The 57,671-nt window shown below is 43.2% G+C and carries 56 protein-coding genes and 10 pseudogenes (1 of these 66 running past the window's edge); 22 read left to right on the top strand and 44 right to left on the bottom strand.

Annotated features, from left to right (window positions below):
- The 16 genes and pseudogenes from JCM19039_RS28115 to JCM19039_RS16410 form a co-directional block, all read right to left on the bottom strand.
- A pseudogene (locus JCM19039_RS28115) lies at window positions 1-457 on the bottom strand (MFS transporter); it reaches 139 nt to the left of the window's first position.
- Window positions 458-661: 204 nt separating this feature from the next.
- Window positions 662-1,123 (bottom strand): RNA deprotection pyrophosphohydrolase, encoded by a 462-nt coding sequence (ytkD, locus tag JCM19039_RS16480; RefSeq protein WP_042429259.1) that lies wholly within the window; start codon window positions 1,121-1,123, stop codon window positions 662-664.
- Window positions 1,124-1,192: 69 nt separating this feature from the next.
- On the bottom strand, window positions 1,193-1,681 hold the full coding sequence (locus JCM19039_RS16475) for a YwpF family protein (RefSeq protein WP_042429257.1): 489 nt from the start codon (window positions 1,679-1,681) through the stop codon (window positions 1,193-1,195).
- Between the two features lie 7 nt (window positions 1,682-1,688).
- The gene (locus tag JCM19039_RS24545; RefSeq protein ID WP_193744271.1) at window positions 1,689-1,826 is read right to left on the bottom strand and encodes a hypothetical protein; all 138 of its coding nucleotides are present in this window, start codon (window positions 1,824-1,826) and stop codon (window positions 1,689-1,691) included.
- 115 nt (window positions 1,827-1,941) lie between these two features.
- Complete coding sequence (locus tag JCM19039_RS16470) at window positions 1,942-3,108, bottom strand: MalY/PatB family protein (protein WP_042429254.1); 1,167 nt, start codon at window positions 3,106-3,108, stop codon at window positions 1,942-1,944.
- A 158-nt stretch (window positions 3,109-3,266) separates the two neighbouring features.
- Window positions 3,267-4,232, bottom strand: a complete 966-nt coding sequence (locus tag JCM19039_RS16465) for an ABC transporter permease (RefSeq protein ID WP_052398887.1) — start codon at window positions 4,230-4,232, stop codon at window positions 3,267-3,269.
- A gap of 43 nt (window positions 4,233-4,275) precedes the next feature.
- Window positions 4,276-4,479 carry a hypothetical protein gene (locus JCM19039_RS16460; protein WP_042429250.1) on the bottom strand — a complete coding sequence of 68 codons (204 nt, stop codon included), beginning with the start codon at window positions 4,477-4,479 and terminating at the stop codon, window positions 4,276-4,278.
- 2 nt (window positions 4,480-4,481) lie between these two features.
- Complete coding sequence (locus JCM19039_RS16455) at window positions 4,482-5,390, bottom strand: ABC transporter ATP-binding protein (protein ID WP_042429247.1); 909 nt, start codon at window positions 5,388-5,390, stop codon at window positions 4,482-4,484.
- Complete coding sequence (locus tag JCM19039_RS16450) at window positions 5,380-6,252, bottom strand: ABC transporter ATP-binding protein (protein WP_042429245.1); 873 nt, start codon at window positions 6,250-6,252, stop codon at window positions 5,380-5,382. Before JCM19039_RS16450 ends, JCM19039_RS16455 begins: the two co-directional genes overlap by 11 nt.
- Window positions 6,245-6,637 (bottom strand): GntR family transcriptional regulator, encoded by a 393-nt coding sequence (locus JCM19039_RS16445; protein ID WP_042429243.1) that lies wholly within the window; start codon window positions 6,635-6,637, stop codon window positions 6,245-6,247. The genes JCM19039_RS16450 and JCM19039_RS16445 overlap by 8 nt, the downstream gene beginning before the upstream one ends.
- A 223-nt stretch (window positions 6,638-6,860) precedes the next feature.
- A complete protein-coding gene (locus JCM19039_RS16440) occupies window positions 6,861-7,316 on the bottom strand; it encodes a hypothetical protein (RefSeq protein ID WP_042429239.1) in 456 nt (151 codons plus the stop codon).
- The gene (locus tag JCM19039_RS16435) at window positions 7,313-8,044 is read right to left on the bottom strand and encodes a hypothetical protein (RefSeq protein WP_042429236.1); all 732 of its coding nucleotides are present in this window, start codon (window positions 8,042-8,044) and stop codon (window positions 7,313-7,315) included. The genes JCM19039_RS16440 and JCM19039_RS16435 overlap by 4 nt, the downstream gene beginning before the upstream one ends.
- Before the next feature lie 857 nt (window positions 8,045-8,901).
- Window positions 8,902-9,744, bottom strand: coding sequence for a hypothetical protein (locus JCM19039_RS16425; RefSeq protein ID WP_042429230.1), 843 nt, complete (start codon window positions 9,742-9,744; stop codon window positions 8,902-8,904).
- Between the two features lie 100 nt (window positions 9,745-9,844).
- A complete protein-coding gene (locus JCM19039_RS16420) occupies window positions 9,845-11,062 on the bottom strand; it encodes a NupC/NupG family nucleoside CNT transporter (RefSeq protein WP_042429227.1) in 1,218 nt (405 codons plus the stop codon).
- A 159-nt stretch (window positions 11,063-11,221) separates the two neighbouring features.
- Window positions 11,222-11,680 (bottom strand): acyl-CoA thioesterase, encoded by a 459-nt coding sequence (locus tag JCM19039_RS16415; protein WP_042429224.1) that lies wholly within the window; start codon window positions 11,678-11,680, stop codon window positions 11,222-11,224.
- A gap of 166 nt (window positions 11,681-11,846) precedes the next feature.
- Window positions 11,847-13,313 (bottom strand): catalase, encoded by a 1,467-nt coding sequence (locus JCM19039_RS16410; protein ID WP_042429223.1) that lies wholly within the window; start codon window positions 13,311-13,313, stop codon window positions 11,847-11,849.
- Between the two features lie 154 nt (window positions 13,314-13,467).
- Between JCM19039_RS16410 and JCM19039_RS16405 the strand changes: the two genes are divergently transcribed.
- From JCM19039_RS16405 to JCM19039_RS16395, 3 genes are read left to right on the top strand one after another with little or no spacing between them, the layout of a single operon-like run.
- Window positions 13,468-14,172, top strand: coding sequence for a thioredoxin domain-containing protein (locus tag JCM19039_RS16405; RefSeq protein ID WP_042429220.1), 705 nt, complete (start codon window positions 13,468-13,470; stop codon window positions 14,170-14,172).
- Window positions 14,169-14,582 (top strand): disulfide oxidoreductase, encoded by a 414-nt coding sequence (locus JCM19039_RS16400; RefSeq protein WP_042429218.1) that lies wholly within the window; start codon window positions 14,169-14,171, stop codon window positions 14,580-14,582. The genes JCM19039_RS16405 and JCM19039_RS16400 overlap by 4 nt, the downstream gene beginning before the upstream one ends.
- 25 nt (window positions 14,583-14,607) lie before the next feature.
- Window positions 14,608-15,420, top strand: a complete 813-nt coding sequence (locus tag JCM19039_RS16395; RefSeq protein ID WP_042429216.1) for a M15 family metallopeptidase — start codon at window positions 14,608-14,610, stop codon at window positions 15,418-15,420.
- Window positions 15,421-16,506: 1,086 nt separating this feature from the next.
- On the opposite strand, the gene JCM19039_RS24540 is transcribed toward JCM19039_RS16395, so the two are convergent.
- The 3 genes and pseudogenes from JCM19039_RS24540 to JCM19039_RS16385 form a co-directional block, all read right to left on the bottom strand.
- A complete protein-coding gene (locus JCM19039_RS24540; RefSeq protein ID WP_193744270.1) occupies window positions 16,507-16,665 on the bottom strand; it encodes a hypothetical protein in 159 nt (52 codons plus the stop codon).
- 21 nt (window positions 16,666-16,686) lie between these two features.
- On the bottom strand, window positions 16,687-17,088 hold the full coding sequence (locus JCM19039_RS16390; RefSeq protein WP_042429213.1) for a YugN family protein: 402 nt from the start codon (window positions 17,086-17,088) through the stop codon (window positions 16,687-16,689).
- A gap of 79 nt (window positions 17,089-17,167) precedes the next feature.
- Window positions 17,168-18,495: pseudogene (locus JCM19039_RS16385) on the bottom strand (glucose-6-phosphate isomerase).
- 123 nt (window positions 18,496-18,618) lie between these two features.
- Between JCM19039_RS16385 and JCM19039_RS16380 the strand changes: the two are divergent.
- Window positions 18,619-18,849, top strand: coding sequence for a DUF378 domain-containing protein (locus tag JCM19039_RS16380; RefSeq protein WP_042429210.1), 231 nt, complete (start codon window positions 18,619-18,621; stop codon window positions 18,847-18,849).
- A 61-nt stretch (window positions 18,850-18,910) separates the two neighbouring features.
- On the opposite strand, the gene yugI is transcribed toward JCM19039_RS16380, so the two are convergent.
- Window positions 18,911-19,348 carry a S1 domain-containing post-transcriptional regulator GSP13 gene (gene yugI / locus JCM19039_RS16375; protein ID WP_042429206.1) on the bottom strand — a complete coding sequence of 146 codons (438 nt, stop codon included), beginning with the start codon at window positions 19,346-19,348 and terminating at the stop codon, window positions 18,911-18,913.
- A gap of 189 nt (window positions 19,349-19,537) precedes the next feature.
- On the opposite strand from yugI, the gene JCM19039_RS16370 reads away from it, so the two are divergent.
- Entirely contained in the window at window positions 19,538-20,875 is a 1,338-nt protein-coding gene (locus JCM19039_RS16370; RefSeq protein ID WP_042429203.1) for a sodium-dependent transporter, read from the top strand.
- Between the two features lie 624 nt (window positions 20,876-21,499).
- On the opposite strand, the pseudogene JCM19039_RS16365 reads toward JCM19039_RS16370, so the two are convergent.
- Both JCM19039_RS16365 and JCM19039_RS16360 read right to left on the bottom strand, forming a co-directional pair.
- Window positions 21,500-22,691 (bottom strand): annotated as a pseudogene (locus tag JCM19039_RS16365) (aminotransferase).
- Window positions 22,688-23,184 (bottom strand): annotated as a pseudogene (locus JCM19039_RS16360) (Lrp/AsnC family transcriptional regulator). Before JCM19039_RS16360 ends, JCM19039_RS16365 begins: the two co-directional pseudogenes overlap by 4 nt.
- 237 nt (window positions 23,185-23,421) lie before the next feature.
- Here JCM19039_RS16360 and JCM19039_RS16355 point away from each other — a divergent pair.
- A complete protein-coding gene (locus JCM19039_RS16355; protein WP_238545109.1) occupies window positions 23,422-23,859 on the top strand; it encodes a cysteine hydrolase family protein in 438 nt (145 codons plus the stop codon).
- On the opposite strand, the pseudogene JCM19039_RS16350 reads toward JCM19039_RS16355, so the two are convergent.
- From JCM19039_RS16350 to JCM19039_RS16335, 5 genes and pseudogenes are all read right to left on the bottom strand, one after another.
- Window positions 23,856-25,521, bottom strand: a pseudogene (locus tag JCM19039_RS16350) (formate--tetrahydrofolate ligase). The gene JCM19039_RS16355 and the pseudogene JCM19039_RS16350 sit on opposite strands and share 4 nt — an antisense overlap.
- Before the next feature lie 166 nt (window positions 25,522-25,687).
- Window positions 25,688-26,161 carry an S-ribosylhomocysteine lyase gene (locus tag JCM19039_RS16345; RefSeq protein ID WP_042429200.1) on the bottom strand — a complete coding sequence of 158 codons (474 nt, stop codon included), beginning with the start codon at window positions 26,159-26,161 and terminating at the stop codon, window positions 25,688-25,690.
- A gap of 75 nt (window positions 26,162-26,236) precedes the next feature.
- Window positions 26,237-26,800 carry a hypothetical protein gene (locus tag JCM19039_RS22475; protein ID WP_052398886.1) on the bottom strand — a complete coding sequence of 188 codons (564 nt, stop codon included), beginning with the start codon at window positions 26,798-26,800 and terminating at the stop codon, window positions 26,237-26,239.
- Window positions 26,801-26,863: 63 nt separating this feature from the next.
- Window positions 26,864-26,980: a hypothetical protein gene (locus JCM19039_RS25885; RefSeq protein WP_238545108.1), complete on the bottom strand. Its 117-nt coding sequence runs from the start codon at window positions 26,978-26,980 to the stop codon at window positions 26,864-26,866.
- Entirely contained in the window at window positions 26,977-27,564 is a 588-nt protein-coding gene (locus JCM19039_RS16335) for a glycerophosphodiester phosphodiesterase (RefSeq protein WP_193744269.1), read from the bottom strand. The genes JCM19039_RS25885 and JCM19039_RS16335 overlap by 4 nt, the downstream gene beginning before the upstream one ends.
- 400 nt (window positions 27,565-27,964) lie before the next feature.
- On the opposite strand from JCM19039_RS16335, the gene JCM19039_RS16330 reads away from it, so the two are divergent.
- From JCM19039_RS16330 to JCM19039_RS16320, 3 genes and pseudogenes are all read left to right on the top strand, one after another.
- The gene (locus JCM19039_RS16330; RefSeq protein ID WP_238545107.1) at window positions 27,965-29,062 is read left to right on the top strand and encodes an MFS transporter; all 1,098 of its coding nucleotides are present in this window, start codon (window positions 27,965-27,967) and stop codon (window positions 29,060-29,062) included.
- 135 nt (window positions 29,063-29,197) lie between these two features.
- Window positions 29,198-29,776: a biotin transporter BioY gene (locus JCM19039_RS16325; RefSeq protein WP_042429195.1), complete on the top strand. Its 579-nt coding sequence runs from the start codon at window positions 29,198-29,200 to the stop codon at window positions 29,774-29,776.
- Between the two features lie 139 nt (window positions 29,777-29,915).
- Window positions 29,916-30,403: pseudogene (locus JCM19039_RS16320) on the top strand (divergent PAP2 family protein).
- Window positions 30,404-30,443: 40 nt separating this feature from the next.
- Here the strand turns inward: JCM19039_RS16320 and JCM19039_RS16315 are convergent.
- The 3 genes from JCM19039_RS16315 to JCM19039_RS16305 form a co-directional block, all read right to left on the bottom strand.
- The gene (locus JCM19039_RS16315; protein WP_042429191.1) at window positions 30,444-31,100 is read right to left on the bottom strand and encodes a 3D domain-containing protein; all 657 of its coding nucleotides are present in this window, start codon (window positions 31,098-31,100) and stop codon (window positions 30,444-30,446) included.
- Between the two features lie 131 nt (window positions 31,101-31,231).
- Window positions 31,232-31,552, bottom strand: coding sequence for a YuiB family protein (locus JCM19039_RS16310; RefSeq protein WP_255343686.1), 321 nt, complete (start codon window positions 31,550-31,552; stop codon window positions 31,232-31,234).
- Window positions 31,553-31,699: 147 nt separating this feature from the next.
- The gene (locus JCM19039_RS16305) at window positions 31,700-32,920 is read right to left on the bottom strand and encodes an NAD(P)/FAD-dependent oxidoreductase (RefSeq protein ID WP_152550248.1); all 1,221 of its coding nucleotides are present in this window, start codon (window positions 32,918-32,920) and stop codon (window positions 31,700-31,702) included.
- A 267-nt stretch (window positions 32,921-33,187) separates the two neighbouring features.
- On the opposite strand from JCM19039_RS16305, the pseudogene JCM19039_RS16300 reads away from it, so the two are divergent.
- Window positions 33,188-34,179 (top strand): annotated as a pseudogene (locus JCM19039_RS16300) (NAD(P)/FAD-dependent oxidoreductase).
- A 39-nt stretch (window positions 34,180-34,218) separates the two neighbouring features.
- Window positions 34,219-34,692 (top strand): hypothetical protein, encoded by a 474-nt coding sequence (locus JCM19039_RS16295; protein WP_042429187.1) that lies wholly within the window; start codon window positions 34,219-34,221, stop codon window positions 34,690-34,692.
- Window positions 34,693-34,906: 214 nt separating this feature from the next.
- Here JCM19039_RS16295 and JCM19039_RS16290 read toward each other — a convergent pair whose 3' ends face one another.
- Together JCM19039_RS16290 and JCM19039_RS16285 are read right to left on the bottom strand one after the other, a co-directional pair.
- Window positions 34,907-35,260 (bottom strand): iron-sulfur cluster assembly accessory protein, encoded by a 354-nt coding sequence (locus JCM19039_RS16290; RefSeq protein ID WP_042429185.1) that lies wholly within the window; start codon window positions 35,258-35,260, stop codon window positions 34,907-34,909.
- A 98-nt stretch (window positions 35,261-35,358) separates the two neighbouring features.
- Window positions 35,359-35,544, bottom strand: coding sequence for a Spo0E family sporulation regulatory protein-aspartic acid phosphatase (locus JCM19039_RS16285; RefSeq protein WP_042403129.1), 186 nt, complete (start codon window positions 35,542-35,544; stop codon window positions 35,359-35,361).
- Between the two features lie 242 nt (window positions 35,545-35,786).
- On the opposite strand from JCM19039_RS16285, the pseudogene mqnE reads away from it, so the two are divergent.
- From mqnE to JCM19039_RS16245, 8 genes and pseudogenes are all read left to right on the top strand, one after another.
- Window positions 35,787-36,880, top strand: a pseudogene (gene mqnE / locus JCM19039_RS16280) (aminofutalosine synthase MqnE).
- Window positions 36,881-37,030: 150 nt separating this feature from the next.
- Window positions 37,031-38,635: an ABC-F family ATP-binding cassette domain-containing protein gene (locus tag JCM19039_RS16275; protein ID WP_042429183.1), complete on the top strand. Its 1,605-nt coding sequence runs from the start codon at window positions 37,031-37,033 to the stop codon at window positions 38,633-38,635.
- A gap of 389 nt (window positions 38,636-39,024) precedes the next feature.
- The gene (locus tag JCM19039_RS16270) at window positions 39,025-39,540 is read left to right on the top strand and encodes a hypothetical protein (RefSeq protein WP_042429182.1); all 516 of its coding nucleotides are present in this window, start codon (window positions 39,025-39,027) and stop codon (window positions 39,538-39,540) included.
- 172 nt (window positions 39,541-39,712) lie between these two features.
- Window positions 39,713-40,540, top strand: a complete 828-nt coding sequence (locus tag JCM19039_RS16265; protein ID WP_042429180.1) for a metallophosphoesterase — start codon at window positions 39,713-39,715, stop codon at window positions 40,538-40,540.
- Between the two features lie 13 nt (window positions 40,541-40,553).
- Window positions 40,554-41,618: an ABC transporter ATP-binding protein gene (locus JCM19039_RS16260; protein ID WP_042429179.1), complete on the top strand. Its 1,065-nt coding sequence runs from the start codon at window positions 40,554-40,556 to the stop codon at window positions 41,616-41,618.
- Window positions 41,615-42,490, top strand: coding sequence for a carbohydrate ABC transporter permease (locus tag JCM19039_RS16255; RefSeq protein WP_042429177.1), 876 nt, complete (start codon window positions 41,615-41,617; stop codon window positions 42,488-42,490). The genes JCM19039_RS16260 and JCM19039_RS16255 overlap by 4 nt, the downstream gene beginning before the upstream one ends.
- A 21-nt stretch (window positions 42,491-42,511) precedes the next feature.
- Window positions 42,512-43,333 (top strand): carbohydrate ABC transporter permease, encoded by an 822-nt coding sequence (locus JCM19039_RS16250; protein ID WP_373975911.1) that lies wholly within the window; start codon window positions 42,512-42,514, stop codon window positions 43,331-43,333.
- A gap of 22 nt (window positions 43,334-43,355) precedes the next feature.
- Window positions 43,356-44,648 (top strand): ABC transporter substrate-binding protein, encoded by a 1,293-nt coding sequence (locus JCM19039_RS16245; RefSeq protein WP_042429171.1) that lies wholly within the window; start codon window positions 43,356-43,358, stop codon window positions 44,646-44,648.
- Window positions 44,649-44,684: 36 nt separating this feature from the next.
- Here the strand turns inward: JCM19039_RS16245 and JCM19039_RS28110 are convergent.
- From JCM19039_RS28110 to JCM19039_RS16200, 10 genes and pseudogenes are all read right to left on the bottom strand, one after another.
- Window positions 44,685-46,256, bottom strand: a pseudogene (locus tag JCM19039_RS28110) (thiamine pyrophosphate-binding protein); the annotation flags it as partial.
- Window positions 46,257-46,392: 136 nt separating this feature from the next.
- Window positions 46,393-46,694: pseudogene (locus JCM19039_RS23335) on the bottom strand (DUF3870 domain-containing protein).
- Between the two features lie 35 nt (window positions 46,695-46,729).
- Window positions 46,730-48,193: a leucyl aminopeptidase gene (locus tag JCM19039_RS16235; protein ID WP_042429167.1), complete on the bottom strand. Its 1,464-nt coding sequence runs from the start codon at window positions 48,191-48,193 to the stop codon at window positions 46,730-46,732.
- 96 nt (window positions 48,194-48,289) lie between these two features.
- A complete protein-coding gene (locus JCM19039_RS16230; RefSeq protein WP_042429164.1) occupies window positions 48,290-49,504 on the bottom strand; it encodes a CaiB/BaiF CoA-transferase family protein in 1,215 nt (404 codons plus the stop codon).
- A gap of 19 nt (window positions 49,505-49,523) precedes the next feature.
- Window positions 49,524-50,738: an acyl-CoA dehydrogenase family protein gene (locus JCM19039_RS16225; RefSeq protein WP_042429161.1), complete on the bottom strand. Its 1,215-nt coding sequence runs from the start codon at window positions 50,736-50,738 to the stop codon at window positions 49,524-49,526.
- 174 nt (window positions 50,739-50,912) lie between these two features.
- The gene (locus tag JCM19039_RS16220; RefSeq protein WP_042429158.1) at window positions 50,913-51,167 is read right to left on the bottom strand and encodes a hypothetical protein; all 255 of its coding nucleotides are present in this window, start codon (window positions 51,165-51,167) and stop codon (window positions 50,913-50,915) included.
- A gap of 95 nt (window positions 51,168-51,262) precedes the next feature.
- A complete protein-coding gene (gene dapF, locus JCM19039_RS16215) occupies window positions 51,263-52,102 on the bottom strand; it encodes a diaminopimelate epimerase (RefSeq protein WP_042429283.1) in 840 nt (279 codons plus the stop codon).
- Window positions 52,103-52,127: 25 nt separating this feature from the next.
- Window positions 52,128-52,367 (bottom strand): hypothetical protein, encoded by a 240-nt coding sequence (locus JCM19039_RS16210; protein ID WP_052398885.1) that lies wholly within the window; start codon window positions 52,365-52,367, stop codon window positions 52,128-52,130.
- Between the two features lie 36 nt (window positions 52,368-52,403).
- On the bottom strand, window positions 52,404-53,000 hold the full coding sequence (locus JCM19039_RS16205; protein WP_042429155.1) for a TetR family transcriptional regulator: 597 nt from the start codon (window positions 52,998-53,000) through the stop codon (window positions 52,404-52,406).
- A gap of 15 nt (window positions 53,001-53,015) precedes the next feature.
- Window positions 53,016-53,252 carry a DUF1450 domain-containing protein gene (locus JCM19039_RS16200; RefSeq protein WP_042403109.1) on the bottom strand — a complete coding sequence of 79 codons (237 nt, stop codon included), beginning with the start codon at window positions 53,250-53,252 and terminating at the stop codon, window positions 53,016-53,018.
- Window positions 53,253-53,507: 255 nt separating this feature from the next.
- On the opposite strand from JCM19039_RS16200, the gene JCM19039_RS16195 reads away from it, so the two are divergent.
- Window positions 53,508-54,587, top strand: coding sequence for an NAD(P)/FAD-dependent oxidoreductase (locus tag JCM19039_RS16195; RefSeq protein ID WP_042429152.1), 1,080 nt, complete (start codon window positions 53,508-53,510; stop codon window positions 54,585-54,587).
- Window positions 54,588-54,622: 35 nt separating this feature from the next.
- Here JCM19039_RS16195 and JCM19039_RS16190 read toward each other — a convergent pair whose 3' ends face one another.
- Window positions 54,623-54,937 carry a YuzD family protein gene (locus JCM19039_RS16190; RefSeq protein ID WP_238545106.1) on the bottom strand — a complete coding sequence of 105 codons (315 nt, stop codon included), beginning with the start codon at window positions 54,935-54,937 and terminating at the stop codon, window positions 54,623-54,625.
- A 120-nt stretch (window positions 54,938-55,057) separates the two neighbouring features.
- Between JCM19039_RS16190 and JCM19039_RS16185 the strand changes: the two genes are divergently transcribed.
- Window positions 55,058-55,300: a NifU family protein gene (locus tag JCM19039_RS16185; RefSeq protein WP_238554380.1), complete on the top strand. Its 243-nt coding sequence runs from the start codon at window positions 55,058-55,060 to the stop codon at window positions 55,298-55,300.
- Between the two features lie 919 nt (window positions 55,301-56,219).
- Window positions 56,220-56,585, top strand: coding sequence for a hypothetical protein (locus JCM19039_RS16175; protein ID WP_152550245.1), 366 nt, complete (start codon window positions 56,220-56,222; stop codon window positions 56,583-56,585).
- Between the two features lie 602 nt (window positions 56,586-57,187).
- On the opposite strand, the gene JCM19039_RS16170 is transcribed toward JCM19039_RS16175, so the two are convergent.
- Window positions 57,188-57,547 carry a hypothetical protein gene (locus JCM19039_RS16170; RefSeq protein ID WP_042429145.1) on the bottom strand — a complete coding sequence of 120 codons (360 nt, stop codon included), beginning with the start codon at window positions 57,545-57,547 and terminating at the stop codon, window positions 57,188-57,190.
- Window positions 57,548-57,671 lie beyond the last annotated feature (124 nt).

Genomic DNA, 57,671 nt, shown 5'->3' with positions numbered 1-57,671 from the left:
GCAACGATAATCATTACAATTGTGAGTGGTACAATTCCCCAAAATAAAAAGCGCCATTCATAATTCGACGTTACCCAACCTGAAAGTGTCGGTCCAATAGCTGGGGCAAAAGAAATGACTAAACCGATGTACCCATTGCAGTTCCCCGTTTTTCGACTGGGAAAATTAACAGAAAAACGGTTTGCATGAGGGGAAGCATCACACCTGCACCGATGGATTGAATGACTCTTGCTGTAATGAGTGTCGGGAAATTTGTCGCTAACCCACCAAAAATTGTGCCGACTAAAAATACGAGCATCGCAGTTAAAAATAGTTGGCGTGTTGTAAATTTTTCAATTAAAAACGCAGTAATCGGAATCATAATTCCATTGATCAGCATAAAGATTGTTGTTAGCCATTGCGCTGTATTTGCGGTAATTCCCATTTCATCCATGATCGGTGGGATCGCTGTAATCATTAACGTTTGATTTAATACAGCTACAAATGACCCTGCAATTAACAAAGAGGCGATTAACACTTTACTATATGGTTCGTTTTGCTTCATGTAGGACTCCCTATTTGAATCTACCATTTTATCTTAGACTAATAGAAGATTATACGCCGAATCAAAACCTTCGGCAAACGAAAGAGTTCAGATTCACAAAAAAGAGCATTTGAACAACTATACATTCAAACGCTCCATCGAGAGCTGCAAAACATCATCTTTCATGACGAAGCTATACGCCGAATCTTGCTTAATTCTTACTGGCAATTGTTTACGTAAGACCGGACCTTTCGTTTCAAAGTAGTTGGCTTGCCTTTCAAGCGTTGCTACTTCTGCAAAGTAAATATTTTTTATGACGGTTTCTGCCTTTGCCTGTACTTCATATTGCCCGACGTATTCAAGGGAGTGGATTCGAGCACCCGTCTCTTCCCACACTTCTCGCACGGCTGCCATCTCCGGATTTTCTCCAGGTTCCACTTTCCCACCAGGGAATTCGAGCCCTCGGTCTTTATGTTGAGTGAGTAGCCACTCTTTTTTGAGCCGGCAGATGACCCAGACGTGTTTTGGGTCTGTCGAGAAGACTTCCCGTTCAAACGACAGACGAACATGATTCCCATAATAATCGCGGAACTTATGCATAATCGAAATCCTTTTTTCTTATAGTGTATGACGAAAAGACCGATCTCATGTTGGATCGGCCCGTCTTACTTATTCACTAAGCGGTGAACCTTTTTCTCTATACTGTTCATAAAGAGAGCGTGCCATCTGTTGTGACCAGTTGGCGTTGTCTGCTTTTCGGTTCTTGAATTCTTCAATCAACTGATCTCCAGTGTAGCCATCGGCAATGAGCGAATCCAAAATGTAATTGAATACATCTTCTTTTTTCATCGCCATCTTACTGTCAATTAAATAAGAATATGTGGACTCTAGCTCTCTCCCAGAGCGAATGCGACCGACCATCGTCGCCGGGTCATTGTTCTCATGGGAAATAATGACTTCCATCATGACATCGGTTTCTTGTTCTTTGAGTGGGTCGAATACTTTCTTCGCATCGGCATCAACGACGACTTCAAGAAGCCACCAACCGCCCTCTTCACGGTTAATGACAAGTCCCTCATGCAATTCAATTTTCTCATGACCAGGCTCTGTATCTTTTTCTAGTAGTAATCGCAATCCCTTTAGTCTAAACGTCTTCATTTATTCATCACATCCATGAATTCATTGAGTGAGATCGCTGATTGTTTCGCTTATTTTCTTCTTCTTGAAGCCAGATCAGGAAACGTTCTTCCTGGTCGGTCAGCGGACGCTCCAATGCTTGCTTGAATTCTTCAATCAAATCCATTCAGACATTCCCCTTTTCGCCCTTTTGGAAAATCGTCTATACATGTCTATTACATAGGTTCGATAAACATGTACATTTTCCTTTAAATTTTGCAGTAAAAAATGGGTATGCCAGACTATACGAGTTGCTCATACGCTTTTTGTAGCCGATCTAGTCCTTCTTTCACATGACTTCTTGGGCAACCGAGATTCATTCTTGCAAATCCAGACCCTGGTTTCCCAAATGTATGACCATCATTCAATGCAAGTCTAGCATCTTGTCGTAGCCATTGCTCCAGATCTTTCTCCTCAAAATTCAAGGCTCTAAAGTCTAACCAAAGGAGGTACGTTGATTCAGGGTCCATGTAGCGGATTTTTGGCATCTGTTCATCTAAACGTTGTTTCACGTAGTCCACATTGCTTTGAACATAAGCAAGCATATCTTCGAGCCAAGGCTCCCCCTCACGGTACGCAGCTTCGGCTGCTGCCGATGCAAATGGACTGCCAATGCCACTGAACGTTTGTTTCATCTGCAATTCAAGCTTTCTCTGCAACTCATCATCGTTAGAAATCACATAAGAAAGTTGCAATGCAGCGAGATTAAACGTCTTACTTGGAGCCATACATGTGGCTACTTGAACGTCTTCTGCTCCAGCTATGGACGCCAACGGGACATGCTTACCGTGCAAAATTACGTCGGAATGAATCTCATCGGATACGAGAGTTACATTATACTTCTTACACAGTTCAAGCAGTTCTACAAGCTCATCCTGTTTCCACATCCGACCGCTCGGATTATGGGGGTTACATAAGATGAGCATTTTTGCACCGTTTTTCATGTGGGTTTCAAGATCATCCATGTCCATCTGATACGAACCAGAATCTTCCAATAAGAAGTTTTCTAGCAACTCGCGTTTATTCACATTCACTAATGAAAAGAACGGGTAATACACCGGCGGTTGAATGATAATCTTGTCGCCTTCATTCGTGAGTGCTTGAATGAGGTGATGAATTGCCGGTACAACCCCGGGCGTAAATGTTATCTGTTTCGTCTCTACTTGCCAATCGAAGCGCTTAAGCATCCATTCAGAAATCGCTTCTCTTAATGATTCTGGCGGGAGGTGGTAGCCAAACACCCCGTGTTCAGTCACTCTATGGAGAGCGTCCAGCACAGGCTGGGGCGCTTTAAAGTCCATATCAGCGACCCACATTGGCCAGACATCATCGGATTTATATATCGTTTTTACCGCATCCCATTTCATTGAATTTGTCTGATTTCGCTCAATGATCTCGTCAAAATTCATCGTCCTCAACCCCTTGTGTTTATCACTTGTCTCTATATTCTACTCCATCCGAGTACTCTCGGCAAAGAGAGTTACTCACAGCAAGGATTTTGAAAACGACAAAGACGCCACCGTACACTAACGAAAGGTGGGTGGCGTCCGTCTCGTTCATGAGTCCTCTATTGTCGAATCCACTTCCACATCTCGGCTGGGGTTGCATTTTTACCGTGCATCAGCATGCCTGTTTTATAAATTTTCCCAGCAATCTTCATCATTAATGCTACAAAAATGACGAGCACAACAAGAGACAAGATCACTTCAAGGAGTGGGAATTCATCTAACATCACGACACGAACAATCATCACCATTGAACTTGTAAACGGGAAGTAACTTGCTACCGTTGCGATGACGCCTGACGGATCAGCAATAAAAGCGCCGATAAACGGGAAAGGCAAAAACGGAAGCATCATAAAAATCCCTGTAAAGTTTCCTGCAGTCGTCGCATCTTCGATCGTAGCGCCAAGCGCAACGTACATGGATGCAAAAAACAAGTAACCAAGTACGCCATATAATAAGAATAAAAGAGTAAGTGGGGAAACAATGTTTTCAAGAACTGGGAGGTCTCCGTAAAACTGTGCGATCGGAATTCCGATGACCAACCATAAAGCCACTTGCAACATGCCGAGCACAAAGTACCCAAAAATCTTCCCTTTCATCATGTCATTCGGAGTCACTGACGAAAGCAAAGTCTCAGCCATCTTGTCTTTTTTCTCTTGCATCGAACTGTTTAATGTCATCATACCGGTAATGATAATACTAAGAAGAACGACGCCACCAAAAATGGCAGGGATAAATTCAGCTAACGGATCTTCATCATTGCCTGATTGAAGCGTTGACACCGTAACGTGAGAAGCAATCAATACCTCGCCTACAGCTTCAGGCTCAATCCCAAACTCACCGAGCAGCATTGATTGTTGAACAAGCTCTAGATCCGCTTGCAATTCAAAAGGAGACGCTGTGTGGCCTTCGGACACTCCGGCTTCAATTTGATCACTACCTAAGACTAGATAAGCAATCGACTGTTCTTCACCTTGCTCATGTAATTCTGCCTCGGTCATTTCTGTTTCTATCGGCTCATACGGCAACCCAAGAGCTCAATCGTAGACGCAAAGTCTCATATGCCTCGGCTCATCCATCACGTATAAATCTGTCATTGTCACGCTCATCTAATTCAGGGCCCACTTCAGTTGCCGTATCGTCCCCACCGATCGCACCAAAAATAAAGAACATGACTAGAAAAATAGCTGGAGTCATTAATGAAGAGATAATAAATGTCTTATTTTTAAGGTTTCTTCGAATTTCCCAACGTGCCACTTTCGTCCACTTTCCCATCGTTATCCCTCCTCTTTCGCTATCGATACAAAGATGTCATGTAATGATTTTCGATCGATATGCATTTCATCCCACTCGAGTGAATCTGGTAAATCGCGAACAAAGCGAAGTGGGTGAACATCTTGATGAAAATGAATCGTAACCGTTTGCCCTTCTCGCTCCATTCGCTCCACCCGACTGTCTTCCTCAAAGTTCACGTCTTCATTTATACCAACAAGCACACACTTATAGTTTGCGAATTGCTCTTTTATGTTTGCAACCGTATTGTAAGCCACTTTCTGTCCGTGATGAATGAGAAGAATTTCATCACACAACTGTTCGACGATATTCATCTGGTGTGATGACAAAAGAATTGCCGTTCCGTTCGCTGCAAGCTCTCGAATCTCCGCTTTAAATGTGTCTTGACTGACCGGGTCCAAGCCTGAAAAAGGCTCATCAAGGACGAGGAATTTCGGCTCGTGGATGATGCTTCCGATAAATTGGACTTTTTGCGCCATCCCTTTTGATAACTCTTCAATCTTCGTTTTCTCATACCCTTTTAGGCCGAGCTTCTCTAATAGCATACTTGCCCGGTCTCTCGCTTTATTCAGATCATAGTTTTTCAAGTCTGCTAAATAAAGAATCACATCAATGATCTTCTCGTTTTTATACAATCCTCTTTCTTCAGGCAAAAAGCCGATGAGTTCACGTGGTAGATTATGATCCTTACCGATCAAATAGCCGACTTCTCCTTCATCTTGGCGGATGATGCCCATTAAAATTCGGATGAGTGTCGACTTGCCCGCTCCATTTGGGCCGAGAATGCCGGTAATCTTTCCTTCTTGGACGGCAAAGGAGATGTTTTGAACTGCATGTTTATCGCGAAACCATTTGTTTACCTCTTTTAGCTCCAATACTGTTTTATTCGTCATCGTTTTGCTCTCCTTTTCGCAAGATGTGTGGGATCGATTCGTGCAAACGTAAACTTGAACGCTTCACTACCGTTCCGCCATTTTCACGCACCCATTCCTCTGTTTCTAAAGCATTTCTCGTTAAGATTTTCGGCATCGGGTCAACGCTCACTTCTTCTACCCTGGCGCTCGGTCCATTCCCGGGCAACGCTTCTTGAAGCCAAACGTATTTCCAACGCTCTTGTAACCAATCTTTCTCAACAGGTTCAGATAATTTGCCCGCATGCATAAAACAAACGTAATCAGCCAGCCGCTGCACTTCATCGGCGACGTGTGTGGCAAAAATAATCGTTGCGTTTGGGTTCGCCTCTAACTCTTCGAGCAACAGTCGCTCTACGAGTGATTGCCCTTCCATATCTAGACCAGCAAACGGTTCATCCAGTAGTTTAACATTCGTTTTTCTTGAGAGTTGGGTTGCAATCACCGCTTTTTGTTTCATACCGACCGACAATTTTTGTATCGGCTTTTTCATTGGAAGTTTGAATTGCCTCGCAATCGCTTGAAATCGGTCGTCTTGCCACGAAAAATCATGTTCCTTGTGTAACTTTTGCAAATCAGTTAATCGGAACGCTTCAACTTCTGGGTACGTTTGCGGAACATAAGACAACTGTGCTTTCCCTGCAATTGAATGAACAGAATGCCCATCCACTCTCACTGATCCAAAACCAGGATAATCCCCGCTAATCGCCTGAAATAGTGTTGTTTTCCCTGCACCGTTGTTGGCAACAATTGCCGTAATCGTCCCCGGTGAAATGTGTAAATCAATCGGCCCTAGAACAGCTTCTTTCCCCATTTTCCGCGTCACATCTTGCACCTTAAGCATCGGTCGTCTCCTCTCTTAATACACGCTCAAATAACGTCTTAATCTCTTCTTCGGTGTAGTCATGTTGATTTGCGGTACGAATCGCTCTTTGCAATGCTTCGGTGACGGTTTTTTCCTTCATTAAATCTCGCTCATTCACATCGACTTCTTGCACGAACGTCCCCTTCCCTCTTTGTGTTTTGATGTAATGATGTTGTTCAAGGTTTTGATACGCTCTTCGCGTTGTAATTACACTACAACCTAGATCAGCCGCCAGTGCACGAATGGAAGGTAATGCTGTGCCTGCAGGAATTGATCCAGATACAATTAATGCTTTGATCTGTTCTTCAATCTGATAATAGATGGGTTCTTGACTTTGTTCATTCACCTCAACCGGTAATTTCATGGGCACCCACCTTCCTCTGAATCTGCTGCTTTCCAAATCGATAGACACCGAACACGACAGTCATTCCTAGAAGCACTGAGATAAGTGGGACAATGACCGGCATTTTGCGATGGCTTGAATGGTCCAAATGTAAAAAGTATTTCCACCTTGGAGAAAGGAAGCAGCACCAACGATCACATAAATAACTGCAAAAAGTGGAGCTATGATTCCTTTTGCTACGAATTCATTTGGGCTGATCTGCCTGCAAGTACAAGTGCCGTCGCAAAAAGCTTATGCTAAGCCAGAATACGAGTAGGGACAAGATGTTCACGGTCGCATCACCTAGTAAAACGAAAAGAATAATACTAAAAAATGCGGCGATAAACACGAACCCTGCCGACAACATCATTCGTACAATCAATAGCGCAGACTCTGGAATGGGTAGCCTTCGCACATAGGGAAAAGGATTGCCGTGAAACAGTTGCTTGGACAGGTGGCCAAAATGGCCAAACCATATAAACAGTGCGTAGAATAACGCAATTTCAAACATATAATTAATGATCGTAACGTTTTGATTGTCTATGCCCATGAACTGCGCTGCCGTTAAGCCGTATGAAAGAAAACAAATGAGCATCATCATCCATTCACTCTTGGAGTAATGACTGAACCGCCAACTGAGCAATTGCACTACGTTACTCATTGTGTTTCCCTCCTCTTCAGCTTCCTTGTCCCGTGTATGAGTGACCAACAAATGGCCGTCCCTGAGATGAATAATGCAATGCCGACTGCGACCATTGGATAATGACTTGAGACGTTCACTGTCATCGAAAAAATACTCACGGTAGAGCCGGTCGTGACGAAGAGCAAAAGTTGAACGAGTGCGTAGAAAACGAGAAAGCTGAAATTCCACCACATTCCTTCTCGGAATAATTCTGGCCTCTCCCGATGGGAATAGCCGATTTCTCCATTGGCATTCATGATGGAAATATGGCTAAAACTTATCCATAGCAAAATCCACGCAACGTACGAAAAGCTACCGAACTCATACGGTGCATCTCGTGAAATAATGAGAGCGGCTGTAAGCATACCTCCAACGAGGACAGTACTAATGATAAGCTTCATCAGTGCACGACTTACGAATAACTCACTTTCTGAGATCGGAAAGCGTCTCATGTATGTGTAAAATGGTGAACTCATCCGATCTCCTAGATCTGTAAAAAAGAACCCCTTCCCTGCCAATGAAAAGGTACTCGACCATAAACAAACACTTAACACGATTAAGAAATCAAGGGGCAACACGTGACCAAACTCATGAAACATCCCTGCTAAGAAAAAACTGAGTCCAGTGAAGACGAACAGAAACCACAATGTATGGGTTACGCTTGTTTTTTGAAGCTCAAAACGCATTAAAGCAAGCACATTCTTCAAATGAACACCTCCATTAACTGTTATACTGTGTATGTATATATATACAGTATAACATCACACAAGAAATGTACAGTGATTTTTGAATGTTTATGTAAAATTATTCAGAACACACAAACATAACAGCCCTCCCATCTATGTCGTCTAAACGTTGTGGACACGAAAAAACCAGGCCGGTGTTCGACCTGGTGTTTAATAAGAAACTCGATACCGCTTCCTTCGTACACGAGCTTCTTTCGGCAATGTCTGTACTCGAAATGCTCCGCTTTCAATGGGGAGTGCACCGATAACGATTCACAAATCCATGTCGATAATATCAATGCGTTGCCGATTGGTAATGCCAAAATAGCCCGTCTCGTAAATGGATTGAGCGCAACACTTACTGAATTCGCACCCGGGTCTTCTAAATCAATCGTACCGAGAACGGTATTCGTCGTATCAATTACGGTCACGGTGTTGAAAGAAGCCCAAATGCCCCATATATTCATTTATGTGACACTTGGGAAAGAAAAATCATCATTTTAAACGTGGATGCGCACATAAACGGAGTCAACGGTCACAAATCGCGATATATGTGACTGTTGAGGGCCGAAATTGCACGGTTTAAAGGCTGGATTGTCACATAAGTGCCAGGAGATCAAACGCTTGCGTCAGTTGGTGACCATCGGTCACGTCTTTTTACCATTCAGCAAACGTCTTCCTTGTTTCCCAAAACCCTTGCAGTAACGAACAACGATCGACATTGAAGTGAGATGAACTTCAACAGACGATAGGCAGGCGCTTGCCTGTAAAGACCGATCTCCGTCATCGGATTCAGTGGAATTCTTTAGTTCAAATTATATAGAAGGACATACCCATATCTACTCCTCTACCTTTTGTGGTTCTGATTCCTTTTTGTACACATGAAGTGCAGATGAATCATATTCTGCTGCATTTAATAAGAATGTTTTCATCAATGCTAATTGAATGCGTACCATCGCAACGATATAAACGATACCAATAATTGGATACACCCATAGCATTTGTGGCATTGCGTAAATGAGGAGTGTCGTTCCGATACTTACGACAAACATTAGAGCAATCACTCGAAAATATGGAGTCGATCCGTCTCTTCGAATGCGAAAACTTTCTTTGAAGCTCTCAAGCAATGTGGAATTTGTTAAAACGATGGTGAATTCCAAATATAAAAAGAGAATGCGCAAAACCAATATAGCGGCAACAAAAATGACTCCAATGACGATAACGGCTTCAACATTCATGATGCCGAACCCTATCGCAAATAACCCTAAAATGAGCCCGACACCAAAAACGACAGCACCAAGTAAAAGGTTGAATAATAACAATTTCCAGAATACCCGCTTTGCTCCTTGGAAAAATGCCGACCAATGAACCGCTTTTTCATCTAGCCATGAATATGCCAACAGATGTATAAATCCACCCATCATAAGCACCTGAATTGGAAAAATCAAAATCGTAATACCGAGCGCGATACTTTGTCCTGCAAGCGACGCATATTCCACCTCAAACAATTCCACAAAAGAGACAAAACCGATTGATAATTGCGGTAAAAGCGCGAATAAAAGTTCCATACTTACGAGCGTAGCTCCGCCAGCTAAAAAAGAGACGAGGAACAATACTTCAATTGATAGGACCGGGGTGAGCAAATGAACCGGTCGAAACAATGGTTTATTAAGCAATTGCATATGTCTTTACCTCCTTACGATTACATAACCTAAAATGTGTTCGTTAAAACGAGAAAAACGCGAGGAAATACCCCTCGCGTTTTTCATCAAATTCATTCCATTAGAAGAACATCATTCCGGCAATCGCACCATTCATAAGGTTACCTAGAATCGCGGCTAGCAATGCACGCGGGCCGTATCTAGCAATATCTGCACGACGACTCGGTACGAGAGCTCCCATACCTCCGATGAGAATCGCAATCGTTCCGATGTTTGCGAACCCGCAAAGGGCAAACGTAGCAATCGCAATCATACGTGGGTCCGTTAATGTTCCTGCAGCAATTGCATCATTTAGTGAGGCAAATGCGATAAATTCGTTCATGATCGTTTTCTCACCAATCATTTGACCAATGAGTGGTGCGTATTCCCAAGGGATCCCGATGAGAAACGCAAACGGAGCGAACACATAACCCATGATGAGCTCAAGCGTGAGCTGGTCGTTAAATAGACCAAGACCAATGTTAACGAGTCCAACGAGTGATACGAAAGCAAGTACCATCGCACCGACGTTCAGTGCAAGTTTTAGACCATCCGTCGTACCTTTTGCCGCAGCGTCTACAACGTTGGCAACGTCTGTATCCTTATCAAGCTTAATGTTTTCAGACGTCTCCGTTTTCTCGGTTTCAGGAATGACGATTTTCGCCATAACAAGCCCAGCTGGAGCAGCCATAAAACTAGCTACGATAAGAAAACCTGGGTCCGTCCCCATTTGAATAAGACCGGCAAGAACCGAACCTGCTACTGTACCTAAACCAACAGTCATGACGGTAAACAACTCAGAGCGGGTCATGTTTGCTAAGTAAGGCTTGATGGATAATGGAGATTCGGTAACACCAACAAAGATGTTCGCCGTTGCCGCAATTGATTCTGCACGGCTCGTCCCTAACAATTTTGAGATGGCAAATCCGAGCGTATTCACAATAAATGGCATGACGCCAATGTACCAAAGAATACCCATAAGGGCGGCAAAGAAAATGATGACTGAAAGAACGTCAATAAAGAAAACATGGCCACCAACTTCAGCCAAATCGCCAAAGAGGAAACCGATCCCTTCATTTGCGGCCCCTAACATTTCAACGACAGCGCCGCTAACTTGCTGCAACACCCACTGTCCGCCGTCCCAGCCAAGGAAAATGGCCCCAATCAGAATTTGAATCGCAAGAGCACCAAAGACGGTACGTTTATTAATTGATTTGCGATCCAGAGATAATAAGTATGCAAGACCCATTAAAACAACAATTGCCCCTATTCCCCAGAGGATATATAGGATACTGTCCATTGTAGGACCCCCCAATGTACGTAATATAATTTAAATCATGAAACGGTTTTCAAACCATAATTAGACTATCATCGATGGGTATATCCTGCAATGATTTTTCTACAAATGGCAAAAGAAATGTGTCAGATTATCTTTTCTCTACTCGTTTCTTGTCGGCATTTATCGAGATGTGCGATCGTTTGCGAGTGCAACAATATCATGTTCCGTTTGTGTTTCAGCGTACACTCCTGGTACTTCTGTTGATTTTCCATTTTCATCAATAGCGACCATCGTAACAAAAGAGGTGGTCGTCGTTTTCACTTCGTGGGTGATCGGATTTTCTACACTCACGTGCACATAAATGAGCATGGATGAACGCCCTGTAGACGCTACCCACGCTTGCACGATAACAATTTCACCTTTTCGAACAGATGCGTGAAAATCGACACTATCGACAGATGCTGTAACGACCACTTCTCCAGAATGCCTCATCGCTGCAATCGCTGCTGCTTCATCAATGTATGCGAGAATATTGCCCCCGAAAATGGTGTTTAAATGATTCGTATCTTGTGGACTAACAAGATGCGTTTGCAACGTATGTGATTTCCCTATCGCCCTTTGTTGTTCGCGTTTGCTCATGATGTGTTTCCACCTATCTTTTTTCTTTCTAGTATACCGTGTCCCCGCTTCATTGTTCTAGTAGAGATTTATGGCTTAATGATTGGACGGGCCTACACACCATTTTGGCAAACAATAAGCTGCCTTCAAAGTGTGCACACTTTGAAGCAGCTTATGAATGAACGGTTTATTTTGTTTCTTGCCCAACATACGGCGTAATATCGACATTGAGGTTGTCCGCGAGCGTCCTTCCTAGTTGTTCATCGGCTCTGTACATGTTACAGATGAGCTTTAAAACAACTTGCTCATTATGAACACCGGACCACTCTTCAGTTAACGTTCGAATAATTTGTTGTTGTTTTTCTCGGTCAAATCCACGGTATAACTCTCCAGGTTGTCTAAAATCATCGGCTTTGTCGGTACGGTTTCGGCCAGCAACGTCGCCACGTAACGGCTGATCGAACTCCAGCTCTTCTGAACTCTCTTCAAGTGCATGTTCACCTGGCTCATAGTTCGTTGAATCCGTTGGCTGGAAGTTAGGGTTCGCCATCACCCCGTCTTGCGTATTGTTGTTCGTCTGTGCAAACGGGCAATTAATCGGTAACTGCAAGTAGTTTGCGCCAATTCGGTACCGCTGTGTATCCGAATAAGAGAAAATCCTTCCTTGCAACATCTTATCTTCAGAAGCTTGAATACCAGGTACAAGAACCCCAGGATTAAATCCAACTTGTTCAGTTTCTGAGAAAATGTTGTTAGGATTTTTATTCAGAATCATCGTGCCAACGAGCTCGTATGGAAACTGTTCTTCTGGCCAATCTTTCGTTGCATCTAATGGATCGAAATTATAGTTGTCTAGGTCCGCAGGATCTAAACGTTGGATATACAAATCCCACTCCGGGTAGTCACCGTTTTTAATGCTTTCGTACAAATCTCTCGTCGCATGGTTAAAGTCTTCCCCTTGAATCTCTTTTACTTCCTCAGGAGAAAGCCCTTCAATGCCTGCACGAGGTACCCACCGATATTTTACATACGTCGTATTGCCATGCGCGTTAATCCATTTAAACGCATGCACACTCGACCCACGTAAATGTCGGTAAGAACGAGGAATCCCTTCATCATTAAAAAGGTGTAATTGCATATTCACCGATTCTGGTGAGTTTGCCATAAAGTCCCAATACCGGTTTGGATCTTGCAAGTTCGTCGTCGGATCAGGTTTTAGTGAATGGATTACATCCGGAAACTTAATCGCATCACGAATAAAAAATACCGGCAAATTGTTGCCGACAAAATCGTAGTTTCCTTCTTCAGTATAGAACTTCACCGAAAATCCGCGCGGGTCACGTAATGTTTCTGGGGAGTGAAGTCCGTGAATCACCGTTGAAAATCTAGCAAAAACAGGTGTTTCTTGACCAGCTTCTTGTAAAAAATGAGCCCTCGTATAACGTTTCTGGCTCTCTTTGGTAATAAATACACCGTGAGCACCTGCGCCTCTTGCGTGCACAACTCGCTCGGGCACTCGCTCCCGATCAAAGTGGGCAAGCTTTTCGACAAGATGATAATCTTCTAATAATGTTGGTCCTCTACGACCTGCCGTTCGTGAATTCTGGTTGTCTTGAATCGGGACACCTTGGTTCGTTGTTAGTCGATTTGACATAAGTAGTCTCCTCCGCATTTGATCGAATTTACCTCGGGCTGGCGGTTGATTTTTTAAGAAATGTCACACCTTCACTGTATAAGCTTTGCGTGATAGTGTTATGATGGTGACAAACTACTACTTCTTTATCCGATTTTAGGAGAGGTGAAACGTATTGGCTAAAAATAAAAAAAGAAAGAATACGAAAACCAATAAAGCACCAATGAAATTTCTTGTTATCGTTACGGCATTGCTCGTTGTCGTGATGGCCGCTTTATTATTTGTTGTGAACAGTGACGGCGGTAGCAATTCATCCAGCACTCATGAAGACCGTCCACCGATCAATGACCTAGCGACATATGGCAATGACGATCCAGCCGTGTCCATCGTCGAATTTGGGGATTATAAATGCCCGGCATGTGGCACGTGGGACCGCGAAGTGTTCGACCAACTTGAAAGTGACTACTTAGATCACGAAGACATCTCGTTCTCTTTTGTGAACTTTATCGGTTTCCAAAACGAGTCACTGATTGCGTCTTTAGCTAGCCAAAAAATCTATCACGAAGCTTCAGAAGATCAATTCTGGGATTTCCACCATGCACTCATGCAAGCAGCAGGTGTACAAGGCTCCCAAGTCGACATCGATTTTGTCGTGGATATTGCATCAGAACACGCGCCTGATGTGGATGAGGATGAGCTTCGAACATCAGTTGCTGAGCAAGAATATATGGATGAATTATATGCTGAACATGAACTGATTGAAGAATTTGGTGTTGAGAGAACGCCGACCATTTTCGTCAATGATGTCGAACTGAGTGATCCGTTTGATTACAATGAAATGGAACGGATCATTGAGGAACAACTTGAGGAAAACTCATGACTCGCCAAAGCATCATGTTGTATGTAGCATGGCTTGTGGCCATCGTTGCAACGATGGGCAGTCTATTCTACAGCGAAGGTCTAGGTTATATCCCGTGTGATATGTGCTGGTATCAACGAATTGCCATGTACCCTCTCGCACTCATCTTAGGGATTGCAGCGTTTCGCTCTGATGCACGGATTCGATTGTACGCCTTACCAATCTCGATTCTCGGTGCGATCATTGCAGCGTTTCATTACGCTGAACAAAAAATCCCAGGTTTTGGCGGTGTAACTCCGTGCCAGTCTGGAGTTCCTTGTAGTTCAGAGTATATGAACCTCCTCGGGTTTATTACAATTCCATTTCAAGCACTCGTTGCCTTCACGATTATTTCCGTTTTGCTGTTTTTAGCAAAACCAAAGAAGTCTTAATTACCAAAGAAAGTGAGGGACACACATGGCTCGTTTCCCATCTATTTATGCAGCAGGTTTTTTGTTTTCAGTGCTTCTTGTCGGCTGCGCTGACATCGATGAAGAGCCTGTCCCTGAAGAAAGTAACGACCCCCTAGAACAAGAGGAACAAGAGGAACAAGAAGAAGAACAAACAGCTAAAGCAACAACCAATCCATGGGCCATTGAAGAAGAACACTTCAATGTGATTGAGGAAGTTGACGGAAGAGCAGTTATTCAAAACCCTGATAACCCTTCTGTCCTCGTCAACCACGACTACGCACTACCAGAAGATTATACTCCGGATGACTTGGTCGTTCCAGACGTCCTTTTTTCTTTCGATGAAGATGTCGAAAAACGTTATTTAAGGGCACCTGCTGCCGATGCTTTGGAAGATTTGTTTGCAGCAGCTGAGGAAGATGGCCATCATTTGTTTGCTGTTTCAGGATATCGCTCTTTTGATCGCCAAGACGCTATTTTTACAAATGCAGCAACTGAGCGTGGAGAGGATGCTGCGAGCGAAACCATTGCTTATCCAGGGAATAGCGAACACCAAACAGGATTAGCGATGGATGTATCAAGTGAAAGCAACTCCTTTTTACTGAGCGAAGAATTTGGGTCTACACCGGAAGGCGAATGGGTGGAAGAAAATGCCCACCATTATGGATTTGTCATTCGGTATCCCGATCACAAAGTAGACATTACAGAAATCAGTTACGAACCGTGGCATTTACGTTACGTCGGAACCGACATCGCAGAAATTCTCGTCGAGCATGATCTTGTGCTGGAAGAATTCTTCGAAAAAGCTGTTCCAATGTAAGAAAAAACGGAGTACAGATCATCTTTGATCTGTACTCCGTTTTTTGTATGAAGCGTTTTGGAGAGACTGCCCGCAATCCTCTTCAAAGCGTGAGCCATTCCAACTGATGGGAACGAAAGGCGCGGTGACTCTTGCGGAAGCAGTGCCGGGACGAGGTCTCCCAGATCATAAAATCTATATAGGGTGAACGAAAGAAATTCATGGGATGCTAGGATGTAGAGATTCCATCGTAGTTTCATACGAATGGATCGTAATGATAAAAGTGAAATCACTCTAAGCGTGTTTATACTGTGTGGGGCAAGTTATGGTTCACATTGTGCGGGCTAGTTTTCACTTTCTGTGTTCAAGTTAGCCCTTTTTGGTAATTTTAGCGCTCATTTCGTAAGACTTGCACGCAGATTGGATTAAACCGAACACCTTACGACCGATTGGCCCCAGTGGGGCCGATCCAAAATCGGTCTCAATTCGGCGCGACTCGCGCCGACAGAATTTTTGATTTCCTAAATCACGGTTCGGGGCAGGGAGTGCGAATCAACCTCATGGCGTTGTGAGGACGAATGTGAACTCGCTTTGGAACTAAATTGCCGTTCATTTTCTTTAAAGTGCTGAATCTGATTCCATTAACGGATGTTTGGAAGTGGATGTCCATTGATTGGAAGCAAAACGACATAAACCGATTACCTATGAGTGAATCTGATTCCAATCGGTAAACTTTGGAATTCGTTCTGCCGTTCTACGTGGATTCGGGCAACTAGTGGGTTGGGGATGCACCAAATCCCATCATAAAAACATTGATAGGAAAAATCTTACCATAGCCAGGATCCACTCCGAAGTTTCCTACGTAAAAGCGCCAATTCACTAAAACGCGTAGCACTTTCTACACCATCCGACCTATTTTGGTTATTCAATTTTTAAACTCTCATCGCCCTCGTCGGTAGACCGAGGAGACTCATCCGGTTCTCCGCGGCCTAGAAAACACAGTGAGCGTCTTTTGGCCACCGATGTTGCCTTATGCTCTGGAGTACATAGAAAAAGGGGCTGTCCAATAAGATCTAATCTAAGACCTTATTGGACAGCCCCTTTCTTTCATTCAAAAATCCAATCAAACACGGCCCATCCTACACCACCGATGATTGCGACGATTAAAGAGCCAAGTAAGTTTTCAGCTGTTATTTTTTTATGTTTAGACAAATCAATTAACGTCCACCCAATAAAGATGGCAATTCCAAAAAATATAGCTCCCATGTTGCCTCCCAACTACAACTATTACACTAGCTTCTCTTCAACTTCTCTTACTAACAACACTCCTTCACGCACATATTTTTGGTCTACATAAGCATCTTTCTCTTCTGGTGAAGAGAATTGGTTGAAGACAGCACTGTAAGCTGTAATCCCATCATGCTCGATACCAGACTCGTAACGATGTGCGAGAAGGAATGGCGTACCGATGACGACTTCAGCGTGTCCGCTTCCAATTTCACCTACAACCGTCGAAAAAGGAATCCTTAAAAATGTGTACCCTTGACCATCGTCGTCCATTTGGTAATCCATGTAGCCATGGTCATACTCCCAATTTCCACCCATTGAAAACCCGAGGGGCTCGATTTTCTTTTCAAGCTCACTTAACGATAGTTCGACACCGGAAATGCGCGATTGCAATTCGAGCACGATATTCGCCTCCTTTAGGCTTTACCGTGCCTCATTCACACCAATTCATGCAACGTTCCCCTCGGAAGTTATTGGCAGATTACGTGAGTAGTCGTTCCTGCAACTGTTTTCTCCGTTCTTCAAATCCTTCTTTTCCTAGAAGAGCAAACATGTTCTGTTTATAGCTTTCAACCCCCGGTTGATCGAAAGGGTTTACACCAAGCAAAGTCCCGCTGATCGCACACGCTTTCTCAAAGAAATAAATGAGCGCACCGATGTGTACTTCATCAAGTTGGTCCACTTCAATTTGCACATTTGGAACGCCACCATCGACATGTGCGAGTAACGTTCCAACCATCGCCTGATCGTTCACTTCGTTTAGCGATTTTCCAACAAGATAATCCAACCCATCTTCATTGCTGTCTGAGTACGGAATCGTCACATCCTTCGTTGCTTCTTTTACTCCAATAACGGTTTGAAACAGATGACGTCGGCCTTCTTGAACGTATTGCCCTAATGAATGCAAATCTGTCGTATAGTGAACAGAAGCTGGAAACAAACCTTTATGGTCTTTTCCTTCGCTTTCACCAAACAACTGCTTCCACCATTCAGAAACTTGTTTGAGTTTCGGGTGATAGCTTGCGAGCAATTCAATTTGCTTTCCTTTGGCATACATTAACGTTCGAAATGCCGCATATTGATAGCTTTCATTTTCAAGAAGGTTGGATGATCATACTGCTGCTTTGCAGCGTGCGCACCATCGAGAAGCGCATCGACGGAAAAGCCTGCAGCCGCAATTGGCAAAAGTCCTACTGGGGTCAATACAGAGAATCGTCCTCCTACATCATCAGGTACGATGAAGCACGTATACCCATTTGCATCGGCAACCGCTTTTAGTGCACCTTTGTTTGCATCGGTCGTCGCAATGATGCGACTTGCTGCCCCGTCCTGTCCGTAGCGTTCTTCCATCCAATGCTTGACGAGTCGAAAAGCAATCGCAGGCTCTGTTGTCGTTCCTGATTTCGAAATCACATTCACGTACACACTCTTATCATGTAGCGCATCGAACATTTCTTCGATGTACTCACCGTTTAGGTGATGACCGGCAAAAATCACTTCTGGCGCGTCAGATTTTTTCATGAAGGAGTGTGACAAAGCCTGAATTACCGCTTTTGAACCTAAATATGAACCACCGATGCCGATGACGATAAGCACGTCAGCGTGTTCTTTAATCTCGGAAGCTTTCTGTTTAACGCGAGACAATTCATCTTTATCTGCTGTCGGTAAGTTCAGCCACCCTAAATAATCTGCACCCGGTCCTTTCCCAGTATGTAGTTGGTCATGTGCAGTTTTGACCGCAAGCTCCATCTGATCAAACTCATGTGTTTCAAAAAATTCTTTTGCATAGTTTGTCGTAAACGTAATCATGTCTTCCCTCCAAAAAATATTACTGGAAACCCTTCCTTTGATTCTTTGTCATAGTCCTCCGTTAATTGTATCAAGCTATGCGTATGAGGAACATACCAAGATCACAAAGGAGGTGAGTTTTTCATGAGTGGTTTGCAACGAGTCGCTCTCATTGTCACGATTATTGGTGCAATCAACTGGGGTCTTATTGGTTTTTTTAGCTTTGATTTGGTTGCTGCAATTTTTGGCGGTCAAGCAGCAGCATTTTCTCGTGTCATTTATGCCGTTGTTGGTCTCGCAGGTTTGTATAGTCTATCCATTTTGTTTACACCAAATGAAGAGTTAGAAGAAAGTCCGGAGCCCGAACGGCAATAAAAGAAAAACCCGGACAAAGCCAATGAGGCTACGTCCGGGTTCATTTTATTCGTGTTGGCAATTATTTACGTGCTCTCTTGTTGAGGTCCGCATGAATTTCATTTGACTGCTTTAACCAGTCCTTCAACTTGTCCTCAAGCGTATTAAACCCTTGATTCTTGTTGTTGTTGCTACTGAAATTCTTCGGCCCACGGTTGCCCCCACCGCCACCGCGTGGTCCGCGATCGCTTTTTTGCTCAGACCCTTCAGGGGCAGGTTGTGTCGCACGAATCGATAAAGAAATCTTGCCGGAGTCGCTGTCAACAGACTTGACTTTGACTTTCACTTCTTCACCAACGGAAAGAACTTCATTAATATCTTTCACATATCCGTGAGCAACCTCCGAGATATGAACCAACCCTTGGTTCTTCTCATCTAATGCAACAAATGCACCGAACGGTTTAAGACCGGTAATCTTACCTTCAACAATGCTGCCAACTTCGTATTGTGTTACAGACATTCAAACATCCCCTAATCATTTATTAACTCATAAATCATACCATATGTTTTGCAAACAGGCAAAACAAAGTTCGCGGTAAATGTTGTGAATTCAGAACCGAACCATGAAAGTACCATTGACATTAAAGAAACGTCTGCTTACTGTTAAACATAACACTTTACTACATATAAGAAAGCAGTTGAGAAAACGATGCAAAAAGAAAACTGGGGAACGCGTTTAGGATTTATTCTTGCAGCTGCAGGTTCTGCCATCGGGCTAGGAACCGTCTGGCGCTTACCATACGTTGCTGGGGAGCAAGGCGGAGGATTGTTTTTCTTTATTTTCATCGCCCTCCTACTCACCGTCGGCACAAGCCTTTTGCTCGCTGAATTTGTACTTGGGCGCAGCACGAAAGAAGGAGCCATTGAAGCGTACCGAAAAGTCGCACCAAAAGGACAGTGGCATTGGATCGGAATCATCGGCATGATTGCCGCGTTTTTACTCCTATCTTTTTACAGCGTTGTTGGTGGCTGGATTACAACGTACTTTGTCCGGAGTTTCACCGGCAATGTAACAAGCCCACCCGACGGGGATCATGGCGCATTATTTGAATCCATTACCTCCAATCCTTGGGAGGTTGGTCTAGCCCACCTCGCCTTTATGATTATGACGATTCTTGTCGTACAAATGGGCATTAAGAAGGGCATCGAAAAAGCAAGTTTGTACATGATGCCTGCATTATTTATTATCTTCTTGATCTTAATGGTTCGCTCGCTCACACTCGATGGTGCTTGGGAAGGAGTCGTTTACTTTTTACAACCCGACTTTAGCGCAGTTTCTAGTGAAACCTTTCTCTTTGCACTCGGTCAAGCGTTCTTCTCTCTGAGCCTAGGTGTGAGTGTAATGGTGACGTATAGTTCTTATTTAGACAATAAAGCCAGCTTGCCTGGTTCCGCCTGGTCGGTTGTGCTTTTAAGTGTTCTTATTGCCTTTATGGCAGGTCTTGCAATTTTTCCAGCGATTTACGCTTTCGGTCTACAGCCTGATGAAGGTCCAAGCCTCATCTTTGTTGTCATCCCTGCTGTTTTTCAACAGCTTGCCTTTGGCGAGGCGTTCTTTATGATCTTTATGCTACTCATGTTGTTTGCAACGCTCACTTCTGCCTTCTCCCTCATTGAGATCATCGTAACGCCATTCGTACGCGGGAAAGAGCATCTAAGAAAACGTGTCACTTGGGCAGTTGGGCTCTTAATCTTTGCGATGGGAATCCCATCAAACTTATCGTTCGGCCTGCTTGCAGACTTCCACATTTTCGGGCTCACCTTTTTTGACGCTGTGGATTTCTTGGTAAGTAATATCTTGTTACCACTTGGTGCTCTACTCATTTCTCTGTTTGTCGCCTATAAAATGAAGCCAAGCATCATGCAAGAAGAACTTCTACGCGGGAGCCGGTTTGGGAAAGGATTCTATTTCATTTGGCTCATTATGATTCGCGTCGTCGTCCCTCTCTCCATTATTGTAGTGTTTGTTTCACAACTCATTCAATAACAAAAACCGCCCAAAAGGGCGGTTTTTGTTTTGTCCGATTTATGCGGTAGGCGTTGAGGGGGAGGGGTAGCCAAGTTCAGGGTGCCATTTTGCGCGCTAGTTTTCCTAGTTTAACGATTTTGGCGCTCATTCCGCTAAACTTGCGCACAGTTTGTTCCAACTGGAGCGCAGATTCAATGCCCATAAGCGAGCAACCTGTCGGCCCTAGCAGGGCCGATGCTAATTCGGACTCGGTTCGGCGCAGCTCGCGCCGATAGCATCTGGGTACTTCTTGTCGTGGATGTACACGTAACCCGGTAATTTGTGACCTAATTTATGAGAATAGACCGCTTTTCCTGAGATTTCTCCCAACTCGAGCATAGTCTCCACTTTACGAAACCTACCACCAGTCTTGAAGAAATTCTTTAATTCAACTTATCTAGATCGCGAGAACCCAATATATTCTTAGCACAGGCTACGTGTAGACGCTATGCGCCTTCGGACAAGTCTGGACTACCCGATCCTTCAAACGTGTATGGCGTATGCTCAGCTAACAGTTTGTTGGTACTCTATCAGCACTCAAACCTTAGCTCGTCCTCACACTTAGAACCGCCATGTATGCGATTCGTTGAATTAATCAACGAACTATTCTTGTTTGTGTCGCTGAACGAAGCGGGCCATTCTCTCCATCGCTGTCTGCAGGGCATCCATTGATGTCGCATAAGAGCAACGCACATGACCTTCTCCACCTTCACCGAACACAGAGCCTGGAACGACGGCTACTTTTTCTTCTCTCAATAATCGCTCTGCAAATTCGTGATCATCCATGCCTGTAATGTCTACTGATGGAAACGCGTAAAATGATCCGCCCGGCATCTCGCAAGATAGCCCCAACTCATTTAATGAGTTAACGATATAATTTCTTCGACCATGGTAGCTTTTCACCATCGTTTGTACGTCATTTTGTCCGTTACGCAAAGCTTCTAATGCACCGTGCTGCGCTTGTGTCGGTGCACACATGAGTGTATATTGATGAATTTTTAACATTGCAGCTGAAATGTCAGCAGGAGCGCAAACAAAGCCTAGTCGCCATCCTGTCATCGCAAAAGCTTTTGAAAAACCAGAGATGAGAATCGTCCGATCTTTCATTTTTCAAGCGCTGAAAAGCAGTATGATCTTGATCATAGCTCAACTCGGCATAGATTTCGTCCGAGAAGACGAGTAGATCATGTCTTTTTATGATGGAAGCAATGTTCTCCAGCTCTTTACGACTCATCACCGCTCCTGTCGGGTTGTTAGGAAACGACAGAATAACGGCTTTCGTCTTTTCCGTTATCGCAGCTTCTAGCCGCTCTGGTGTCAGTTTAAAATCGGTCGATTTATCCGTTAAGACCGGAACTGCTGTTGCTCCCGCAAGCTCTATGAGTGGACTATAGGAAACAAAGGACGGTGTAACGACAAGCACTTCATCACCGGGGTCGATCGTCGCTCGGATGGCAAGATCAATTCCCTCACTCGCGCCGACAGTGACAATGATTTCTGAATGTGGTTGATAGGTTACTGAAAAGGATTGTTGCAAATACCCAGCGATTGCTGACCTTAGTTCAATGAGACCCGCATTGGCCGTATATGATGTATACCCTTGTTCTAAAGACGTCATACAGGCTTCACGAACATTCCACGGAGTAACAAAGTCCGGCTCACCTACACCTAATGAAATGCAATCGTCCATCGTTGAAGCAAGCTCGAAGAAACGGCGAATGCCTGAAGGCTCAATCCGAGTGACGGCTTTTGATAATCTGCCGGTTTGTTGTTGAACTTCCTGCACATCTTTCATGGTGAGACCACCATTCTATGGTCTTTTTCATCTTCACTAAAAACGACGCCGTCATGCTTATATTTTTTCAATCGAAAATGTGTTGTCGTTGATAACACTGCTTCAAGTGTTGATAACTTATCGGATACGAATCGAGCAATTTCTTCCATCGTTTGTCCTTCAACCATCACAGATAAATCGTAGGTTCCAGACATTAAGTATAGTGCACTCACTTCAGGAAAACGTTGGATGCGAGCAGCAACCTCATCGAAACCTACCCCACGCTGCGGAGCGACTTTCACATCAATCATTGCGGCCACATGGGCATCTTTTTCAATGCGGTTCCAATTCACAACCGTCCATAACTAAGAATGATCTTGTCTTCCTCAAGACGCTTAATGGTCTTTTTGACGATTTCTTCGTCTTCATTTAACATCTTCGCCAGTACAGATGTATCAATTCTGCCATTCTGCTCTAAAATACGTAATAATGCGGCTTCTTGCTCTTTACTCATCGTTCACTCCCCTTGTATCGTTAAGCTATCTTTAATTGTCATATTATCTTATCACAGTTCGTAAATGTCGTGTTTGGAGGGAATTATGAAACCACGTTTGGCACTGCTTATCATTGATATGATGAATGACTTTCAATTTGATGAAGCGGATGAACTTGCCTCTTCTTCGGTTACGATCGCCAAAAAATAGCTACTTTAAAAAAAGCAGCTAAAGAGCAAGCCATTCCTGTAATTTACGTGAATGATAATTACGGTAGGTGGCAAAGTGATTTCAATGAAGTAATCCAACACTGCAAAGATTCCAGTTCATCCGCGGCACAGATTATACAGTGGCTGCAGCCAGAAACGAGCGATTACTTTGTTTTAAAACCGCAATTCTCTGGCTTTTTTTATACGCCACTTGACCTATTGCTACGGGAACTCGATGTCCGTTCTTTACTCATCACAGGTATTGCGGGAAACATGTGTGTACAGTTCACTGCGAGTGACGCATACATGAGGGGCTATGCACTTCACATTCCAGAAGACACGACCGCTTCGTCCACAGCCGACCAACATAAGCGCTCGATTGCCATGTTTACGGATGTGCTAGGGGCAGATACAACCGCTAGTGATCAAATAAATTTCATACGTCTGCTCAAACGAGCAGACGAACACTATGCGAAAATGAATTAAAATAGCCCCGAAATGACACCGTCATCACTTAGATCAATCTGCTCGGCTGCCGGTTGTTTTGGTAAACCAGGCATTGTCATAACCGCCCCAGTAACGACGACAATAAATCCTGCACCTGCACTCAACTTCACATCTCGCACACTAATAGCAAACTGTTCCGGAGCTCCCGTTAGTGTGCGGTCATCACTAAATGAATATTGGGTTTTAGCAATGCAGACAGGTAGTTCACCAAAACCTGCGCTTTCAAATTGCTCAATCTTTTTCAAGACTTGTGTTGACCATTTTACGTCTTTCCCCCGATAAACATTCTCAACTATGGCCTGCACTTTCTCGGTCATCCGGTCTTCATTTTTGTATGTGTACGTCAGTTTCGACGTTTCTGTTTCCACAAGATTAATGACGGCTTGTGCCAGTGGTTCTACACCTTTTCCTCCTTCTGCCCAACCATTTGATATTTCGACTGCGTACCGTGATGCTGACAAAGACTGCTAACCTTCTCAAGCTCTTCATCCGTGTCGGTTGGAAAACGGTTGATGGAGACAACCGTAGGAATGCCATACACGTGCGTCATATTATCCAAATGGCGGAGAAGGTTTGGCATGCCCTGTTCAAGAGCAGAGACATCTTCTCGGTCTAAGTCAACCTTTTCTACTCCACCGTGCATCTTCAGGGCTCTGACTGTAGCGACAACCACTGCCGCTGCAGGTGTAATGCCAGACGTCCGGCATTTAATATTCACAAATTTCTCTGCGCCAAGATCGGCACCAAACCCTGCTTCTGTCACCGCATAATCCCCTAGCTGCATCGCTGTTTTTGTAGCGATCACAGAGTTGCACCCGTGTGCGATATTCGCAAACGGTCCTCCGTGTATAATGGCTGGGTTATTCTCAAGCGTTTGGACGAGGTTCGGTTTAAAGGCATCTTTCAAAATCGCAGCCATTGCTCCTGCAGCACGTAGATCACCCGCAGTCACCGGTTTACGATCATAAGAGAAACCAATGACAATACGTTCTAACCTCGTTTTTAAATCATTTCGATCTGACGCTAAACAGAGAATCGCCATAATTTCTGACGCTACCGTAATTTCAAAACCGTCTTCTCTAGGGACACCATTCGTTCTGCCTTGCAACCCACTGACAACATGGCGTAGTTGCCGATCGTTCATATCTACACATCGTTTCCATGAAATTGATTGAGGTTGTATGTCCAATTCATTTCCTTGGTAAATGTGATTGTCAATCATAGCAGCGAGTAAATTGTTAGCTGCACCAATCGCATGTAAATCACCTGTAAAATGGAGATTGATATCTTCCATAGGAACCACTTGACTGTGCCCTCCGCCAGCTGCTCCGCCTTTCATTCCAAAAACAGGACCAAACGATGGTTCTCTTAGCGTAATGACTGTTTTTTGCCTAGACGATTCAGCGCATCACCTAGCCCAACTGTTGTCGTTGTTTTTCCTTCCCCTGCAGGTGTTGGCGTGAGCGCGCTGACAAGAATCAGCTTGCCCGCTTTGCCTTTATGTACAAGACGATCATTAATTTTTGCTTTATGTTTTCCATATAACTCAATGTCTTCTTCTTGAAGCTGCAATTTTGCAGCAATGTTTAAAATGTTTTCCATCTTAGCATTGTAAGCGATTTCAATGTCTGGATTTCCCATAGTATCATCCTTTCTTATTGGTGTACCCTTTTTAGTATAACGAAGCTGTCCTCGTTCTGAAAGGTGATTTTTCATATCACAGTTACCGTCTGAAAGCATAAAGCAACTGCACATGGCGGGCACACCCAAAAGAAAAGACATGAAGCGAACACTTCATGTCTGCGAACTAAAATACCGTTTCTAATGTTTGACGATCTTGTTGTAACCAGTAATTCATCCACTTTTTCGCTTCGTCCAAGTCATGTAGCTTTGCTTGACCGCACTCCAACTCTGTTGCAGCTGGAACGTAATCATATTCTAGACCCTTATGAATCGTCTTCTCCAAAATGTCAATGATTTCTGGCACCGTCGCTTTGCCGTCAACGATGAGATAAAAACCTGTCTGACAACCCATTGGTGACAAGTCAATGATCTCGATATGATCGTATGACTCTGCGAATTCGCGAATGTGAATGGCTAATAAATGTTCCAACGTGTGAATTTCTGGTGGATTGAGGTTGGTGATATTCGGTTGAGCGAATCGAATATCAAATTTGTGAACAACGCCATCGGTACCGACGTGCTGTACGCCTGCCTGACGGACATACGGTGCTTTCACTTTTGTATGATCAAGCTCAAAGCTTTCAACTCGTGAACTCATGATGATCATCCCTTCATAAAGTAATACGTACTATTCATTCTACGTAACTGTGCGGTCTTGCGCAATCATAAAACATCACCATAAAACAGAAGGAAGTTCTTCTTCAACTGCTAATTCTACACCGATGGCTCCGAGCACACTACCGAGTGCCTGTGTCCAAGCACCAAACGTATCCAAGCGTGCCCCATCCCCACCTGCCAACTCTTTCTTTGAAGAGATAATTTGAATCACATTCCCCGTAATTTCAATTAATAAGCCGTAAAACACAAGAATATCCGGTTTGGTTTTCTCTAAAGGCACAAGGTCAGTCAGTATCAGGCTACCACCTAATGCTTGAAGACCATTACCTTGAATGTTGAAGACAAGGTTATCTTCTTCAGACACGTCACGTAACAATCCTTGAAGAATTGTCAAGTTCCCAATTGTTAAAAGTGTCGATCCTACTTTTTCGACCGGTTCATCTTCACTTATTAGTTCCACAGCGAGCGCATCTCCACCCGCCTGCAATGATACGCCTACCACTTCAAGTTGTTCGCGCCGCTCATCCGTCAAATCAAATCTTTCCGTACTTGCCACAGCTTCTATAATTGTTCCAACTGCCACCGTCCACGCAGCAAAAACTTCAGACCTGCTAGACATCGCGAACCCCTTTTGAACCGTTTTGCCAATAGCCTATGCGCGGGACGGGATTTCCGGTAACCATTATTTCTTAAAATACTGCTGATCTTGAATGATATTCTTGGCTAGAACGACATCGTCAGTAATGAGGCCATCCACATCAAAGTCTAGCATATGTCGAATCGTCTTCTTTTGATTCACCGTCCAAATGTATAATGCACGTCGAGGTGATGAAGTTTTTTAACGTAGCGATAGTGACTACATACTACATCTACATCCACTGTTTGAAGTTTCTTTATTTGCCTTCGATCTCGAAGCCAGTGCCGCTTGCTCCCAACAATTAGACCGGTAGTCACCCGAGCACTAGCAAGCCTCACCTTTTTCAAAACAGACAACTTGAACGAGGATATTAGCGTGTTTTCCATCACGCCATGTGTAGCGAGCACATTGATCACCTCATGTTCCATTTTTGTTTCTTTTAATTCAAGGTTCAATCGAATTCGACCTTTACAGAGCACAACGGTGTCTTCTAACGTCGGAACGTCAAACCCACCTTCCTTTGCCAATTTACGCAATGCTGAATACGTAAGGTGACGGATTTTCTTACCTTTAAAAACCCGGTCATGAAAACATACCAAATGCCCGTCCGCAGTCATCTGTATATCGGTTTCGATATAATCCGCACCAACGACGATCGCTCGTTCGAATGCAAGAAGCGTATTTTCTTTGATTGTACCTTCACTGGAACCGCGATGAGCAATCACAATGGGACATTTTCCTTTCACCGATCGTGTCTCCCCTTCCATCCTTCTATAGCATACGTGTGAATTTCTTTATCGAGAAGAGCAATTCACAGTTTATACAAAAAAAGCTGTTGAATTTCAAGTAAAATCGTTGAGCAACATCTTTGACGCGTCCAAAAAATAACGGTAATATTTAGATATACGAAATAAAGTGCAATCCCTCTGTTTTCTTCCTGTTCGATTCTTCTTAACTCCTCACGAACGTGCACGGTTATTTTTTATGTACGACAAACGAAGGTGATCTCATTAAAACTGAAAAAAGAAATTTATTGATTATGTGGTTTGCCAACCTATTCGTTGGTGCCAGCATGACGATGGTTCTGCCATTTCTGTCTTTATACATTGATTCCTTTGGCGGATACACTCAAGAAGAGGTGCAACGTTGGGCTGGGCTTGTTTTTGGTGTCTCATTTCTTGTTGCTTTTTTAGTCTCTCCATCTGGGGGAGGATTGGGGATCGATTTGGAAGAAAGAAGATTTTAATAGGTACAGGGTTCGGGATTGCTCTGTCAGTCTTTCTAATGGGGTATGTCCAGTCTGTTGAATCCCTCTTCATACTGCGCATCTTCATGGGGCTTGCTACCGGTTTTATTCCTGCCTCTATGGCGTTAATCTCTGCGCAAAGCGATAAGCGAACCGCTGGTCAAACGCTAGGCACACTCCAAACGGGTACTGTATCTGGTGGGTTGCTCGGCCCACTTATGGGTGGATTCATTGCCGATACTGTTGGAATGGAACTGACGTTTATTATTACCTCAACCGTACTCGCATTTGCAACACTACTCGTCATTGTCGGTGTGAAGGAAGTTCTCTATCAGGAAAAAGGAGAATCGAACCGCAAGTACCATTGGAAAGAAGTACTTCACCATATTAGTACGTCGCCGATGCTCATTGTCATTATGGTTGTTGCCCTACTCGTTCAACTCGTCAACTTTAGTGTTCAACCGCTTCTTGCCTTGTATGTTGATGCGCTAACTCAGACGGAGAACCTTGCTTTTATGGCAGGTATGGCTTTCTCTGTAACTGGCCTTGGTAATCTCGTCGCCACAAGAAAATGGGGACAAATTGGAGATCGTATTGGGCACGAAAAGATTATGTTGCTTCTCTTAATCTTATCGGGAATATTCTTCATTCCACAAGCTTTTGTTGGTGAACTATGGCATCTAATTGCGCTCCGTTTTCTCTTTGGTATTGCTGTTGGTGGCTTAATTCCTTGTACAACTGCCTACATTAGGCAAGTGTGTCCTCTTTCAATGCAAGGAGAAGTACTCGGATACAACCAAAGTTTCCGTTTTCTCGGTAACGTCATCGGTCCCGTGTCCGGTGGTTTTATCGCTGGTACCCTCGGCATTCCAGCAGTATTCATCATTACAGGTGCGCTGTTTTTCGTAGCTGCTCTTTGCTTAAAAGTTGTGCTTTCCCAAAACAAAAAATCTGTCGATATGAATGTGAAACCGTCAGGTCCAGAAAAAACGACGTAAACGCTAGCCGTACACCAATGAAGAGCTTCACATTGTTGTGCGGCTTTTCGCCCCTCGATTGTCAACCATTTATAAATTAAGGTTGACAATTAACTTTCTACTCGCTAAGCTGAAAATAGAAAGGTAGGGTTGCGTATGCGTGCATATGATATGATTTTGGTCAGCATGTTTGTTGCCTTAATGAGCGTCGGTGCGAATATTACGAGTATGTTTCCATTTTTAGTCATATTTGGCGTTCCACTAACGTTTCAATCGTTCATTGCAATACTTACCGGTGCAATTCTAGGTAGCAAACGCGGCGCCTTAGCTATGGGCCTCTATGCACTTGTTGGGCTTGCAGGCGCTCCAATATTCACACAATTCCACGGGGGGATTGGCATGCTCGTCCGCCCAACATTCGGGTTCGTATTGTCCTTTATCGTTCTTGCATTCGTAGTCGGAAAGATCATAGAACGTAAGCAACATCCATCATTTCTTACATATCTTGTTGCGAGTATGGTTGGGCTTCTTATCAACTATATAATAGGAACTAACTGGATGTATGGGATGTATTCTTTAGGCTTTCAAGCTCCAGACAACTTCACCTATTCGCTCGTTTGGTTATGGATGTTATTGCCGTTTGTAAAAGACATTATTTTGACAGTCATGGCCGCTTCAATTGCTTATAAACTCGTAGCCATTCTTCCGCAGAGGACGGCGTCAACCGTCAATTAATGTTTTTGATTTCCAACTTCTTTCTCATGTGTAGATGGGCATTGACTGTGTTATAATATGTAAATGCTCACCATCCAAACATTTACTTTGGCGGAGGCCGTCCATTTGTTTGAACTGGAGAAAGGACGTTGGCAAGAGTATGGAAATATTTATGAATTATCCTCTTTGGATGGCGATTTCTGCAATTGTGCTTGCACAGCTTGTTAAAGTCCCCATTGCCTTTATCGCCACGAGAAAAGTCGACCTCTCACTCATTACGAGTACGGGTGGCATGCCAAGTTCCCACTCCGCTGCCGTCACTGCATTGGCAACGACAATTGGGATTGAGTATGGGTTTCACTCCAGCATGTTCGCACTATCAGCGATGTTTGCAATTATTGTGATGTATGATGCTACTGGTGTGAGACGACATGCAGCTATCATGCCACGATGTTAAATCAACTCATGAATGACTTTAATAAACTGATTACCGAAGCAAAGAACTGGCAGAATAAAGAAGAGGTTGAGAAACGAGAAGAGTTAAAAGAATTACTCGGACACAAACCGATTGAAGTATTCTTTGGTGCCCTACTTGGAATTATCTTAGCAATTACTGCATACAATTTCATAAATCCAACATTGTATTAAGAAAACACCCCAAGCGAAAAACCGCTTCGGGGTGTTTGTATTAGATCGGGGGTGTGAAAACTTCTAATGCTCGATTTTCGTTAAGCAAATCAAACTCTTCTTCTGAAAGTGACCCTTCTCCGTATTGCATAATGTAGACACTAATGTCTTTTTTTCCCCACTCATTATAGACGTCATTAACGGTTTCATAATAAAGATCAATAATTTCTCCTTGGATCGCAGATCCTGTATCTGCGACAACTCCGTACCCATACCCTGGGACGAATAGAATTGTTCCTATTGGAAACACATCCGGATCAGCAGCAATTGTAGAATAGACATCCCGCGAAACAGGAACACCAGAAAACGTAATGCCGTATGCCGGATGACCAGGCTCTTTTCCAGTCGATTCACTACCTGCGGTATAGCCCGTTGCGGTTACGTTCACCGCTGGAAACTCGTCGAGGTCAATATTGGCTTCAATTTGTGCAGCTGCTTCTTGTACCGTAGCATCGTCATCAAGGACTTCAGCGGCTTGTACTTGAGATCGTATTGCCCATTGATGAATCTCATCATCATTCGCATTTACCTGGTTCCCTTGCTCATCTGTCCAATCTTCTGTGGAGATGCCCGTTAAATGTGTATACGTTACATATAAAGCACACAATACGAGAAAGGCCATGAGAATCCTTTTTAACCCCGTAGCATATTTGGACATGCAATCACCTGCTTTCTACTTACGACAGCATGCCCAATCTAGTCTTTCGTTATTCGCTGCTTGAAACAAAAATGACCTCACGGTCTTTAGAAACCGTGAAGTCATTCCTTATCCATGCCATGATGTTTAATCTAAAACATTTGATAACCTCGCACGCGCAACATACGGATTGCAACGCCAGCAATAATGGCCCCGATGAAACCTGACAACAAAATGACGATATCAGCAATTCTAAGCGCTGCAAATTCCGCAGGAATTGCAGAAAATGACTGAATCGGAGCAGTGAAATACTCTGTAAATGTGGCAGAATTAACAATCCAAATGACAATCACCGGGTAGATGACCGCCATCATCCACGTGGATCTTAATACCATGTTTAATAGGAATCCAATTCCAAAAAACAGAATTAAAAACAACATCATGGAAATGATTAATTGCGGCAAGCTCGTTATGCCCAAGCCGCTCACCTCCAACCTTCTTTCTTAGTGTACAAAAGCCCTCGATGATCGTCAATTTGCACACTGCCTGTTCATAAATTGTGCACAAATTAGCCAAGAATAAATCCGGAAGAGATCAATTCTCCTCCGGATGAATGAGTCCTAGAATGGGTTTCTCCCTTTTGTAAGAACAAGACCGATGCCACCAAGTTTCATGAGGTATCGATTATCACTCATATGTTTCATGAAGTAGGCGGATCTACCGTATAGTTTCTTCCCTTTTAGGAAGGAAACATTCACAGTGCCCATCGCTTCTTTTCCGCCTAATGATGCAAGTGTTCCGAGAATTTCTGGCTTGAATGCGGAAGCGGATCCTCCCTTAATAAGAGACAAAATGTTCTCAGCAACTGCACTACCTTGTTGCATGGCAATTTGAGCGGTTGGTGGGAATGGTCTTTCTGTTTCTTCGTTAATCATTAACGAGCAATCTCCAATAATAAAGACGCTTTCTTCACCAGGTGCACGAAGGTCTGGGTCGACTTTCACACGACCTCTCATCGCTTCAAATCCAGCTTCTTCGATGAGTGGGTTTCCACGAACTCCCGTTGCCCAAACGATCGTGCTTGCTGGAATTTCCTCACCATCTTTAAGGATGACGAGGCTATCTTTCACTTCAGAAATTGGCGTGTTGATCTTAAATTCCACACCTCGATGCTCAAGCAAGTTCATTGCGTATTCGACCAGCTCTGGGTCAAACCCTGGAAGCGCTGTTGGTGCTGCTTCAATAACGTACATCTTAACTTTTTCACGAGGTACATCATAAAACTCACAAAGTTTTGGCACGCGCTCGCTTAATTCTCCGATAAATTCAATACCAGTAAACCCTGCACCTGCGACAACAAACGTAAGGTCTTCATCATGATGAATGGATTCGTTTCGATATTTGGAGAATTGGAATTCAATATGATCTTTGACTTCCCGTACACCATCAATTGTCCACTTGTGGTAAGAGTGATCAAATACGCCTTCAACACCAAACGTTTCGGCTTTGGCTCCAACCGCAATGACGAGATAATCATAATCAAACACTTGACCATCTTGGAGTGTGACTTTCTTAGCTTCTTTATCAATGCTTGAAACTGTGCCTTGGACGAACGATGAACGATTTGAGTTTAACACCTTTTCAATTTCAATTCTTGCGTCATCTGGCTTCATTGTGCCTGCGGCCGGCTCATGCAACCACGTCGTTTGGTAATGATACTTATGCTTACTAATTAGCGTAATGTGCGCCTCTCCAGACCCCATCTTCTTCTGAAGCTGACTTACTGCCATCATTCCACCGTAACCTGCTCCGAGAACAACAATTTGTGGTTTTTTCGCCACGGTACTCACGTCTCCAATCCATTGGTATGTCCAGTTCTTTTTAAGTATGTGATCACTTTCACATACTCGAACAAATTAATGTCGTTAAACGTTCACATTTCTACACTCTTTATTATAGCCAGTTGCCGCACACATTTCAATACACAAATCACTTTTTTGCAGAACTTGTCGCAAATTGTCTCGTATGCTTTTATTTCCCGACACACCGATGCAATGTTATAATGGTAAAGTTGTTTCGTGTAATCATATTCTTGGAGGTGTACGCTCGTGGAAGACCATTCTGTCGAACTTTACGACATTACAATAATAGGCGGAGGCCCAGCAGGTCTTTTTGCTGCTTTTTACGGAGGTATGCGTCAAGCAAAAGTAAAGATCATTGAAAGCATGCCTCAGTTAGGCGGTCAACTGTCCGCATTGTATCCAGAAAAATATATTTATGATGTTGCCGGCTTTCCTAAAGTGGGAGCACAGGAATTAGTGGACAATTTGCTAGAGCAAATGCAAATGTTTGATCAAACCATTGTGTTAGACCAAACCGTTAACATGGTCGACAAGCTAGCAGATGAATCGTTTCGCATTGAAACCGACAAAGATGTCCATTACTCCAAAACTATAATCATTACTGGTGGTGTTGGTGCATTTCAACCAAGAAACTTGCCGTTGAAGAAGCCACTCAGTATGAAGGTAGCAATTTGCACTATTTCGTAAACAATTTAAGTGCTTTCAAAGACAGAAACGTCTTGATCTGTGGTGGTGGAGATTCTGCTGTTGACTGGTCGCTCATGCTTGAAAAACAAGCGAATGTAACCCTCACGCACAGACGAGATAAGTTCCGAGCACACGAACATAGTGTTTCTGAACTTCAAGACTCCAATGTAAATTTACTCACTCCTTTTGACATTCAAGAGCTGCGCGGTGATGGAAGGCGAATCGAGCAAGTCGTATTGCAAGAAGTAAAAGGTGAACGTCAAGAAATTATTGATGTAGATGATGTAATTGTTAATTACGGGTTTGTCTCATCGCTTGGTCCAATTAAAAACTGGGGACTCGATATTACGAAAAACTCCATTCTTGTTAACACAAGAATGGAAACAAACATCCCAGGGATTTATGCTGCTGGTGACATTACTTCTTACGAAGGAAAAGTAAAGTTAATTGCCTCAGGTTTTGGTGAAGCTCCTACAGCCGTAAGCAATGCAAAAGCATATATAGATCCAAAAGCAAGACTACAACCTGGACATAGTTCACATATGTTTTAACAACAAACGCCTCGAGGATATTTTCGAGGGCGTTTGTTCATGACAAAATATGATTTTCGGTTTATATTATTAGTACATTTGATCGATTCCTTAAGTCACCATAGATTGGAGGAGCTTCGCATCCAACACGATGATAACCTTAAACTCACATTTGTTCACACAGCACAAGCGTATTTACGTATTAGCTCAATTCAAGATGAACCGACTACGACAAGAGAAACCGTCATTTGGATTTCTTCGTTTAGCTGGGAGCGATTAGAATTTACATCGTCTCTTCATCTTCCAGAAAGAAGCGATGTCCACTATGCCATCACCGTTCGCTTTATTGAGTTGTTCACCCTGTTTGGCCACATTGAAAAGCGGACCTTATCCAGCCCACCATACACATACACTTTTCAGTTAAAAGCCAGTACCTCACAAGCACTACTAACGAAACACCTATTAGATATTAAAAACGACCCTATCTTTAGAGCCGTTGGGTTCCACCCAGGGATTGATTGCATTGTTAACTGACAGTTCTAAACTTTAACACAGACAAGCGGACGTTCTGACCGCTCAAAATCCTTTGAAAAAAGGCAGATGAACGAGAAGAATTTCAGCAGGTGTCGATAAGGTCGGACAACGGGCGAACCTCTAAACAAATAACGTAACAATTATGATGCCCAGAGAGTGTGTGGTACGACAAAAAATGTGAACCAGATGTTATCCATCTAGTTCACACAAAGGGTTAGCAATTCTCTGGGTTGCCTGCATTTTGCGCCGTTCTAAACGAGGCTCCGCAACCGCAATTTGCAATCGCATTCGGATTATCAATTGTAAACCCGCCACCCATCATATTTTCTTTATAATCAATGAGTAAACCTTCGACAATCGGTTTACTATCTTCATCGACAATGACATCAATGCCAGATTGTTGGAAATGAACGTCGTCATCATTCGGATTAGCATCAAAACCTAGTCCGTACGAAAGACCACTACATCCGCCACCTTTTACTCCAACGCGCAGTAAAAGCCCTGGGTTCCCTTCTTCTTCTTTCATTGATTTAATTCTTGAAGCTGCCGCTTCTGTAATCGTGATCATGTGTCTTCCTCCTTCCAAGGCTCACAAATCATGAGATTACATGTATTGTAACAAAAGACGAGCATTCAATCCAAACAGACGTCTTCTCGATTAACATGTTAACCAATCGGAGCAACGTCTGGGTTGTCTGGTTTCGTCTTCATCATATTGGAATGACGTGTGTCTATTTGGCGGCTATAATGCATAACGAGAGGATGGGCAAGTCCATGCTGTTCGGCAGCAGTGACCATCTTCGCACGCAACATCTCCAGCTGTTCATAATCGGCATGTTTCTCTTGAGCCATGCGATACTCCTTCCTGCTCAATCGCCTGAGCATATCCTTCTGTGAGATGCATTTTCTTTATTTCTTCATTCTACTAAAAAAGCTAGGGAGAAGCAAAACATTCCGCAAATCTTTCGAAAATTTTCATACATAGAAATTTAGGGAGACACTGTCACTTTCCAATTCTTACTACGGAATGTATAATAGATGAGGGAAATGACCGTATTTTTACATCACCGCTGTTTTACGAAGGAGGTTTTTATATGGCTATACTGCTGAACGATCCAAAGCTATCTGCCATTAGTGAAAAAGTCAGAAACGGTGAACGATTGACAATTGAAGACGGCCTTACTTTATACAATACTCCCGACCTGTTATCTGTTGCCCAACTTGCCAATGAAGTAAATCAACAGAAAAATGGTGACAATGTATACTTCATCGAAAATATGTACATCAATCCAACGAACGTATGCGAAGCAAGCTGCTCCTTTTGTGGATTTAAGCGTAAGCCTGGGGAAGAAGGCGCTTATACGATGGACTCAGATGAATTGTTGCGCTATGTAAATGAACGTTGGAATGACAATATTAACGAATTCCACATCGTGGGTGGCCACAATACGGATGTGCCTTTTGATTATTACTTAGACACCATTCGCACGCTGAAGAAGAATTTCCCAAATACAACGGTAAAAGCTTACACAGGCGCAGAAATTGAGTTCTTTGCTCGTCATGCAGGTCTTTCAATGCGTGAAGTGTTAGAAGAACTTATTAAAGCTGGTCTTGATACGTTACCAGGTGGCGGTGCAGAAATCCTTACAGAGAGGTATCGTGCGAAGATGAGCCCTGACAAAGCTTCAACAGATGAATGGTTAGAAGCTCATGAAATTGCACATGATCTCGGACTTCGCACGCATGCAACGATGCTTTATGGCTCAATCGACACTTATGAAGAACGACTCATTCATATGGATCACTTCGTCAGCTCCAAGATAAAACAAACGGGTTTATGGTATTCATTCCACTAGCCATGCAGCCCCGTAAGCAAAGTGCCGGTTTAACGAGGCGTACATCTGCATTTGATGATATGCGCACAATTGCAATCTCACGTCTTATGCTAGATAACTTTGATCACATTAAGGCGTATTGGATTAATATTGGACCTCAGCTTACTCAAATGGCGCTCACGTACGGCTCTAGTGATATTCACGGGACGTTAATTGAAGAAAGAATTTCACATTCAGTAGGTGCCTTAACATCACAAGGTATTACAAGAAAAGAACTCATCCACATGATCAAGGGTGCAAACAAAACCCCTGTAGAGCGTGATACATTCTACAACGTCATCAAAACTTACTAATGATTGTTGTTCTAAACGACCGGGCAAACCCCGGTCGTTTATTATAATTGGCTTAACATCCAAAACAATGATATGATAAGGGGTAGCGACTTTACAGCCACCAACGTGTATACGTTTAGGATAGATTCTACATTGAAAGGAAGATGACGCTTGATTACTTGTGAAAATGTCGGGCTAAGATACGGGGATAAGAAATTATTCCAGGAAGTAAACATCCAGTTCAATCCAGGGAACTGCTATGGTTTAATTGGTGCCAATGGTGCGGGGAAGTCTACATTCCTCAAAATTCTCTCAGGAGAAATTGAATCCCAAGATGGTCATGTGCATTATGCGAAAGGCCAACGTCTTGCTGTACTAAAGCAAGACCACTTTGCCTATGAGGAATATGAAGTTTTAGAAACGGTTATTATGGGTCATAAACGCCTATACGAGATTATGAAAGAAAAAGATGCAATTTATATGAAGCCAGACTTTAATGATGAAGACGGCATGCGCGCTGCAGAACTTGAAGGTGAATTTGCCGAGATGAACGGGTATGATGCTGATAATGAAGCGGCCCAACTTTTAAATGGTCTAGGCATTGGTGCAGAATATCATTATAAGAAAATGTCAGAGCTTGAAGGTGGAGAAAAGGTCAAAATTCTTCTCGCTCAAGCACTTTTCGGTAGCCCTGACATTCTCCTTCTCGATGAGCCGACGAACCACTTGGACATTCAAGCGATTCATTGGCTTGAAGAATTCTTGATTAATTTCCAGAACACTGTCATTGTCGTGTCTCACGATCGCCATTTCTTGAATAAAGTATGTACCCATATTGCTGACATTGATTACGGCAAGATCGAACTGTTTGTCGGAAACTACGATTTCTGGTATGAGTCTAGCCAGTTAGCAAGAAGAATGGCGAAGGATCAAAACCGTAAAAAAGAAGAGCAAGTGAAAGAACTGAAAGAATTTATTGCGCGCTTTAGTGCCAACGCTTCAAAATCAAAGCAAGCCACATCTCGAAAGAAAACGTTGGACAAAATTGAACTCAACGACATTAAACCATCTTCTAGAAAAACACCGTATGTCGCATTTAAACCTGATCGCGACATTGGAAACGACTTGTTAACCGTTGAGAACTTGTCAAAGACGATTGACGGGAAGAAAGTTTTGGATAATGTCAGCTTCACATTGCAGCCTGATGAGAAAGTCGCATTTGTCGGAAGTGAAGAAACCGCAAAAACGACGCTGTTCCAAATTCTATCAGGTGAACTTGAACCAGATGAAGGAACGTACAAATGGGGAGTAACAACGAGTCAATCGTACTTCCCGAAAGACAACTCAGCGTTCTTTGAAGGTGTTGATCTAACGCTTGTTGACTGGCTTCGTCAGTACTCGCCAGAAGATCAGACAGAGAGCTTTATTCGAAGCTTTCTCGGACGCATGCTCTTTAGTGGTGAAGAAGCGTTGAAAAAAGCTAAAGTATTGTCAGGTGGAGAGAAAGTACGTTGTATGCTTTCGAAAATGATGCTTAGCGGGTCTAATGTTCTCATCTTAGATGAGCCAACGAACCACTTGGACCTTGAAGCGATCACAGCAGTGAACCTCGCACTGACTGACTTCAAAGGATCCGTGCTGTTCTCCTCTCACGATCATCAGTTTATCCAAACTGTTGCAAACCGTATCATTGAATTCACACCAAATGCGGTGCACGATAAGCAAATGTCTTACGATGAGTATTTGAAAGAAATGAACCTCATAGAACAATCATAAAATGACTACAACGACTGGCAAAGGGATGAAAAGCCCCTTTGCCAGTCGTTTTTATTTCGATTTGCTAACTTCCTATGCTCGACGTTAGAGAGTAGACCTCCCTTCCGGTTAACCAATTGGCTTTTCTGTACGAGAATACCGACCTAAAGCGACTGCCCACTTAAGAGCGGTCAGAGTAGTTATGTGACAAGTGCAATATTTCTTCCCTCCGCTCGGTCTTGCACTTGACTGTGAACAGAACTCGCCCCTCTCTCCGGTGCAATGACCTATTTTTATTACAATATTGTTACAACATTAATATAAATGTAATATTTCGAGTTTATACATTTGGCTACCGGGTATAGATAAGTAAGGTCAGAAAGAAAAATCATTAGAAAGGGGCAATACCGATGAAACCGCTCATGCTTGTAGCAATGGGAATAACGGCTTCTACACCGATTGCCGCTGATGACACTAACGAAGAGACGACACCATTCACTGCCGACACATTTGAAATGCAACCTGAGGAGCTTGTCGAAGAATTATCTCTCGTTCAAGAACATACGATGGATATTCTAATGACAGATGATTACGCGTTCCCTAGATGGGAGCTTGAAAACTTCTATACACCTGAGCTTTCAGCAACGCTTCATCACCAATGGAATGAAGATGCCTATATTCAGCCATTTCGATGGGAAGATTACACCATCGTTGACCAACTTGTTCATAATGATGTTGAAGAAGTAACTGTTACGACTCCACATTGGGTGGACGGAGAACAAGTTGCGACCGTTGACATTACAACCTCGTCCATTGAAGATGGAGCAGGAAATCGCGCATATTTCGATGAGACGTATGAGTTTATTTATGACCAAACGACCGGGAACTTCCTTATCACAGGCATTGTCATTGAGCAAACTTGGTAACTAAGCTTATCAAAAGTGACACGGTACGAAACGACCTGAACTTATGTTCAGGTCGTTTTTACTTTTTTTAACAGAGTGTTCAACATCTTATTACGAAATTTAAATCCCCTCCATTTGTACTCAACACTTGTTGTTTACAATGTAACTAGAAAACTTATTGGAGGGATGCAAAGTGGTTACATTTTCAATCATTGGAGACTTACATTATTCAATTGGTGAAAGCGAATCAGAAGAAATGATGGAACTAAAGAATCGTTTTTTCCAACACTTCCTAACTGAATTTTTCTCCTTACAATCTGATTTTCACGTGTCTATTGGTGATCTCACACATCACGGAAAGCGAGAGGAAATACAAAGTATATACGCAAAAATCAATCATTTATCTGCTAGCTTTCAACATGTACTAGGAAATCATGATCTCTATGAGCTAACTAAGGATGAAATTGTACAGCTTACAGGTCAGCCACGCTATCATGCCTATTCTTGCAGTGAAGGGCGCGTCATCCGCTTGGATTCCACACGTGAGAAGCGCCCAGATAACTGGAGTGGTGTTATTGACAACGAGCAGTTTTATTGGCTGAAACAACAAATAGACTCCCATCAAAATGAACCCCTCATTATTTTCTCTCATCACCCCCTCTATAACACAACAACACGTTCAAGTGAGTTTAACGGTTCTATTATTAAAGAAGACCCCATCCACGAATTACTCCAAAATCATAAACCAGGTGGTTATTTTTTCTGTGGTCATTGTCATACCCACTCGATTTGTCGAGAAGATAATTGGTGCTACATTCAGACGGCTGCAGTTTATGATCATCCCGTTATTAGAACAGTCTCCATAAAAAATCGTACATTAAAAACCACACTCCATGAAATTGATGATATTGAATTGAAGAATAATGCGAAGAAAATACACGATAGCTTGTATGAAAAAATTACACCTTTTGACCCTTATGGGCATTTTACAGATCGTTCCCGTAAATTCGTACTCATTTAGGAGGCAGTGCGCGATGGCAAAAATCACATTTCATAATATCACGAAAAAATTTGGGGATGAAACCGTCATACCTACTATGAACATGGAGATAAAAGATGGCTCATTTACTGTGCTCGTTGGTCCTTCAGGCTGCGGAAAATCAACGACTTTACGTATGATTGCTGGTCTTGAAAAGCAGAGCAGCGGAGATATCTTCATTGGTGATCGCTGTGTGAATGATATCTCTGCAGGAAAACGAGATGTGGCCATGGTCTTTCAAAATTACGCGCTATATCCAACAATGACTGTTTGGGGAAATATAGAATTCGGTTTAAAAAATAGAAAAATACCTAAATACGAAAGAAAACAACTGATCGAGGAAATCACAGAAATCGTTGGGCTGACTCCGTATTTACACAAAAAACCACAAAAATTATCTGGTGGACAACGTCAACGTGTTGCCCTTGCACGAGCGATGGTAAAAAAACCAGAAGTATTCATACTTGATGAGCCGCTTTCAAACTTAGATGCCAAGCTCCGTCATCAAATGCGGGCTGAACTCGTGCAGTTACACCAGAGGTTAGGAACGACTTTCGTCTATGTTACACACGATCAAGTTGAAGCGATGTCAATGGCAGACGAAATCGTTTTGCTCGATAAAGGTGAAGTCCAACAGATTGCTGCCCCACTTACGATGTATGACTACCCTAAAAACTTATTTACCGCACAATTTATCGGTACACCCCCCATGAACATTATTGACACAACAATGCTGCCCGCAGCGACCTGGAAGAAAAGCATACCTACAAAAATTGGGTTTCGTCCTGAAAAAATAATGCTTGCAGCTCAACCGAGTCGTTTGCATTTCTCACTGCCCTGCACCGTCCTTGCTCGCGAAACACTTGGCACTGAAATTATTTACCAACTCGATACCTTTGCCGGCACCTTATTTGCAAAAACTTTTCAACAACCAATAATCAACTCGAAAAATCTTTACTTGACTGTGAAAGAAGAAGATATTTACTCCTTCAAGAAAAACAATTCATGCATTGCACCCCCTAAAGGAGTCGAGCGAGAAATAAAAGGAATCGTCCAATGAACCACTTATGGATGACTCTCCGGCCGTATACGATGATCGCACCCGCATTGCTTGTTTTTTTGCTGTTTTTCATCTATCCAATTGGCTATATGGTATATCTAAGTTTCCATGATTGGAACTTCATAAGTCCCGATAAAAACTTTGTAGGAATGAATAACTATCGTGCATTATACGATCATCCAGAATTTCTCCAATCTGTGGAGAATACCGTCATATTTACATTATTAAGTGTAGTGATCACTACGGTTATTGCACTTTTGCTTGCTCTTTGGATTAACAAACCAACGAAGCTATATGGATTTGTACAAGGCGCTATTTTTAGCCCCCACATTATCTCTCTTGTCTCCATTGCTATGCTTTGGATGTGGTTGATGGACCCTCAATATGGTTTATTAAATTGGCTCCTTGAACTTTTTGGACTGCCCCAATCAGAATGGTTAGCTTCCCCAGACACTGCACTGTATTCCTTAGTCATTGTGGCTATTTGGAAAAGCGTTGGATTTAATACACTTATTCTTATCGCCGGTCTTCAGAGCATACCTTCGTACCTTTACGAAGCTGCCGAACTTGACCAATCAAGTACATTCACATCTTTTTTAAAGATCACATTGCCGTTAATTTCTCCAACGCTCTTCTTTCTAGTAATTATTAATGTGATCAGCAGCTTTCAAGTGTTCGAAACGATCGACATTATGACACAGGGCGGACCTTTAAATTCAACAAGCACTCTCGTTTACTTCATATATGAATATGGGTTTCGTTTCTTTCAACTTGGCTATGCTTCTGCAGCTGGGGTCGTACTTCTTATCGTACTTTCAATCTTTACCGTTCTTTACTTCTTGCTCGTGAGTCGTCGCGTTCATTATCAATAAAAGGCAGTGATTGTCGTGAGAATCCATCAATTGTTTTTGAAACTGTTGAACGTCACTAGTCTCGTTTTGATTATTTTGATTTTCGCTACGCCCTTTGTTTGGATGGCTGTAACTTCAGTCAAGTCGCTGAGTGAAACGATCACGTTCCCACCCGTCTGGATTCCTGAAACCATTCGTTTTGAAAATTTTACCCTAGCATGGGAGTCCGGTCCTTTTTTTAGATACTTAGTCAACAGCCTAATCGTCACATTTTCCATCCTTATCCTACAATTTCTAACCATTGTCCCTGCAGCGTATGCGTTTGCTCGTTATCAATTCTTTGCAGATCGTACATTGTTCGCGCTAACAATGATTACACTTATGATTCCAACACAATTAATCTTTTTACCTGTGTATCTGCAATTTAGCTCTTGGGGAATTTTAGATACTCACCTCGCACTGATCTTACCATTCGCAGCCAATGCTTTTGGAATTTTCATGCTACGGCAAAGCTTTAAACAAGTGCCTGAAGAATTACTAGAAGCCGCTCGACTCGATCAAGCAAGTGAATGGAAGATTATTTATAAAATTATGGTCCCTATGGCAAAACCAACAATTATCACCCTTTTACTTTTCAGCTTCATTACACATTGGAACGACTATTTCTGGCCACTTGTCATGACAACCTCAGATTCAAGTCGAACACTCCCTGTAGGAATCGCAGCATTGACCAATGTAGAAGGGGGAGTTGCCTGGCATATTATGATGGCTGGAAATATGATTCTTGTCGTACCGATTCTAATCATGTTCTTCTTTGCTCAACGTCAAATTATTCGTGCGTTTGTCTATACAGGCGTCAAATAATACTAAAAAAGGAGCTACCCTTATGCGGAAACCTAATTTTTATTTACTCGTCATTTCAATGTCAGCACTAATGCTTACAGCTTGTGGAGAAAACGAAGGTGAATCAACAGAGGCGACCGAATCGCTTTCAAATGATCCGATTGAGATAGAATATTGGTATGCGTTTGGTGATAAGATTGGTGAGAACAACGAAGCGCTTGTGGAACAATTTAACGAAGTCCAAGATGATATCATTGTCCATGCCCACTACCAAGGCAATTACGAAGACTTGCATTCCCAAACACAAGCAAGCATTGCAGCAGGAAATGCTCCACATGTTACCCTTAATGAAATTGCTTCAATGGGGGCCTTTGCAGAAGCTGGTATGACCGAAGACCTTACATCTTATATAGAAGAAGACAATATTGACCTTAACGACTTTGTAGAAGGATTAATGGGCAACTCTTATATTGGGGAAGGTATCTACGGACTTCCCTATCTTAGGAGTACACCAATTCTATATGTTAACAAAACGATGATGGAAGAAGCCGGACTCGACTCTTCAGGACCTGAAACGTGGGAAGAATTTGAGGAGTATGCGCGTGCATTAACGAATGACGAGGGCGGTGTCGGAATGACCATGCCGGTAAACATTTGGTTTTACGAAGCCTTTGTCAAACAAAGCGGTGGATCGGTGTTAAATGATGATGAGACTGAAGCTACTTTTAATGAAGCTCCAGGGGTCGCAGCGGTTGAGTTTATCCAAAGAATGCACGATGAGGGGACCATTAAAGTTCCTACAGGAGACGAAGCAGGGCAAATCGCTCTTCAAGATTTTACCAATCAAAACGCTGGCATGGTATTCAGCTCTACAGCTGATCTAACAAACTACCTATCCATAGCTGAAGAAGCTGGCTTTGAAGTAAACACCGCTTTTATGCCTCAAAACGAACAATACGGCACACCAACAGGTGGCGCAAACCTTGTTATGGTATCAGGACACCCTGAAGAAGAAAAGATGGCAGCTTGGGAATTTATTAAATGGATGACAGAGCCGGAACAGACGATTACTGCAAGTACAAACACAGGTTACCTTCCAATGAGAGAGTCCGCAATTGAAAGTGAGGAAATGGAGTCCTTATACGAGCAAGTCCCTCAATATAAAGTGGCTGTTGACCAACTTGAGTATGCAGGTCCTCGTCCACTAAACGCTAATTACGCCCAAGCTCAAAATATATTGAACGATGCCATTACATCTGCATTAATTGAGGACAATCAAACACCACAAGAAGCGTTAGATGAAGCAGCAGAACGGATTAACAGCTTATTAAAGTAGAAAAAAGGATCATCAACTGATGATCCCTTTTTACTACACTTTTGAACCCTTTACATCTTCATACGTTTTTCGGTTGGCGACGTAGTTTTCTTCAAAGCATTTGATATCAATTAGCACAGTGCGATCTTGTTGAATCGCTTTTTGAAAGGCCGGAAGAAACTCATCTTTTGACTTCACTTCCATGCCAATCGCACCCATCCCTTCAGCCACTTTTGCAAAGTCTACTTCTCCTAACGCCGTACCAATTACCTTATCTGGATAGTACATTTCCTGGTGCATGCGAATGGTTCCATAATTTTGGTTATCAAATAGCAAGATGATGATAGGAGCTTTATGCCTTACGGACGTTTCAATCTCTTGAATGGTCATCATGCCTCCACCGTCACCGTTAAATGATACAACCGTTCGGTGTGGTTCTGCGATTTTTGCTCCAATCGCTGATGGGATGCCATAGCCCATCGCCCCATTCGTTGGACCTAAAAACAGGTGTGAATCTTTAATAACGAGTTGGTTGTGCAACCATGTGGCAAAGTTTCCTGCATCACATGTAATGACGGCATTTGGATCCAATTCTTCATTTAACGTCTCCATTACGTGGCTATAGATTGAATCATCCTTTTCTACAGCCATCAACTCACTATGAGACTTGCGACACACTTTTTGCCAATCACTCCAATCCCTTTCTACCACAACGTCAGTAAAGGCTTGCAGCGCATTGACAGCATGAGAGACAATGCCTAAATCAGGTGGGTAGACTTTTCCAATTGTACTCTCGTCTATATCAATATGGATAAGCGTCTGGTCCCAATGTAACAACGTATAATCTTGAGAAGTCGCTTCTGAAAGCCTTGTTCCTATCGCAATGACAAGGTCCGCTTCTTTAAAATGATCTACAAGTGTTGGCGCCGCGGCAAGGCCATATGGCCAATGTACGCTTCATGATCATTATCAATAATTCCTTGTCTACGGAACCCCGCAACGAGTGGTAGTTTGAATTTCTCGACAAACCGGCGTAATGCCAACTCGCCTTCTGATGAACTTACCCCACCACCTGCAATGACGATCGGCTTCTTAGCTGCTCCAAACAAACGTTGGAATGTTTCGACTTCAATCGTTGAAGGTGCAGGAGCTGGAATGGAAGTAGGGGGACCAAAGTTCATCGTTGTCGTTTCTGTCAGCATATCTTCAGGTAACGAGACAATAACCGGACCTGGTCTACCTGTTTGCGCGACGCGAAAGGCTTTTTGAACGAGTTCAGGAACCCGGTGACTGTCACGAATTTCTGTCGTCCATTTGGCAATTTCATTGAAGTTATGATCAAAGTTCACTTCTTGGAATCCTTCACGGCCGAGAAATTCACGCTTTACTTGACCTAGAAAAACGACCATTGGTGTGGAATCTTGAAATGCAGTATGCACGGCGATGGAGATATTCGCTGCCCCAACACCTCTTGTAGCCATAGCAACGCCGACCTTGCCTGTGGATCTTGCGTACCCCTCCGCCATAAAACCGGCACCGCCTTCATGCCTGTTCACGATCAATTCAATGCTCTCTTGTCCTTCAAGCGCATCAAGCACTGCCAAAAAACTTTCCCCAGGCACTGTAAATGCCCGTGTAACATTCTCAATCTTCATACACTCTACTACAGCTTCTCCTGCAGTCATTGTTTTTTGGTAACGCATGTCGATTCCTCCTCTTATTAATCAAGAAAGGGGGTCTCTGCACATGCATGACCCCCTTTAGATTAGAGCAATTCGTATTGCTTATGAAGATCTCTAACAGCCGCAACGAGCGCGTTTGCGGCCTTACCTTTATAATACTCTTCGACAAGTTTCTCCGCTTCTTCTGGGCCCTCCCTAAGCTAGTCCCTTTGAGAAGGTCATGGATGTATTGGCGGCCATGATCGGTCGCTAATGTACAAGAAGCCTCAAGGATCACGCCATACTTATAATCAACTTCCGCGGTAATGGTCAATGTGTCGAACACGCTTTTCGCTGCCATACCTTGTGGTAACTTTGCATGTCCTGCAATAAAACGCGTGTGCAAAAATGCGATCGAGACCCTCTCCTTTTACGATTCGTCTACTGATCTAACGCCATTGTTGCCAATGTACGTACCATCACGCCAGTTCCACCTTTTGGTCCCATTGGCGTGACACGATCAAGGAATGATGTACCGGCAATATCCAAGTGAACCCATGGAGTGTCTTTTACAAATGATTGTATGAAAAGACCTGCCGTAATACTTCCTGCTAATCGGCCTGGAGCATTATTCAAGTCAGCAACGTCTGTTTGCTTAAGCATCTCATAGTAATGAGGATGTGTCGGAAAGCGCCAGATCGATTCTCCCGATTGTTTCGCTGCTTGCTCTGCTTGAGCATAAAAATCATCGTTATTCGATACCGAACCCGTAACGACGTCACCAAGAGCAACGACACATGCACCTGTAAGGGTTGCAACATCAACAATTTTCGCTGCACCGAGATGCTTTGCATAAGACACACCGTCCGCAAGAGCAAGTCGACCTTCAGCATCGGTATTCGTCACTTCAATCGTTTGCCCATCAAATGAGCCAATTACGTCACCGGGACGCATAGCCTGTCCATTTACCATATTCTCTGTAGACGGAATGACGGCCATTACATTCACGTCTGGCTGAAGGTGACCCACGACTTCCATCGCACCAAGTACGGAAGCCGCACCCCCCATGTCAGACTTCATCGTTTTCATACCATCCGCTGGTTTCAATGAATACCCGCCTGTATCATAAGTTAAACCTTTTCCGACAAAAGTGAGGGGTTCGCTCCACGTTTCTTGCCCTTGATATCGAAGAACAATCATTTGCGCTGGCAGATCTGAACCTTTGTTCACTGAAAGTAACGCGTCCATACCCATTTCTTCAAGTTGTTCATTGCCCAACACATCAAATGAGAAATGGTCAAAACGGCTTGCCAATGCTCTTGCTTCACCAGCAAGCGCTACTGGGGTCAGATCATTGGCCGGAATGTTTACGAGTGTTCTCGCTAGATTTACCCCTTTTGCCGTCGCTGTTCCAGCTGCAATAGCCGCCTCATTCGCCTCACCGTTTGTATAGAAAGTGATCCTTTGATCTGGTTTTTCTTGTTTATTTGTTTTGTACGCATCAAAGGTGTATGTGGACACATGCCCCATCTCTGCAGCTGCTTGTGCAACATTGGTAGAATCAAAGCGATCATTCGTAAAAGTATCGATTAACACCGCTACTTTCGCATCGTCTGAAGCAGCTTGGAAACCTGCGCCTAATGACTCTTTCAAAGATGAAATTTCCGTATCGTCCCCCTTTCCAACAAAAATGAGCGTCGTCCACTCACTTCCTGATGGGACCGTAAAGCTTGTTACTTTTCCTTTTTGCTTTTTTATGTGTGGATATTTCTTATTAAGCAGATCATGTAAGTTATTCGTTCCATGAGTTAATGCGTCTGGTAACCCCGCATCTTCCGTGCCGACACCAATAATCACCGCTGATTCGCTTGTTTCTAACGACCATTCTTTTTTATACGTATACATGTTGTTTCGCCCCCAACTGAAAATTCTCTGTACGCATAAACATAAAAACAAACGAAGGCTACTCCTGCATCTTCTGCAGCAGCTAGCCACGTTTGTTCAATTGTACAGAGCAAAAAGCCTCTGTCTATATGATACCCTCTTTTTTAGATCATCAATCGTTTTTTGATCAAAATTAAACCATTCCGACAAAAATGATGCCGTATGCTCTCCAAGTGTGGGTGGTGCGCTGTTGACATCTAACGCATGCCCATCAGATAGAATCGGGTTTCTAACCCCTTTGTACGTTCCAAGTGATGAATGAGAATGCTCAACGACCATGTCTCGATGTTTTACTTGGTCATGCTGGAATACTTGCTCAATGTTGTTCACTGGTCCACAAGGTACTTGATTTGCTGCCAATTTCTCCGCCCATGCATCCGCTCGTTCTGTCTTAAATACTGATTCAAGAATTGCTCTTAGCTCACTTCGATGAGCGATGCGGTCGGCATTCGTACGAAAACGAGGGTCCTCGGCTAATGACTCTTGGCCAATGACGTTGCACAGTGCAGCAAACATCCGGTCGTTGCCAGCAGCGATCATGAGCGGCTTGTCACGACAAAGAAAGGTTTCATACGGTGTAATATTCCCATGCGCATTTCCTGCGCGTTTGGACACATGCCCGTTCATCAAATAGCTACTGGAAATGTTGGCAAGGGAACTCACTTGAACATCTAGCAAAGAGAGATCAATGTGCTGCCCTTTTCCACTCTCGTCTCGTGAACGTAATGCCGCTAGAATGCTAATGCACACATAATGGGAAGTCATAATATCTACAACAGGTGTGCCGACACGTGTCGCCTCTCCATCTGCTTCGCCAGTGACATCCATAAGTCCAGCGACTGCTTGAATGACAGGGTCATACCCTGGCTGTTTATGATAAGGACCGTCTTGCCCGTATCCAGTCACAGAACAGAGAATTAATCTCGAATTTATCGAAGTGAGATGCTCATAGCTTAAGCCGAGTCGCGCGAGTGTTCCAGCTTTAAAGTTCTCTACGACCACATCTGCCTGGCGGACCATGTCTTCAAACAAGCTTCTGCCTCGCTCACTTTTCAAGTTCAATGTAATGGACTTTTTGTTGCGATTTGCTGACAAGTAGTACGTGCTTTCTTCCCCGGAGAACGGCCACCAGTGCCGAATGTCATCACTTCCTCCAGGCTGCTCGACACGCACAACTTCTGCTCCTAAATCGGCAAGCAACATCGTGCCGAGCGGCCCTGCTAATACTCTAGAAAGATCGAGGACTTTCACACCTTTTAGTGCTCCTTGCATCATCTACCTCCAGTATGAGTTAGTCTTGTGCGATTGTTGACTTTTCAAAAGGCCACGCAGGTAACATCTTTCGGAGTGGTTTATCTTCTGTATACCCAAGCGCATATCGTGCTTGCATCAGTGTATGAATTTCACGCGTTCCTTCATAGATTACGGGAGCTTTTGAGTTCCGTAAATACCGCTCGACAGGATACTCATTGGAATATCCGTATGCTCCATGTATTTGAACAGCATCATTCGCTGCTTCGTTCGCAAAGTTACACGATTGCCATTTGGCAAGTGATGTTTCCCGAGTATTCCGAACGCCTTGGTTTTTCAATTCCCCTGCCTTGAACACGAGCAGGCGACTGATTTGTAGGTTGGCTTCCATGTTGGCAATCATCTGTTGGACGAGTTGATGCTTCCCAATTTCTGTACCAAATGTCTTTCGTTCATGACAGTAAGATACAGATGCTTCCAAGCTTGCCATAATGAGTCCACATGCTCCTGCAGCGACAGTGAATCGACCATTATCCAACGCAGACATTGCAATTTTGAACCCTTCTCCTTCTTCACCTAACAGATTTTCTTTTGGAATCTTTACGTTATCAAAGAAGATCTCACCTGTATTTCCTGCACGAATGCCAAGCTTGCCTTTAATCGCTTTCGAGCTGAAGCCTTCAAAATCACGTTCCACGATGAATGCCGATATGCTGGAATGCTTTTTGTCTTTCTCGCCGGTATAGGCAAATACGATAAATGTATCTGCTACATCACAGAGGGAAATCCATGTTTTTGACCCATTCAACACATAGTGGTCGCCATTTTTCTTCGCTGTTGTATTCATCGCAGCCACATCAGAACCTGCATTCGGTTCTGTCAATCCGAACGCGCCAATTTTCTCACCTTGCGCTAGTGGCGTTAAGTATTTTTGTTTTTGTTCATTGTTCCCCCATTGCAGAATTGTCATGCTGTTGAGACCGATGTGCACAGAAGCAGCCGTCCGAAACGCCGTATCCCCACGCTCCAACTCTTCACATACAATGGCGAGTGTGTTGTAATCCATACCGCTTCCACCATATTGCTCAGGAATACAAATGCCCATAAATCCAAGGGTGGACATTTGGTCAACCACACTGCGTTCAAAGTGCATGTTCTCATCCCACTCACCGATGTGCGGAATAATCTCTTTATCCACAAAATTCCGTACCGTTTTTTGAACCATTTTTTGTTCTTCGCTTAATGTAAAATTCATCGTATACCCTCTCCATTCTCATTTGTAGACGCAAAAAAGCCAGTCTACTCCCATTAAAAGTAAACTGGCTGACAGTCTTAGAGATCACCATGGCTAGGCAGCATAAGACTTGAACAGTTCATCATTTGGTCACAATTATATGACTAGTTTGATCATTTGTCAATTCTTTCAGAATTATTCTGCGATCACATAGGCTTTTGCCATCAGCTCCAAAAACCGATGGATGCTGTCCTCCGTGTGCACCATGCTCTTTAAAATTTGATGGACTTCTTTTAAGTCTTCATCCGAAGCCATCAGAATTTCCCCGATAATATAATCGCTTTCCATCCAATGAAAAACCCCGTCTAAAAAAAACGTATAGACACGGGGCTCTTCAGGATATTGGCTGAAAAATCGCTGAATGTATGTTACATATTTCTCTCCATCCATGCTGCGTTGCCCCTTAGCTTTGATACTTTAAACTATGCAGCAGCGAAGTAAGAGTGACGCCAAATGACTGGATTTCAAAAAGTTAATGAAGATCACTATAAACAGAACTCTCCTGAACAGATGGTCGCGGCTTTTCCACGCATCCACACATGATCATTTTCACTCGACCACGTAATGTAGAGGTCTCCACCTGGCAAATGGACGGTTACTTCCTCGTCTTTCTTACTTTTCTCATTCAAGACAGCCGCCACAACAGCAGCACATGCACCGGTGCCACAAGCTTGTGTGATGCCACTACCCCTTTCCCATACAGCAAAATCAATCTCTTGTTCAGTTTTCATTTGAATAAATTCTACATTTGTTCCTTCTGGAAAGATTGTCGCTTGTTCAATGAGCGGACCGACGGTCTGCACATGAGCCGTGTCCAAATGGTCAGAGAATAGAACAGCGTGTGGATTGCCCATTGATACCGCTGTGAGAGCATGCACTTCTTCGCCGAAAGAAATACGTTCATTTATGACAAGTTCATCATCATTTCCTCGCATGGGGATCGCCGCTCGTTCGAGTGCAGGGATGCCCATGTCGACGGTTACTTCATCCACATGACCATTCTCTTTTGGGTGCACTTCAGCAGTGACGATCCCTCCTAGCGTTTCAATCGTGAATGTGTTTGACCGGACAATACTCGCTTCATACACATATTTGGAGACGCACCGCAAACCATTGCCACAGTTTTTCGCCTCTGACCCATCATTATTGAACACACGCATACGAATATCCGCTGTATTTGAAGGTAATATTAAAATCATTCCGTCTGAGCCAATACCTGTATACGGATTGGCGACGCGAATCGCCGTGTTTTTTAATTGTTCTTCTTTAGGGATTTCATGATGAAACCCGTCTACATAAATATAACTATTGCCCAGTCCATGCATCTTCGTAAATTTCACAAGCAGTTCCTCATTTCCTTAAACGTTCCGTCGTCCAAAAATAGTCATCATCAGCATGCATGATCACCATAGAATAGTTGCAACATGGCAAAATCAGTGTCGTTTTCACACCATCAAATGCATCGCGCAATTGTTTTTGTTTCATATAGGTTAACACATTCGGCTCATTGCACTTTGGGCACTCATCAAAATAAACGTCCCCGCCGATGCGATCATACGGCCACGTGTTTTGAAACGGAAGCAACTCCATTCTCTCATCTACTCCCTTACATTATTCAAGCAATGTTTACGTAACGTGAAGAGCATGTTGCACAAACTGCAACAACGCTCGTTTTTGTTTGACAATCTCTTCTTCTGGAGGAGCAGCGTGTAAATAAGCTTGTTCTGCACTGCTTTCAATAACCCCAATCACAAGCCTCGCACTACTACTTGGCTCCACGTGTTCCCCGATCATTTCGTTTCTTTGTGCTTCTTCCAATCGCCATGTCATCCATGCATAAAACGGCTCGTAAATCTCTTCCCATTCGCGCAAATGCTCGGTAGATGCGAGCCCTGCGTAAACGAGTGCGTGGAGCTCCCGATATTCTTTTAGATTATCATAGACCGTTGCTATAATATCTTCGAGCTGCTTCGCAAAACACCCTTTTTTATCAACGGTTTTTTCAAGTTTCTTCACAAGTGTGTTGACTAACTCTTCAGCAATGGCTGGCATAACGGAGAGCTTAGAAGAAAAATACAAATAGTACGTGCCTTGTGCTATGCCCGCAGCTTTGACGATATCGGATACTTTCGTACGCTCAATCCCGTTCTCTTTGAACACGTCAATGGCAGCTTGTACGATACGCTCCTTTTTATCCAAACGGTTCACCTCTAAACAATTCATAATCCATCATCATGGCTATATCCAATCATTGTCTTCAAGTTCTTTATAGATCTTCTCAAGCAGCTCATCTGCAGAGCTACCAGAAATTATTTTCCCTTCAACGATGGCGTAGTTTTTCTTGGCACAAAGGGTGCATTTCCCTAAACAACCATATTCTACCACATCTATATCTGCATCTCTTTCTAACGCCTCTAGTACGGGATGGGTACCTTCGGCAAGGTTGCTCATACAAAATTCTACAATAGGGATCAAACGTCTTCACCATCCTGCCTTTGTGTCATCGTATCCAATCCCTATAGCTACCGTCAATCTTTAGACTAGATCAACGGTTTTGAAACTACTTACAACAGTTGTTGTCAGGATTGAAGAGAATCGTTATACTTTAAGAGGTGCAATCCTTACGAAATGATTTTTACATAGATTCTGTTTTCAGCGAGCGATTTAACGAGAACCGATCACGCGAATCGCTCAACCAGTGTCATTTTTCAACAAAAGGGGTCCTTCACTATGAAAAAACTTGTCATATTGGGCGGCGGTTACGGTAGCATGAAGATTATGCAACAGTTAAGCGCAAAAGACTTGCCTGAAGACTACGAGATTGTTCTCGTTGACAAACTTCCTTACCATTGTATAAAAACGGAGTATTATGCGCTAGCAGCAGGCACAGAATCAGATCACGATATTCGTGTTCCTTTCCCAAAACATGTGCGCAGACACTTTGGACACGTTCAACATATCGATGTTGAATCAAGAACGATAACGCTTTCTGGTGATCAGCATGACCCAGAGACTTTAAGCTATGACAAGCTCGTCATCGGCCTCGGTGCTGAAGACAAATACCACGGTGTCCCAGGGGCTAGCGAGCATACACATAGTATTCAAAGCATGGAAAGCACAAGGAAAACTTACGAGGCCATTAGTAATTTACCACCTCGCGCTACCGTTTCAGTTGTCGGAGCCGGGCTTTCTGGCGTAGAATTGGCCGCTGAATTGCGTGAGAGTCGCCACGATTTGACCATTCATTTGTTTGATCGAGGAGAAACGATTCTCCCGATGTTCCCATTACGGTTAAGTACCTATGTTACTTCATGGTTTGAAAAACATGATGTCGATATCGTTAGCAACTCTAATATTACTAAAGTGAGTGACGGTGCGCTCTACAATCACGATGAACGGGTACAGTCGGATGCCGTCATTTGGACTGCGGGCGTGCAGCCTGTTGAAGTCGTTCGGAATATGGAAGTTGAACAAGACCGTAAAGGTCATATCATTTTAACAAAGCATCATCACATTCCAAATCACCCCGATGTATTCGTCGTTGGAGACTGTGCAAGTCTTCCGTATGCACCGAGTGGACAACTTGCTGAAAAACAAGGGGAGCAAATTGTGATGATCCTTAAAAAGCAATGGGCGGGAGAGCCATTACCTGACACGATGCCTGAAATGAAACTCAAGGGAACCCTTGGTTCTTTAGGGAAGAAAAAAGGCTTCGGTGTGATGGGCGATAAAGCTTCTGTTAAAGGACGTGTCGCGCGGATTTTAAAGAGCGGCGTTCTCTGGATGTATAAATACCATAGCGGCGTGTAAAAAGGAGACGGGGCAACGTTGCCCGTCTCCTTTTTCTATACTGCTTCTCGGTTAATAATGTCGTCAATAGTACGATAAATGATTTTTAGCTTCGGATCTCCTTCAGCAACAATTTCTCCATTAATCGTCACAAGCGGATAAAACCGATCCTCTTCAATAATTTCTTCAGCCATTTGTTCATAGCCTTGTTTCGGTTGCCCAATATCAATGTACTCAAACTGAAACAATTGTTCAGGATACTTCCGATGTAACAAGGCTTGGAGCCACTCCATCGTCTCTTTGGATGAAGGCAAGTTCACACAACTTGCGCATTTTTTTTCGGCGCCATAAACCGCAACCTCAATTCCCACAAAAGACCGTCCCCTTTCCAGTTGTGATTCCATTTTACAACGAATTAGAGAAAAAATAACCCTAAACATGGATTTTTACACCTTTGGGTATTATAATAGGTGGTAAAGAAAGGAGTGTTTATGATGACAGAAACAGTAGATATCACAGGTCAAGTACAAGAAGTACTTGAGAAACTCCGCCCGTTCCTTCTTCGCGATGGTGGCGACGTTGAGCTCGTCGATATTGAGGATGGGATTGTGAAAGTTCGTCTCATGGGCGCTTGCGGTACTTGCCCTTCATCGACAATTACGCTAAAAGCAGGCATTGAGCGTGCGCTCGTTGAAGAAGTCCCAGGTGTAGTGGAGATTGAACAAGTATTCTAAATGCCTGTTTACAGGATTTCATACAAAAAACCACGATGAGAATCGTGGTTTTTTGATTGAGTCATACATCACTTACGAAACTTTATTCAAACAGAAAAACAGGTGATCTTGCTCCGTCTCAGAAACCGCGGGACTAGCAATGTGTATTTCCCCTAGCCGAGCTATGACTGTATAAGCTTATAAATCTCCACTTGTGAGAAGGAGGGGGCTGAAAAAACGAATCACTCTCTACGTTACTCGTGAGCGGGGCCGATCTACGCAACATGGAGCGTTGTGGTCGTAAGTTATCCCATCATTGAACCGTCTACGTGGGGAGAACTGGATCATAGGAAAAGATTATCTCGGGCGTGTAGCTTTGCAGTATTTGATGAAGGCGATGACATAGAGGAACTCGTTGAGAGTTGGAGTGTAAATGAGGATGGTTAACTCTATTCATATCAAATCGAAGAACTATATAGAATGAACTTAAGATTCTCCTATTTTGCGCTGTTGGGTTGGAGGGGTAGCGAGGTGCCATTATGCGCGCTAGTTTGCCTAAATTAACGATTCTGGCGATCATTCCGCTAAACTCCTGCGCAGTTTGTTCCAACTGGAGTGCAGATACCAGGCTGAAGGGCTAACGACACGTCGTCCCCGGCGGGGATTGTACACGTGATCCGGTAATCTGTTACCGAGTTTGCTCAATCTGTTCCCTAGTTTATGAGAATATACCGCTTTTGCTCCGATTTTCCCCAACTTGAGAACAGATTGGTCGCAACTCGAGCACAGTTTCCACTTCACCATGCTGACCATTGTTTGAGAGAATAAAATTGCTACAAACAATGGTAAGATCGAAGCTTTTTTCATAGTAAAACTCCTCAATTAGAATGGGATGTGTAGATATGATAAAAAAAGTCTTTTAATTTCATCGATGATAATTTTGAGTGGTTGCTTTTTTCAGAGCGACCCTGTTAATGATCAACCAGCCATTGTTCTTGTGAATATAAAAATAGAAGACAATAATCCAACTACAGAATATTCATTGCGATTAGCAAGTAGCTCAAAAAATTCTGAAATCGAAGGGCAGGATTTCAGGTTATTAACAACTAAAGATAAGCGGGTAAGTTTTAGGGCAGATACTAACAAGACGTATACGGCATTTGTTTCAAAAACATCAAAATCAAATGAAAGCGATAAACTTTATGATGATGTACAAGGTGCAGCGGGAGAGGACATTCTTGCTGAAGATACATTTCACCCAGAGGTTGGTGAGGATACCTGGGTCATTGAGCTAAATGATAAGTAAATTGATAAATATATCGCTTCCTAAGTCAAAAAAATTCAAGGTATTTATGCTCATACTTATCAATGTTTAAATATTCACTTAATAAATTACATTTGTTTAAATGATCAACGTAACTATTGAACTACTCGGCACTAAAGTACCGAAATTCCTAGAAGCACACCTTGACCAAGCATGATTGATGCTGGACAGCGGGCCTCGTTCATGGCTAAACGATCCCCGCAGTTCCTGCGGTTCTAAGTCCTTCTTGGAAGATGTTTTTGGCAGCGTTGATGTCGCGATCGTGATACGAAAAACAAAAAAATTAGAATTGACAAATATAAAGTGAGATAAGCATAAAAAAGATAAAGAATGAAATCCAATGAAAGAATTAAAAGCGTCACAAGGATAAAGTTCCCTGTGACGCTTTTTCGTTATGCAAACATAAAAGGATTTTTCATCTGAGCATGGGATCCCAGCAAAAAGGGTTCCTCATTTAAGAAAATCCCATCATAGACATAATCCATGTGGAATTTTCTACTTATAACAACCGAAACATTGTTTTATGTTTTTCAATTTCCCTTTTTTCAGTGAGCACTTATCCACGAAGCGCCACTTCGATTTATTTAGTTCCCCCACTTTAATTCCATGGATAATGTACAGCAATCTGATTGTGGATTTTGCGCAGGTAAGAATAGCTGTACAGCTATTCCAGTTGGTGTATAACTCACGTTTGTTCGAGCCGTAAACCCTGGTATCGCATGGATAAGGTGGTCCACATGTTCATCTTGCCCTTGTTGCGCAGCGTTAATGACTTGATATGAAAACTCCTGATTTTCAAAGGCGTGAAGTAACGTTTGACTTTGTTGGAGTAGCAGTTGAATTTCCTGGACGGATTCAGTCAACATCGTCGGGTCTGCAGGCGGGTAATTTCGATAAGCAGGATTGTGCTGATAAAAATGGTACGGACGATACCATCTCTGCATCCATTTTCCCCCTTTTTTTTCATCGTATGTGCATTCCAATGATGATGTGCTAAAGAGCGAATTTGAGGTGAAGCTGGCGAGCCATAGGACTCCGTTCGCATCCGTGATAATTTGGAGCCTTCTA

It is taken from the genome of Geomicrobium sp. JCM 19039 (assembly GCF_000698145.1).
Lineage (GTDB): Bacteria > Bacillota > Bacilli > Bacillales > Marinococcaceae > Geomicrobium_A.
The sequence above is the reverse complement of the archived record's forward strand: the minus strand, read 5'-3'. Positions and strand labels throughout refer to the sequence as shown.

Bases quoted from the DNA above. Each gene is read 5' to 3' on its own strand.
- JCM19039_RS16370 (WP_042429203.1), top strand. From the start codon at position 19,538: ATGCAAAAAGAAAACTGGGGAACGCGTTTAGGATTTATTCTTGCAGCT.
- JCM19039_RS16255 (WP_042429177.1), top strand. From the start codon at position 41,615: ATGAACCACTTATGGATGACTCTCCGGCCGTATACGATGATCGCACCC.
- JCM19039_RS16285 (WP_042403129.1), bottom strand. From the start codon at position 35,544: ATGGCTCAAGAGAAACATGCCGATTATGAACAGCTGGAGATGTTGCGT.
- JCM19039_RS24545 (WP_193744271.1), bottom strand. From the start codon at position 1,826: ATGGATTTGATTGAAGAATTCAAGCAAGCATTGGAGCGTCCGCTGACC.
- JCM19039_RS16440 (WP_042429239.1), bottom strand. From the start codon at position 7,316: ATGAGTAACGTAGTGCAATTGCTCAGTTGGCGGTTCAGTCATTACTCC.
- JCM19039_RS16345 (WP_042429200.1), bottom strand. From the start codon at position 26,161: ATGAGTTCACGAGTTGAAAGCTTTGAGCTTGATCATACAAAAGTGAAA.
- JCM19039_RS16185 (WP_238554380.1), top strand. From the start codon at position 55,058: ATGATGACAGAAACAGTAGATATCACAGGTCAAGTACAAGAAGTACTT.
- dapF (WP_042429283.1), bottom strand. From the start codon at position 52,102: ATGCATGGACTGGGCAATAGTTATATTTATGTAGACGGGTTTCATCAT.
- JCM19039_RS16400 (WP_042429218.1), top strand. From the start codon at position 14,169: ATGACTCGCCAAAGCATCATGTTGTATGTAGCATGGCTTGTGGCCATC.
- JCM19039_RS16450 (WP_042429245.1), bottom strand. From the start codon at position 6,252: ATGCTTAAGGTGCAAGATGTGACGCGGAAAATGGGGAAAGAAGCTGTT.
- JCM19039_RS16195 (WP_042429152.1), top strand. From the start codon at position 53,508: ATGAAAAAACTTGTCATATTGGGCGGCGGTTACGGTAGCATGAAGATT.
- JCM19039_RS16380 (WP_042429210.1), top strand. From the start codon at position 18,619: ATGAGTGGTTTGCAACGAGTCGCTCTCATTGTCACGATTATTGGTGCA.
- JCM19039_RS16470 (WP_042429254.1), bottom strand. From the start codon at position 3,108: ATGAATTTTGACGAGATCATTGAGCGAAATCAGACAAATTCAATGAAA.
- JCM19039_RS16205 (WP_042429155.1), bottom strand. From the start codon at position 53,000: ATGAATTGTTTAGAGGTGAACCGTTTGGATAAAAAGGAGCGTATCGTA.
- JCM19039_RS16245 (WP_042429171.1), top strand. From the start codon at position 43,356: ATGCGGAAACCTAATTTTTATTTACTCGTCATTTCAATGTCAGCACTA.
- JCM19039_RS22475 (WP_052398886.1), bottom strand. From the start codon at position 26,800: ATGTCTAGCAGGTCTGAAGTTTTTGCTGCGTGGACGGTGGCAGTTGGA.
- JCM19039_RS16170 (WP_042429145.1), bottom strand. From the start codon at position 57,547: ATGCAGAGATGGTATCGTCCGTACCATTTTTATCAGCACAATCCTGCT.
- JCM19039_RS16325 (WP_042429195.1), top strand. From the start codon at position 29,198: ATGCGTGCATATGATATGATTTTGGTCAGCATGTTTGTTGCCTTAATG.
- JCM19039_RS16230 (WP_042429164.1), bottom strand. From the start codon at position 49,504: ATGCAAGGAGCACTAAAAGGTGTGAAAGTCCTCGATCTTTCTAGAGTA.
- JCM19039_RS16290 (WP_042429185.1), bottom strand. From the start codon at position 35,260: ATGATCACGATTACAGAAGCGGCAGCTTCAAGAATTAAATCAATGAAA.
- yugI (WP_042429206.1), bottom strand. From the start codon at position 19,348: ATGTCTGTAACACAATACGAAGTTGGCAGCATTGTTGAAGGTAAGATT.
- JCM19039_RS16410 (WP_042429223.1), bottom strand. From the start codon at position 13,313: ATGTCAAATCGACTAACAACGAACCAAGGTGTCCCGATTCAAGACAAC.
- JCM19039_RS16460 (WP_042429250.1), bottom strand. From the start codon at position 4,479: ATGGGAAAGTGGACGAAAGTGGCACGTTGGGAAATTCGAAGAAACCTT.
- JCM19039_RS16315 (WP_042429191.1), bottom strand. From the start codon at position 31,100: ATGTCCAAATATGCTACGGGGTTAAAAAGGATTCTCATGGCCTTTCTC.
- JCM19039_RS16425 (WP_042429230.1), bottom strand. From the start codon at position 9,744: ATGCAATTGCTTAATAAACCATTGTTTCGACCGGTTCATTTGCTCACC.
- JCM19039_RS16475 (WP_042429257.1), bottom strand. From the start codon at position 1,681: ATGAAGACGTTTAGACTAAAGGGATTGCGATTACTACTAGAAAAAGAT.
- JCM19039_RS24540 (WP_193744270.1), bottom strand. From the start codon at position 16,665: ATGGGAGCTATATTTTTTGGAATTGCCATCTTTATTGGGTGGACGTTA.
- JCM19039_RS16220 (WP_042429158.1), bottom strand. From the start codon at position 51,167: ATGGATGGAGAGAAATATGTAACATACATTCAGCGATTTTTCAGCCAA.
- JCM19039_RS16420 (WP_042429227.1), bottom strand. From the start codon at position 11,062: ATGGACAGTATCCTATATATCCTCTGGGGAATAGGGGCAATTGTTGTT.
- JCM19039_RS16235 (WP_042429167.1), bottom strand. From the start codon at position 48,193: ATGTATACGTATAAAAAAGAATGGTCGTTAGAAACAAGCGAATCAGCG.
- JCM19039_RS16260 (WP_042429179.1), top strand. From the start codon at position 40,554: ATGGCAAAAATCACATTTCATAATATCACGAAAAAATTTGGGGATGAA.
- JCM19039_RS16225 (WP_042429161.1), bottom strand. From the start codon at position 50,738: ATGAATTTTACATTAAGCGAAGAACAAAAAATGGTTCAAAAAACGGTA.
- JCM19039_RS16210 (WP_052398885.1), bottom strand. From the start codon at position 52,367: ATGGAGTTGCTTCCGTTTCAAAACACGTGGCCGTATGATCGCATCGGC.
- JCM19039_RS16295 (WP_042429187.1), top strand. From the start codon at position 34,219: ATGACAAAATATGATTTTCGGTTTATATTATTAGTACATTTGATCGAT.
- JCM19039_RS16415 (WP_042429224.1), bottom strand. From the start codon at position 11,680: ATGAGCAAACGCGAACAACAAAGGGCGATAGGGAAATCACATACGTTG.
- JCM19039_RS16455 (WP_042429247.1), bottom strand. From the start codon at position 5,390: ATGACGAATAAAACAGTATTGGAGCTAAAAGAGGTAAACAAATGGTTT.
- JCM19039_RS16270 (WP_042429182.1), top strand. From the start codon at position 39,025: ATGAAACCGCTCATGCTTGTAGCAATGGGAATAACGGCTTCTACACCG.
- JCM19039_RS16445 (WP_042429243.1), bottom strand. From the start codon at position 6,637: ATGAAATTACCGGTTGAGGTGAATGAACAAAGTCAAGAACCCATCTAT.
- ytkD (WP_042429259.1), bottom strand. From the start codon at position 1,123: ATGCATAAGTTCCGCGATTATTATGGGAATCATGTTCGTCTGTCGTTT.
- JCM19039_RS16395 (WP_042429216.1), top strand. From the start codon at position 14,608: ATGGCTCGTTTCCCATCTATTTATGCAGCAGGTTTTTTGTTTTCAGTG.